The organism is Nocardia sp. BSTN01 (assembly GCF_015354405.1).
In the GTDB taxonomy this organism is placed as follows: domain Bacteria; phylum Actinomycetota; class Actinomycetes; order Mycobacteriales; family Mycobacteriaceae; genus Nocardia.
This window is the reverse complement of record NZ_JADKYP010000001.1, coordinates 288,358-346,028: the sequence shown is the minus strand read 5'-3', so window position 1 is coordinate 346,028 and position 57,671 is coordinate 288,358. Positions and strand designations below refer to the sequence as shown.

The following is a 57,671-nucleotide window of genomic DNA, read 5'->3' as shown; positions in this document are numbered from 1 at the left end:
GTCCCGCTGCACATCGATGACCGGATGCTGCGGCTGATCGGCGTGGGCGAGATGGGAGAACATCGCCCGCAGATGCACCACCCGCTCGGCGACCAGCTCCTGCAGCAGGGCCAGTACGTGCGGATAGTCCGTGGAGGAGACACCGTTGCGGTTCAGGCCGGTATCGAGCTTCAGCGTGACGGTCGCGGTGGTTCCGCTCGCCCGCGCCGCGCGCTCCACCGCTCGCAGATGAGCGGTCGAGGACACGCCGATCTCGATATCGGCGGCGATGGCGGCGGCGTAGTCCGCGTCGGAGGTGTTGAGCCAGCTGAGGATGGGCGCGGTGATCCCGGCCGCGCGCAGCTCGAGCGCCTCGGGAATGGTGGTCACCCCGAGTTCGGCCGCGCCGGCGGCCAGTGCCGCCCGGCCGACCTGCACCGCGCCGTGGTTGTAGGCGTCGGCTTTCACCACCACCATCACCGCCGCATCGCCGGCGTGTTCGCGCAGTATCCGCACGTTGTGTGCGATGGCATCCAGATCGACGACGGTCTCCACCTGCGGATCAGCGCTACTCACGGCTACCGATCCTGCCACGCGGCGCGCCGCGGCCACCCGGCGCGCCCGAGTGACTTCGAATCGGGTCGAGATCAACCCTTGCTTGGAGTGCACTCCAGCTCGTTAGCGTGGTTCACGCGGGCATACGCCGCTCGCCACCACCCATCCACCAGAGGGGTTTCATGAGCAAGGTTTGGTTCATCACCGGCGTCTCGCGCGGATTCGGCCGCGAATGGGCCCTCGCGGCCCTCGAACGCGGCGACCGGGTCGCCGGAACCGCGCGCAAGCTGGAGACACTCGACGACATCGTCGCCGCCTACCCCGACACCTTCCTGCCGCTGCAGTTGGACGTCACCGACCGCGCGGGCGATTTCGCGGCGGTCGCCGAGGCGGCTCAGCGGTTCGGCCGCCTGGACGTCGTGGTCAACAACGCCGGTTACGGCCATTTCGGCATGCTCGAAGAGCTCACCGAGGACGAGATCCGCGCGCAACTCGAGACGAATGTCTTCGGGGCGCTGTGGGTCACCCAGGCGGCGCTGCCGATTCTGCGCGAGCAGGGCAGCGGGCACATCATCCAGGTGTCGAGTATCGGCGGGATCAGCGCGTTCCCGAATCTCGGCGCCTATCACGCCTCGAAGTGGGCGCTCGAGGGGTTCTCGCAGTCGCTGGCGCAGGAGGTCGCCGGATTCGGCATCCACGTCACCTTGATCGAGCCGGGCGGGTTCAGCACCGATTGGGCCGGACCGTCATCGGTGCACAGCGCGGAGAATCCGGCATACGACGAGGTGCGGGCAGCGCGCAATCGCACCCGTTCGGCCCAGCAGCCCGGCGAGCCGACGGCCACGCGGTCGGCGATCCTGGCGGTGGTCGACGCCGAGAAACCGCCCTTGCGCCTGTTCCTGGGTACCGCGCCGCTGCAGATCGCGACCGCCGATTACGAGTCGCGGCTTTCGACCTGGCGCGAATGGGAGTCGGTAACGCTGGCGGCACAAGGAGATTGATCGGGCTCGAACCGTAGGGGACGCCGGCGGTGCGACCGCGCGCTTCGGCCTCGGCACCCGGTTTCCGATCCCCCCGGCCCGGAAACGGCTCGAGCGGATCAGCCGGTCGTCGGTCAGCGTTCGGCAAGACTGCGCAAGGTCCGCACCGCGGCTCGTAGGTGGTGCAGCAGTGGAGTAGCCGAAATCGGCGCCCCCGCATCACCGTTCGCGTGGGCGGCGAGATTGGCGGCGAGGGCGTGGACGCGCGCGGCGGCCGCCGCCGCCCACGCCGGTTCCTCCCCAGCCGCCAGCAGGGCGCCGATCACTCCGGACAGAACGTCCCCGGCGCCCGCGGTGGCCGCCCAGGAACCGCCCGCCTCGTTGACCAGCGTCGGCTCGCCGGGGGTGGCGACCAGCGTGGACCGTCCCTTCAACAGGACCGTCACCTGCCATTTCTCGGCGAGTTCGCGGACCGCCGCCACCCGGTCGGGGCCGAGTTCACGACCGGTCAGCCGCGCGAATTCGCCTGCGTGCGGGGTCAATACGGTCGGCGCGCCGCGACCGGTGACCAGCTCCGGCGTGGCGGCCAGCAGGGTCAATCCGTCGGCATCGACCACCACCGGCAGATCGGTGGCCAGGATCTCCGCGAGGCGCTCGCGCGCCGCGTCGTCGGTGCCCGCTCCCGGCCCGAACACCCAGGACTGCACCCGGCCGGTATCGGAAATACTCTCGGCCGCAATGACTTCCGGGAACTGCGTGAGCACCTGCGCGGCCGCGGTCCCGGCGTAACGCACCATACCGGAGGTCGCGGCCACCGCGGCGCCCGTGCACAACACCGCGGCGCCGGGATAGGTGTCACTGCCGGCGTGGATCCCGGTCACGCCCTGTGTGTACTTGTCGTCGTGCGGGCCGGGCACCGGCCAGTCGCGACCGATCGACACCGGCTCCAACGCGGCCAGGGTCGGCGCGGGCAGCCGTAAATCGATGTCGATCAACTCGATTCGCCCACACCACGGTGCGGCCAGCGCGTGCACCGGTTTGTACGCACCGAAGGTGACCGTCACCTCGGCCCGCACCGCCGGGCCGTCCACCGCACCGGTATTCGGATCGACACCGCTCGGCAGATCGGCGGCGACGATCGGCGCCTCGACCGCCGCCACCAGTTCGGCGGCCCGCGGTCGCAGCGCACCCCGGCCGGAGATGCCGATGATGCCGTCGACCACCAGGTCCGGCGCGCCGAGCAGTTCCGCGGCCGAACCGGCGTCGGCCTCGCGAATCCGGCCGCCCGCCCGGCGCAGTGCCGCGAGCCCTTCCGCATGCGCTCGCTCGGGTGACAACAGCACCGCCGTCACCGCCACCCCGCGCCGGCGCAGCGTGGCGCCCGCCCAGAGCGCATCGCCGCCGTTGTCCCCGGACCCGACGAGCAGGGTCACGGCCCGCCCGGCGATGCCTCCGGTCCGTTCCCGCAGTTCGGCCGCAACCACATTCGCCAATCCGTAGGCGGCGCGGCGCATCGGTACCCCCGCGGCGACCCGCTCGAACAGTTCGGCTTCGGCCGCTCGCACCTCGTCGACGGTGAAGTATCCCCGCAGGGCCGGTGCCATCATTCGCCTCCTCGTCGGGATCACGGTAGGAATCGCGCTCGAATCGGAACCTCCAGCAGAGTACGCCCGGAGATCTCCGGTCTCCGTATGCCCGCGGCTCGCCGACGCGAGACGCCGACACCGCGCGCGGGTGCGGCGAACCGGACGCAACCGCCGGACTAGGCTCGTAGCCATGGCCTACAGCACCGTACGCATCCGCGCAGCGCGTCTCCTCCCGACCGCCGGAGCGCTGGTGGCTGCCGTGCTGATCGCCGGATGTGGTTCGAACACAACGACATCCACACCGCCCACCACGACCGCGGCCACACCGCCCGGCACCGCGGCAGCCTCGCCGACCTCGGCCCAACCGGCCGCGGTGACCGTGCGCGTCGAGGATATGAAGTTCTCCCCCGACGCCGTGACCATACAGGCGGGCGACACGGTGACCTGGAAGTTCTCCGACAAGGTGCCGCATGCCGTGCAGGGCATCGGCGATGCGGCGATGGGCATCAACAGCCCCATCTTCACCGGCGGCGAGTGGAGCCACACCTTCGCGATCCCCGGCGTCTACCGCTACCTGTGCCCACTGCATCCCGAGATGCGCGGCACCGTCACCGTACGGTAGTCACTGCCGCGTCTCCTGCCCGCGCCTCGCGGCGGTTCGACGGCCGTGACCAGCGGAGCGCCGATCGCTATTCGACGGTGACCGACTTCGCGAGGTTGCGCGGTTTGTCGATGTCGTAGCCGCGGGTCTGCGCCACCTCGGCGGCGAAGATCTGCAGTGGCACGGTCGACAGCAGCGGCTGGAAGAGGGTCGGGGCGGCCGGGATCTCGATCAGATGGTCGGCGAACGGGCGGACCGTATCGTCACCCTCCTCCGCGATCACGATGGTGCGGGCGCCGCGAGCCTGGATCTCCCGGATATTGCTGAGCAGCTTCGAATGCAGCACCGCGCGCCCCTTCGGCGAGGGCATCACCACGATCACCGGCAGGCCCTCCTCGATCAGCGCGATCGGGCCGTGCTTGAGTTCACCGGCGGCGAAGCCCTCGGCGTGCATATAGGCCAGCTCTTTGAGTTTGAGCGCACCCTCGAGCGCGACCGGGTAGCCGACGTGGCGACCGAGGAACAGCACCGTCGACTGATGCGCGAACCGGCGGGCGATCTCGCGCACCTGCGGCGCGGTCTCGAGCACCCGCTCCACCAGCTTCGGCATGGCCTCCAACTCACCGAACTCGCGGGCCACCTCGTCCGGGTACTTGGTGCCGCGTGCCTGCGCGAGGGCAAGGCCCACAAGGTAATTCGCGGTGATCTGGGCGAGGAAGGCCTTGGTCGAGGCGACGCCGATCTCCGGGCCGGTGCGCGTGTAGACCACGGCATCGGATTCGCGGGGAATCTGCGCGCCGTTGGTGTTGCAGATCGCGAGCACGCGCGCCTTCTGCTCCTTGGCGTGGCGCACCGCCTCCAGCGTGTCGGCGGTCTCACCGGACTGCGAGATCGCGACCACCAGCGTGGACCGGTCCAGGACCGGGTCACGGTAGCGGAACTCACTGGCCAATTCGACCTCGACCGGAACCCGCGTCCAGTGTTCGATCGCGTACTTGGCCAACAGCCCGGCGTGATACGAACTGCCGCAGGCCACCACGAACACCTTGTCGAATTCGCGAAGTTCCTGGTCGGCGAGGCGCTGCTCGTCCAGCACGATGCGGCCGTTGTCGAAGTGGCCCATCAGCGTCTCGGCCACCCCGGCGGGCTGCTCCTCGATCTCCTTGAGCATGAAGTAGTCGTGGCCGCCCTTCTCGGCGGCGGCCAGATCCCAGTCGATGGTGAACGGCCGGGTCCGCACAGCCTCGGTGTCGCCGGTGAAATCGGTGACCACGTAGCTGTCCGCGGTGATCACCACGGCCTGGTCCTGACCGAGCTCGACCGCCTCCCGCGTGTGCTCGATGAACGCCGTCACATCCGAGGCGATGAACATCTCCCCCTTGCCCACACCGACCACCAGCGGTGTCGAGCGACGCGCGGCCACGATCGTGCCCGGATGATCGGCATGGGTGAACACCAGCGTGAACGCGCCCTCGAGCCGGCGCAGGACGGCCAGTGCGCTGCCGACGAAATCACCGGCCGTGGGTCCGGCCGCATAGGCCTGCGCGACCAGGTGCACCGCGACCTCGGTATCGGTATCGCTGCGCAGTTCGACCCCGGCTTCCTCGAGCTCGCGCCGCAGCGGCGCGAAATTCTCGATGATGCCGTTGTGCACGACCGCGACCCGGCCCGCGAGGTCGCGGTGCGGGTGCGCGTTGCGATCGGTGGGCGCGCCGTGCGTGGCCCACCGGGTATGTCCCATACCCGTCGTACCGGCGAACGCGGCGGGACCGGCCTCGGCCAGCTCGGCCTCCAGATTGGCCAGCCGACCGGCCTTGCGCTCCACCGCGACAGTGCCCGCGCCGTCCAGGATCGCCACGCCCGCGGAGTCGTAGCCCCGGTACTCCATGCGGCGCAGTGCGTCCACGACGACGCCGAGCGCGTCCCGGTACCCGACGTAGCCAACGATTCCGCACATGGTGTCCCAGCCTACTTGGGCCGCGTGGACACGCGAATCGGCCCGCTATCGCAGCAGGTGGCGGCATGTCCGGACCGCTCCGCTCGCGACAGTGCCGCATTCCGGGCGACTCTCGGTAGAGTTCACCCCCGTGTCGGTGTCTGTGAAATCGCTTCTGAGCATTCTGACCAGCCCCGGTCCGCACCGGGTGATGCGCGGCAACCTCGGCATCGCCGGGCAGCCCGGCGTGGTGTACACCCCCGAAGAGGGCCACAACCTGCCCGCGGTCGCCTTCGGACACGGCTGGCTCGCCGGCGCCGGCAACTACCGCCGACTGCTCGAACATCTCGCGTCCTGGGGTTTCGTCGCCGCCGCACCCGACACCGAACGCGGCCCGCTGCCCTCGCACCTGAATCTGGCCACCGACCTGCTGACCACCCTCGACATCTGCGCGGGCGTGCGGCTGGGCGGCGGAAACATCAGCGTGCACCCGGACAAACTCGCCCTGGCGGGGCACGGAATGGGCGCGGGAGCCGCCGTCATCGCCGCCTCGCAGCGCAAGGTCGGCGCCGTGGCGGCCCTCTATCCGGCACCCACCGCCCCGAGCGCGGAAGCCCTCGCACCCCAGATCGACACCCCGGCCCTCATCGTCGCCGGGGGTGTCGACATCTCCACCGGCAACTGCACCGCGCAAGCTCTCGCCACCGCCTGGGGCGGGCCGATGTCGCTGCGCACCGTCGACAAGGCCACCCACAACGGCATCGTCGAGGGCCGTCGCGCCCTGGCCGCCCTCGGCGCCGCCAAATACGAACCGAAGACCGAACGCCTCACCCGCGCCCTCCTGGTCGGCTACCTCAGCTACCAACTCCTGGGCGACAAGAAGTATCAGCCCTTCGCCGACCCCGAGGCCGACATCCCGCACACCGCGGCGGTGGACCCCGAAGCCACCGAAGAGCCCGAGCCCGAACACGTTTCGCCGCTGCAGCTCGTCCAGATGGCCCGCGCCCTGCGCAAGTAGGAGGCCGTCGCCCGGCGCGCACGAGAACGGTGGGAACCGATCGCCGCCGCGTCGCGTCGGATATGTTGACGGCTGGTTTTCGACGGAGGGGTGGACAAATGGCGGACGCCGAGCGGGAGGCCGCGCGGGCGCGGAACGAGGCGTTACGACTGGAAGTCGATTCCCTCCTGGCGACCTTCGAACAGCAGAAGCGCGAGCTCGCCGACGTACAGGAACGGTTGGCCGCGACGACGGCCGAGGCCTGGTCCGCGGACAATCTGGTCCGGGTCGTCGCCAATGTCGCGGGCGTGGTGGTGGAGGTTCATCTGGAACCCGAGGCGTTCAAGCGGTCGACTCCGGAGAAACTCGGTCGGTCGATGGCCGAGGCCGCGCAGGCCGCCGCCCGTCGCGCCGGCGAATTGTCGCAGCAGGCGCTGGCGCCCATCCAGGACGTCGCCGGTGACGTACCCGACCTCTCCGACATTCTTCCGGGCGCACCCAGCATCAAAGATCTGATGAACTCGCTGCTGCCCGATCCGGCGTCGAACGCACCGGCGCAACCGGATTCGCCGGAGCCCAGGGCGTTCGACGACGAGGACGAGGACGACTACTACCGCAACCGCGGCTACCTGCGGGGGGAGAGATGAGCACGTTCAAGGCAGATCCGGCCGCCCTGCGGTCGACCGAGCCCCGGTACAACGACGTCTCGGACCGGGTGATCACCGCGGTGCAGAACCTGAAGCGGATCGTCGAGGCCGAGGGCCGATGCTGGGGTGACGACGAAATCGGCGAGAAGTTCGCGAAGGGGTACGTCGATCCCGCCGGTAAGGCCGTCACGACGGGCGGCAATCTCGGCGCCATCCTCAGCAGTATGGCGGGCAACATGCGCTCCGCGGCCGAAACGCTGCAGGCGCAGGACCAGTCCAACGCCGGTGCGATCGCTCAGACCCAGTTCTGATCTGCGCCGGATATGGGTATCGAAATCCCCACCGAATTGCAGTGGGTTGCGAAATATGTTGTCGGCGCAGGTGATTGGCCGAAGGGTGACGAGACCGCGATGCGGCGGCTCGCCGACGGCTGGGATCAACTCGCCGACGCCCTGACCGAAATTCAGACCGATGCCGGATCGGTCACCACTTCCGCCTTGGCCGCCGTCGACGGCAAGACGCACGAGGCGATCAAGGAGTTCTGGGATCAGGTCGCGGGCGACAAAGGCCTGTGGCCGGGCCTGATCGAGGAAGTCAAGGGACTGAGCAAGGACCTCGACGACACCGCCACCGATATCGAACATACGAAATACGTCATCATCGCGACCCTGGTGATCTTCGCGATCCAGATGATCCAGGCGATCGCCACGGCGTGTACGGGTATCGGGGCGCCCGCCGCCGCGGCCGAGGAGGCGGCGGCGCAGGTCGCCGCGCGTTTGACCATCCGCCAGATCATCAAGTGGCTGATCCAGAAGATTTCCACCCGGGCGCTGGCCAAGGCCGCGATCATCGGTGTGGCGCAGGGCGCCGGTGTCGACGCGGGCGCCAGTCTGCTGCAGATGGCGCAGGGGAAGCGCGGTGGATTCACCGGCGAGGAAGTGAAAGGGTTGTTCGCCGAAAGCGTTTCGGGCGCCGTCGGCGGTGCGGTGGGCGCGAAGCTCGGCTCCGACGGCCTCGCCAAGGGGCTCGTCGACAAGGCCGGGTCGACTGCCGGTAAATTCGCCGCGCGCACGGCCGCCGATGCCGTCGGCGGCGCGGTCGGATCGGTCGCCGGAACCGCCGCGAGCGTCCCGTTCGGCGGGAAATTCGAGATCGACCCGACCACACTCGCGACGTCGTCGGTCGCCGGGGCGGCCCAGGGTGCGGTCGGGCAGGTGCACGAGGGGCGGACCGCTCCCGCGAGCCACGAATCCGGAACGACGGACACCGGGGAGGCGGGGAGTTCCGATTCCGCTGCTGGACAGAACCATTCGAATGGCGGGCACGGCAACTCGACCGGCACACATTCGGGTGACGGAACGAGCTCGGCGCAGCCGGAACCGTCGTCCCCGGCGCACGAGAATGCGCCCGCACCGTCCCCGGCTCACGACAGCACGCCGACCGGTCCCGCACATGCCGGCGACACCAGCGCACAGCCGTCACCCCACACCTCGGAGCCCGGCCCCGCCGGCCCCGAGACGGGCACGACCGCACACAACACCGATTCGGCGCCGGCACCGGACCGAACCGCCCAGCCGGATCACGGGAACGGATCTCCGGAACATACGGAAAACACTGCGCCGCAACACGACACCGGTCCGGCGGATACATCGCAAGCCCCGCGCACATCGGGGACGGAGCCCGCGCCGTCCGAACATTCCGTCCCGGTGGATCATTCGGTACCCGAGCAGTCACCCCGCCCCGGGTCGAGCCTGAACTGGGACACCGACTCGCCGTCTCCGTCCGAGACCACACATCCGGGCGCTTCCGAGACCTCGCCGCCCTCCCACGACACACCGCCGGGCACCCAACCGGCGCCGGACCATGCCGCACCTCAGCATCCGGATGCGAGTTCGCCCCCACACGATGCGCCGGCGACGACTCGGCCGGAAACCGACCAGCCGGGCGCACCGCATTCGGATCCGGCGACACCACCTTCCGCTGCGCACCCCGATTCCCCTGCGGCAGTACCGGATCCGTCGCGACACCCGGATGCCGGAACGCCTGTCGGCCGGCCCGACTCACCATCACCGCAACCCGATCCGGCGCAACCCACGGCAACGCCGCACGGCAGTTCGGTCGACCCGGCCGCAGCGCCGCACCCCGGCGGTGACCGGACGCCGACTCCGGCCGAGGCCACCCCGGCAACCACGCACGCCGCGACCGCCGACACCCCCGCGGCCACGACGCCGTCGGCGGCGCCCTCGATGGGGTCGCTGGGATCTCTCGGTTCCGCCGGTGGTGAAGGTGCGCATCGGCCGAGCACCCCGGCTCACACCCCGGCTCACGCGGATACACCGCACTCCGACCCTCGATCGGCAGCGCCGCACATCGGATCCGAAACCGCGTCGCGCCCGGACAATTCCCGGTCCCCGCGCGACAACGCGCGAACCGACACTCCCCCGGCGAGCAGGACCGAGTCCCCGCGTCCGGCGCCATCCGCGCCGCGAACGACGGCCCGCCCGGAGCCGGGTCGTCACACACCCGGCTCGACCGCCGCCGACCACGCTCCGGCGCGCCCTCGGCCGGAGTCGACCCCACCTCCGGCACGTACTCCGGAGCCGAGCCGCACACCGGTTCCGCATGACCGAAACGGGCACGCGCAGAACAGGGATACCGCCGAGCCGGCTGTCGACCGAGCGTCCGGCGCTGCCGCGAATGATTCGGAATCCCAGGCTCCGAACGGAACTCGGAACGGGTCACCTGAGTCGGCCGATGCGCCGGGTCGCGGTTCCGCACACCCGGGTGACGCCGAAACCCCGGTCCACCGAACCGGCGAGCAACACCCGACCGACGATGCGACCGCCGCACCCCGCGCCCACTCCGATGCTGAACCGCCCGGTCCCGCGCGATCAGGCCCCGAACACAGCGCGGAAGCGGAACCGCCCGCAGCGACGCCGCAGCCGCCTCCGCACCGCCCGGGTTTCGACCCCGCGGTGCACGCATACGTCGCCCGTCACAACGACGGCCGGATGATCCACATGGATCCCTTCTACTCGGGCCGATACAACCCCCACATCGACCGCTACCAGCCCACGCCGGAGGAGATCTCCGCGGCCCGCGCCCACCCGCCCGGGGAAAGCCCGCACGATCTGGAAGTCCGCCGCTGGGAGGAGCATCGCGCCCGCGCAACGGAAGAGCCTGCCGCACAGGAGCTTTCACCTGCTCGTGCGCGCGAGGCCGCAACCGCACACGACTCGTCCCCGGAAGGCACCGCTCATCCGGACCGCCCGGCCGAGCGCACTCCCACACCGAGCGATCGCGCCGGAACACCGCACGAGCGGAACACGCCCCCACACGATCGCACCGACACCGCCCACGATCGTCCCGCCAACGCCCCCGAACATCCGGCCCGGCCAGCCGAACGCCCGGAAACCCCACCGCTGCGCCGCGAACCCGAACCGGCAACCCCGCCCCGCTGGGCCCACCACGACCCGAACTTCCTCGACAACGCCCTGCGCCCACCGGAATGGATGCGGCGCAGCGCAACCCCGTCACACGGCACCCACCCGGCACCGCATCCCGAAGCACCCCGCCCGAACGGCACCCACCCCCACTCGACGCCCCCTCCGGAAGCTCACCGACCGACCGGCCGACCGACCACACCCGAATCACCCCGCCCCAACCACCCGCACCCGGAATCCCCACGGCCGAACCACCCGCACCCGGAAACCCCGCGGCCGAACAGACCCCACCCGGAGACATCCCGCCCGAACCACCGCCCCGGTGAGTCGGCACCTCGCCCGGAGTCAGGTCCCCGACCCCGTCCGGAGGGGACCACACCACGTCCGGAAACACCACGCCCCTCCCATCGACCCGCCGAGCCGTCACCGGCCCGCCCCGATCCCACCGCGCGGACACAACCGGAGCGGGCGGGCCGGCCACATCCCGACACCTCGGCCGGTCCCGGACGCCGTCCGGTTCCGGGGCCCGACGCCCGCAACACGCCCCGACCGACAGGCCACAACAACCCATCGCAAACCGCCGGCCATCCGGCCGGGGACCAAGCGACGCACACAAACTCGAACCGGACGTCGTCGGGCCCGCCGCACACTGGCCCCAGCATGCAACACCCGGCGCCCCACCAAGCGCTGGGAACGCCCCCACCTCAGCATTCACACCCAACCCCCGATCGCGGGAGTCGCACCGCTTGGCGACGCCTGCTGGGCACACTGGGTATCGGTCGAAATACCCATGGCGCCTCTAGTCCCGATGCACCATCTGACACCGGCACTCACAACGACCCGAGTACCAACCAGCATCCCGGACACCCGGCCTCGGCTGATGGATGGTTTACACAGCACGGTGGCGATCTGAATCACCCACTGGCTACGACGAGAATGATGGATCAGTACGTCGGCGAACAGATTCCTGGGCGTCGGTGGCCCACAGGAGTCTGGTATTACGATGATGTGGGTCGCCAGCAATTTCGCCTCAGAATCCACGAAGGACGGATTTACGATGCTCAGGGAAGACTTTTCGATACCAGGTCGGGTGTGAGCGTCTGGAACGGGCAGGGTAACGCTATCTTCGTTATGGATGAGCATGGAAATCTCTACGCCTCGCTCTTTCAACAGCCCGGCGTGTTCCACCACTCCAGCTTTCTTGCAGGGGCACCGGTCGCCGGTGCCGGAGAGTTGGTCGTCATAAACGGTGAACTCCAAATGATCACCGATAGCAGCGGCCATTATCGTCCCAGCCACGGTTACACGTTGCAGGTGGTCGACCGGTTGCGAGCAATGGGAGTTCAAATAACACGCGACCAGATCAGACTGACACCGGACGCATCGTAGAAGGGTTCTTATGAGCGAGATGTGGCGGTCCGTTGTGGACGCTATCGTCTACAACATCGAGTACTACCCCGATCTCGGCCCTGATGCCGTAGACGGCACGGCGCGGGCGCTTCTTGTTCAACCCCTGTGGAATATGACTCCACAGGAAGAATACGAAGCGATACAACATGCTGTTCAGACCCATGGACCCATAACATCAATACCTACAGCACATAACGAAGCTGCGATACGAGACTTTTTAAGTCGCGTGCTGAGTCGCCTGGACGAAATGAAGCCATGGCCTGAACCACGGTTCCAGACCGTACCCATACTTCGCTGGCCGGAGTTTCTCAACGCCCCTCTTATCGCCATAATAAACGCACCCTTCCCTTATATTCAGGACAGAGTCGGACAGGCATTCGGGCAGCCTCCGGGCGAACGCCGGTACTACCTTCTGATGAAACTCGGGTCCGGAGTCGAAATCGGCCTGATCTGGCCTCACAACGAGGATCAAACGAGAACCGCCTTGGTAGCGCTCGATCCGCGATCCCCGACCGAAATCATCGAGGAACTCCTCGATGCAACAACTCTGGCACCGGAGATAATTACCCCACTCCAGCCCTCCGGGGCCGCTGCTCACCCTGCAGAAAAACCACTGTTCGCGACGACTCCGTTGCTACCGGAGTTCCACGGCGAAAACCTACCCGGAAATACCATCTGGCCAGGAAAGCAGGTTCGCTATCTGACCGATCAGGAACGGCCACCCTATCGAATCGTGTTCGAAAACGGCCTGGCTTACGACAGTAATATGCAACCCCTGGATACCAGGGGGAGCGCTACGCTCTGGTCCCCCCAAGGTGGTCGAGCGATATTTGTCATGGATGCTTTCGGGAATCTCTACTGGTCACCATGGCATGTCCTCGGGCAATTCCATCACTCCAGCCTCCTTGCAGGCGCCCCTGTGGCAGGTGCCGGAGAGATCGGCGCAAAAGAAGGCAGGATATTCTTGATATCCGACAAGAGCACACATTACCGCCCGAGACAACGTTTCACCTGGCAAGTCGCGGAATCCCTACGCAGTCGAGGGGTGCCCTTCACGGACTCTCAGTTAGAGATTCACTCCGACCGATAAGTTCCAGCCGTCAGCCGCACTGTATCTAGCCTAAAACGCCGTCGATCCGCCGGTTGTTACAGCGTGGTACTCGCCATCAGATCGTGGAAGTCGTGCAAAATCCGGCCGGTGACCGCCACACCGGAGTCAGATACCTGATACGCGCGAGAGGTCTGCCGCCCGACGGGGCGGTTCGGTCGTAGACTTACTTCGCGTCACCCGGCACTGTCACATGGCGGAAACGTTGGGACAAGGACGGAAAAATGACGGCGGGCACCGATATTTCCGGACCCGAAGAATGATCGAATAGCAGGAGAATCGACCAAACGAACTCTCGTAGACGGGATCATCATCGTGAACTCCTGGGACGACACCAGCTACAACTGGGGCCCACTCCCGCCGCCGGGGACGCCCGAGTATCCGGAACCGAAACCGCAGCGCGATCCGCTCGAAGGGCGATACGAGCCGTGGACTCGCAAGCCCTTGTTCTACTGGCCGATCCTGATCCGCGGTGAGTTCGTCGGTCACATTTGGGCGTCGCAGCACCACAAGTCCGCCGGACTGGTTCGCATCCTGAGTCGTGACGACTTCTCCTGGATGGATGTCTGGCGGGAACGGCTCGACGCTGGTTGCAAGGAGGGATTACGTCCCGTCGATGCTGTACAGCGCTGGGTCGGTGCCCCCGAAGACCCCATCGGCGGGTACATCCCCGGCGACGCCCCTGTGCTCGACGCGCCGAATCTCGACACTCTGTACCAGCGCACCAACCCCGGCGGACCTGCGGCACCGGGGCCTCTCATTCAAGACGGCGAATTCCCCGACGGCACGCCAGTGAACCGCGCGCAGGGCTGGGGACCACTCGTCTCTGCACCCACCACCACCTACCCCGCCACCACTGACTCACCGATTCGGTATCTTCCGATTACCAAGAGCGGCAACCTCATTGCCTACCTGTGGGCGTCGACCGCCAACGATGCGGCCGGCTACCTGCCCCGCACGGCAGCAGGCAGAACCGCACAAATCGCCGCCGGCCTCTGGAAACTTCGCATCACCCAAGGCTACGAACAGAACGTTCCACCGCTCGAAATCCTCGACAGATGTCGCAGCTTCCCCGAAGACCACATGTCGGGCATGATCCAACCCAACATGCCGGACGCGGAGCTTCCCACACTGCAACAGCTCGTAAATCTTGCCCAGCAGTAGCGGATTCACCGCACAAGCTCGGTCGGCAGGGCTCGAGCTCGACTTCACGACCACCCGATGTACACGGATGAAAGGGAACGACCTGTGGCGGAGGCGATCGTCAGTGACAAGTTCACTTTCGCCAACGGCGACACTGGCGTGGTCCTTGCCATGCAGAGCGGCGACTTCGCCAGTAGTGACTTCGTTCTCGTCAGCAGGATGGGCAAGACGATAGGACAAACGATCATTTTTCCGAGGGACGGAAGCACTTCCGGAGCGAAAGCCAAGGGCACCCCACCGCAAGCGCTGGTGAAAGGTGTGACATGCGAACTCGGCGACAAGATCGAGTCCAGATGACCCAGCAGTTCTGGTCGGCCGATCCCGGGCAAGGGCCACACGATTCGTATGAACCTCCGCTGCCGCCAACGAATTACCGGCACCCTGCCGCCCCACCAGGCGACGAACCTCCAGGCGGTTTCCGTGCACCGAGGGCACCTCGCGCCACCTACGAGGGCTGGACCAGGAATCCTGTCATATATGTGCCTGTCATACGGCGCGGCGAATTCATGGGGTGCCTCTGGGCATCGGCGACCCACAACTCCGCCGGTTTCATCCGCAAGATGTCGGGCGGCGATCCACTGGCCGACCCGTCGTGGACCGCGATCGACACGTGGGAGGACCGGCTGGTCGCCGCCTATGCAGACCGGCTCCCGGTCCAGCAAGCGGTACAGCAGTGGATCGGTGTGGCGGAGCATCCCGAGGGTGGTGGAATACCCGCCGGCGCTTCGGTCAGGCGAGCGGAAAGTCTCGCTGCTCTCTACGAATTGGTGAACCCGGGCGGCCCTCCTCCGCCCAACCCACTGGTACAGGACGGCACGTACCCCGACGGCACGCCGGTCGACCGCTCACAGGGCTGGGGACCGCTGGTCGGCGCCCCATTGCGCCGCTACGCAACCAGCACATCCAGTGCAGTCCGCTATCTGCCGATAGTGAAGGAGGGTCGGCATATCGGCTATCTCTGGGCCTCGGTCGAGAACGACGCCGCCGACTACCTTCCTCTCCGGTCCGCCGGCAAGACAGCGCACATCGCCGCCGGCCTCTGGCAATCGCGACTGAGCCAGGGGTACAAGCAGAAAGTCCCGCCACTGCAGACTCTCCACGGCAGTCGCCGCCATCCTGAAGACCGCCTCTCCGGGATGATCCAGCCGAACGCCGTGGAAGACGAACTTCCGTCGCTGGAACGATTGAAGGCGCTCGCCCAGCAATAACACCTTCACGAGGCAAGATGAGCCGAATCGATATCAACGTCGACCCCATCACCTGGGGTGAGGACCTGCGCTTGGAGTACCGCGGGGAGCTCTTTTCAGGAGAAGCCGTGGAGATGCTCGGCGACCAACTGCTGTCCCAGGAGTTCTACGTGAACGGAATCCGCCACGGGCCGAGCCGAAAGTGGTGGGCCGACGGACGGATGATGTCCGAAGGGGAAATGATTGCCGGCAACCCTTCCGGAGTCTTCCGGAAATGGCACCCCAACGGCCGTGTGGCGGAAGAAGTCCATTTCGACGACAACGGGATGCTGGTCGCCCGGTATCGATCGGACGAGAGGCAAGGCGGTGCCTGCCTCCTTCGCAACTGACGGCACATGGATTTGGTCGCGCGCAGTCGCGTACTACCTGCGAGAACACGATGTCGTTCCGGAACCTGCACTCCTGGGCACATCCGAGAATGTGGTTATACAGCTGCACAGCCGGGCCCCGCCGAGCTGTCGGTCGCTGGGCGCATGCTTCGATCCGCGAAGAGAGACAACGACCTGTGACCGACTCGTCCCGGTAGTGGCAGACGCAAGCCTGCCGGTTCAGACCAGCCAGCTCTTGCGACGATAGTAGGCGTCGTCCTCGTCTTCGTCGTCGATCGGGGCGACGGCCTGGTTGGCTTTGCGGGCGGCCGCGGCGCGGGCTATCGCTTCGCGTTGCTCACGGGCCTCTTCCTCTTGACGCTCGCGTTCCTCGGCTTCGGCGGCGGCCAGGCGTTCGGCTTCGGCGACGCCTCGGTCGATCTCCGCGGCGAGATGTGCGCCATTGGCGGCGAGTCGGCGTTGAGCTTCCTCGTAATCCTCATTGTGGTTGCGCAGCCAGCGGTTGTGTTCGTACATCACCTCTTCGAGGTGGCGGGCGAGGTCCATCTCAATTCTCCCGAGTTGTCAGCGGCGGACGAGTCAGAGTGGGCCCGCCTCCGCCAGTTCCGCGCCCGAGCCGTTGGGATCGGGCGGCGGCCCCTGCGGCAGGACGGCCGACGGCTTGTGATCGGTTTCGGAATCACGGCGAGGCGGCGGGGGTGTAGTCGGCGGGGTGACCGGATTGGCTTGGCTCCCACCATTGTCGCTCGACTGACCACCTCCGGCGGGTGGTTGTTGGTCGGTCGGCTTCGGTGGCGGAGGTGCCTGATCATCGTTGCCCGGCTTACCGACACCGCTGTCCTGCTTCTGCTCGGTCTCCTCAGGCTTGCGGCCGTCACCGGGTGGCTGACCATCACCTGCGGGCGAGTCGCCGGGATGCCCCGTGTCCCCCTCCGCACCTGGCTTCTTGTCCTCGGTGTTGATCACCGGGTTGCCGTGCTCGTCCAACTTCATGCTGTAGGTCTTCTCGTCGCCCGAACCGTCGGACATCATGACCTTCAGTTCACCGTTCGGTCCCATCTCGAACTTCAGATGTCTTCCGGCGATATCGAATTCGGCATTCGGTTTACCGTCCGCGGAGCCCTTCGCGTCGTGCGGCTGCAGCAGCGACTGCACTTGCTGCAGGGCACCGTCGAACCCCTGCTGGATCGCGGTGGACAACGCCGTCGCTCCCTGGGTCAGCGACTGCCCGAGCGTACTGACCACCGGCGAGAGCTGGGATGCGACCTGGCTGATCTGCGCGAGCCCGTCGAGGCCGGAGGTAATCGTCGGCGAAACCGACGACGGTACGGTGTTCCCTGGCGTCGATTGATTACTGGGAACCGAATTAGCCGGAGCCGGCCCCGGATTGGCGGGTGCCGGGCCCGTATTGCTCGGAGAGGGCCCCGTGTTACTCGGTTGGGACGGCTGCGGAGTCCCAGCCGGTATCGGGTAGGCCGAGACATCCAACCTGTCGAGCGCATCCGATATGCCGCCGTAGAGCCGCTCGATCGTTGTTTTCGTTTGCGCACACAGGGCGTTGAAGGATTGGAGAGTTTCCTCCACACCGTGTACGAAAACCGTTCGTAGCCAGTCCGTGGCGGTGGGCCCGTACTCCTTGGCGAGTGGCATCGACACCGCCGGGGCATAAGTACCGGGATTCTTGTACTCGGCCGCCACCATGATCATCCAGTCGATTTTTTGACGCCCTGCGGAACCGTCGAAATCCGGACCGTCTTCTCTCCAATACTTCTTGACCGCTTCCGCCTTGCCCAGGACCGCATTTCGCAGCGAACCGGACGCAAACGCCAAACCCAATGCCGCCGACCTGACCTGGTCGTAGTCCGTCTGCGCACGCCGAACCTGCTGGTCGAGCAGGGCATGGGCTTCGTCTCCGGCAGTGCCTTGCCAAATGGACGGCAGGGCGCCGAGCTGCGTCTTCTGAAGTTCCAGTTCGGTATTGGCCTCGCCGACCACGCGGCTGAGATCCTGTGCGACACCGTCCAAAGCGGCCAGATCCATGCCCCGCTCGGTATCGTATTTGGCACACAGGGATTCGTAGGATGGCATGTCGGCTCGACCGAACCCGAGAAGCTTATTGACCTGCGCGTACCGGGGCAGATATTCCTGGAAGAACATCAGCCCGGTGCAACCTTCGTCCAGGATTTTATCCGCGGACGCGTCGGTGGAAACGTTGAGAGTCACCGGGATTCACCACCACGAGTACGGCGCGCACGGCATGGGGACCACATCAGACGCGTGCCGCGGCGGGCGTTGTCGGGGTCAGATTCACTCCCGTCGCGTTGAACTTCTCGACATTGGAATCGTCGACCGTCGAGTAGGTGTTCGCGCTGGTGCTCATCGTTTCCCCCATCTTGGCGATCGCCGTCTGCCAATTCTTCAACCAGGTGGTCAGGTGTCCCAGCGAGTGGTTGATCTTGACGCCGTCGGCAGTGTAGTCACGGCCGGCCTGCGGACCTCCGAAGGTGTGCGAGGTCAACTCCGTGGTCTTGTTGTCGAGAACACCCGCCGAGCCCTTGAGATTCGTCGCCATCCGCTGAAGCGACACGACGTCCACCTTGACGTGGCCACCCGAAGCCATCGTTTAGCTCCCCTCCCTCGCTGATCTGCGGCCGACGCCACAGCCTTCCGTACTCTCTTCGACGCGCACGGACGGCGACCGGTTCCCTTTCGTACCGACCATCGCGTCCGGATGCGCACGCAGCGAATCTACTTGCCGGGCCGTCGGTCGAAAACCGAAGGCACGCCGCTCACTTGCCCATCTTGCCCTTGTCCACCTGCACCCACTCGGTGCGGCCGTCCGGGTAGTGGTGGAATTCCCAGGCGGAGTAGTCGCCGCCGTCGTCGACGATGCTGACGTGGTCGGCGTAGCCATCGTGGTCCATATCGGACCAGACTTCCATCGAGTGGTCGCTGTGGAAGGTCTCGGTGTCCAGGATGCCGTCGGCGTCGATGTCCTGGGACGGGTGGTTCAGCTCCACGGCGCCGATGCCGCCGAGGTCGGAGTGTGCGTCGACTTCCGGCAGGTCCAGGCCCGGCAGATCGCCCGAATGGATCATGTGTGTGCTCCTCGAGGACGTGCGGGAATTTCTTCCATCCTGGCATCCGGAAGTGGTGCGACGCACCTCCGGTCCGGCATGTTGTGGATAACTTACCGGCGCCGAGGTGGGCCGAGGGTTTGCCTGTGGATAACTATCGTCCTGCCGCGCCGGGCTACTGCTTCGGGATGATGAGCCACAGCACCAGGTAGACGATGAACTGCGGGCCCGGCAGCAGGCAGGAGAGGACGAACAGCAGGCGGATCACATTGGCATTCCAGCCGAAGTATTCGGCCAGGCCACCGCAGACGCCGCCGATCCACTTGTCGGAGGTCGATCGGGTGAGGCGGCGGGTGGGGGCGGTCATGACGCTCTCCTTCTGTCACGGTCGTGCGTGGTGATTCCACTGTGCTGTGCGGGCACCCCGGCGCGCATCGGGCGCGAGACCCATCCCGACCCTGATTTCCCCGGCCCGGGCTCAGGGTGATACCCCGAACCCGGCAGACTCGTGGGCGTGAGTACGACTCTGCATGCGCACGGCCTCTCGGCGGGGCACGGAGACCGGGTGCTGTTCGAGGACCTGGATCTGGTGCTGGCGCCCGGCGATGTGATCGGCCTGGTGGGGGTGAACGGGGCGGGCAAGTCGACGCTGTTGCGGATGCTGGCCGACCGTACGCCGCAGACGGGGCGGATCACGCTGAGCCCGCCCGATGCGACGATCGGCTACCTCACGCAGGAACCGGAACGCCTGGCCGACGAGACAGTGGCCCGGTTCCTGGCCCGCCGGACCGGAGTGGCGGCGGCGCAGCGCACGATGGACGCCGCGGCCGAACGGCTGGCGACCGACGACACCGCCGCCGCCGAGGACTATTCGGCGGCCCTGGAACGCTGGCTCGCACTGGGCGGCGCCGACTTGGAGCCGCGCGCCGACGAGGTGGCCGCCGAACTGGGACTCACCGAAAGTTTGCCGCAAGGCCTCGACACACCGATGGCAGCGCTGTCGGGTGGGCAGGCGGCGCGGGCCGGACTGGCCTCGGTCCTGTTGTCGCGCTTCGACATTCTGCTGCTGGACGAGCCGACCAACGATCTCGACCTGGACGGCCTGGCCCGGCTGGAGAATTTCGTGACCGGGGTGCGGACGCCGTTGATGGTGATCAGTCACGATCGCGAGTTCCTGGCGCGCACCGTCAACCGGATCGTCGAACTCGATCTCGCCCAGCAGCAGGTCGGCAGCTACGACGGCGGCTACGACTCGTACCTGGCCGAACGGGAGATCGCCCGCCGGCACGCGCGGGAGGCTTACGAGGACTACGCCGATACCAAGGCCGGGCTGGAAGCGCGGCAGGTGGTGCAACGGAATTGGCTCGAGCACGGCGTGCGCAACGCGCGCCGCAAGGCTCGCGATCCGCGAAAGGTGGACTCCGACAAGGCCGGTCGCAAGATGCGGGCCGAATCCACCGAGAAGCAGGCGTCGAAGGTGCGCCAGACCCAGCGCCGCATCGAACGGCTGGAGGTGGTGGAGGAGCCGCGCAAGGAGTGGGAGTTGCGGATGTCGATCGCCTCCGCACCGCGCAGCGGCTCGGTGGTGGCGACGCTGTCCGATGCCGTCGTGTCGCGCGGCGAGTTCGTCCTCGGTCCGGTTACCACACAGGTCGATTGGGGTGACCGGATCGTCCTGACCGGACCCAACGGGTCGGGCAAATCCACGCTGCTGGCGCTGCTGCTGGGCAAAGTGGCGCCGGATACCGGAACCGCCTCGCTGGGTTCGGGGGTAGCGATCGGCGAGGTCGATCAGGTCCGCGGACTGTTTCGTGGCGCGGCCTCGCTCGCCGACACGTTCGGCGCCGAGGTACCCGACTGGCCGGAGGCCGAGATCCGCACGCTGCTGGCCAAATTCGGGCTGCGCGGCGCTCACGTGCTGCGCGCCAACGACACCCTGTCGCCGGGCGAGCGCACGCGCGCCGCGCTGGCGCTGCTGCAGGCCCGGGGGGTCAACCTGCTGGTACTCGACGAACCGACCAACCATCTGGATCTGCCCGCGATCGAGCAGTTGGAGCAGGCCGTCGAATCCTTCGACGGCACACTGCTGTTGGTCACCCACGATCGCCGCATGCTCGATACAGTGCGGGCGACCCGGCGCTGGCACATGTCCGCCGGACAACTCACCGAGGACCGTTGACTCAATACTCGCTCGGTGTTGCGATCGCGATGCCTCGCGCGACGGCCAGGAGGCCCGGATGGAACAGATACAACTCGGTGTGGACACCCGCATCACCCTCCTGATCGCCGGCCTTCTCTTCGTCTGGGCCCTGCTGCTGGGTGTGTGGAAGTACCACGGGATGCGGACCTCGGCGGAGGGGCACGCGCCTCCCTACGTCGATATCGCACACCGCGCGGCCCTGATGTACAGCTTCGCGGCCCTGCTGCTCGCGGTCTTCGTGGAACTGTCGGACTGGCCGACGGCGGTGAATCTCGTTGCGGCGCTGATCGTTCTCGCCTTCTTCGCCGGTGCCATCGCCTCCTACTGCCTGCACGGACTGCGGCGGGATACGACCAATCAATTCCGCGGCGATATCGGGCTACCGCTGCGGTCGGCCATGTACGCGTTGATCGTCTGTGAGATCGGCGGCTTCCTCGTGCCGTTCACCGGATTCGTGCACGCCCGGTTCTGAACCCTGACGTGGTTCAGCCGGCCGCGATCCCGGTGATCAGCGTGCGTCCCGATTCCGATCGGGTGCTGATGATCTGGGTGAAAGCGTGCGGTTGTTCGTCCGGCTTCTGCTGAGTGAGGCGGACCTCCCACTGCCCCTCGTCGCCGGTTCGGGTGATCTGCACGCAGTAGCGGGTGCCGACCGGCACCTGATTGATGCCGCGCTGGATCTGGTCCGCCGGCGGCACCGACGAGTCGTCGGCGACGACCGCGCGGGCGGCGTACCCCGAACGCTGAACGTAGTACGCCCGCTCGAAGGCCAGGATGGCGTCCGGACCACTCGCGGTGCCTCCGGGGTCGGTCCCGGAAACCACCTCCGCGGTGCGCTGCTGCTCGCAACCGTCGGTGGCGATCGTCGAGGTCGCCGCGGCCGTGGTCGTGGGCGGCGGTGGGGTCGCGCTCACCGAAGTGGGCACCGGCACCGCCGCGACCATCGGTGGTTTCGTCGCGACGGTCTGGGATCGCTTCCCGGTATGGATGACGGTCAGCACCACCGAGACCACGACGATGCCCACACCGATCAAAGTGATTGCGGCCAGAAGCTTTTCACCGCGGCGGCGGTCGCGGCGCGGTCCGGCCTGGCGCGGGCGCGGACGCCGCAGCGCGGGACCGGGGTTACCGCCCGAGCGGTCGACGATATGCGGAACGAGCGTCGACTTGTCGACCAGGTCCGGATCGGTCAGCGGCCCACCGACCGGGATGCGTCGCGGCTCCGGTTCCACCTCCGGCTCGGGCTCCGGCGTCGTGCGCTGCGCCGGTTCCAGCCACTGCTCCCACTCCCCCGACGGATAGGCCGCCGACTCCGGTTCGGGCCGGGCCGGCGGCACGGCGACGGCGCCGTGATAGCCCGCCGCAGCCGGGCGGTTCGGATTTCGCCGACCCGACCGCCGCTTGCGGCCCTGCTTGCCAACGGGGGTCCGGACCATCGGCAGGCCGAGGTCGAAGGGGTTGTCCTGCTGCGGATCCGGCTCAGACCGTGTCATCGCCGAAGTCGCCGATCACGGCGGCGGGAACCGTTGTCTCGGCCGCCGGCACGGTGACACCGAGCTGGCCGTCGCGAGGTTTGTGGTCCTGTCCGCTACCGGCCGGCGGCGGCAAGGCCATACCTCCGGCCACCCCACCCGGATGTGCCGGCTCCGGCGCGGGTGCCGGTGCGGGCGCCGGTGGCCTCGGCAACGGCGCCGGGTCCGCTGGTGGCGGAAGGATGGACGACGGTGACGGGGGTGGCGGATCGGATTTGTCGGCCGGGGTCTTGTCGGCCGGCACCTTGTCGGGTGCCGGTGCGCCCGGAATGATCGAGCCCGGTCCCGTCGTTCCGGGAGCCGTCTTGCCGGGGCCGAAGTCGAACAGCTTCGCCGACTCTCCGGAATTCCCGGCCGGATTGGTCTTGTCACCGGTGGCGTGGTCCGGATTGATCAGCTGCGGTATCGCCTGGTCGACCGAGGAGGCCACCGTGTCGATGGTGTGCGTGCCGACCTCGGCGATCTTGTCGATCAGGTGGGTACCGATATCCACACCGGCATTGATGGCCGACGTGCCGACCTGCACACCGGCCTGCACGAGCAGCTGCTGCAGTTGTAGCTGGGCCAGCTGCGCCGGATCGATCGGCTGACCGGGCGCCATCCCGTATTGCGCTGGAACCGTGCCGTATTGGCCCGGAACCGCACCGTAGGCGCTGGGCAGGACCGTAGCGGGCGTATCTCCCCACGACTGCGACGAATTCAGCGCGGCCGGCGTGGTGACGGTGAGCGGACCCATCTCGTCCAATCGGCGCGAGTGATCGTCCATTTCGGTGCGTGCGGAGGTGACGGTGGTGATCGCGTCGCGCAGCGCCTGGGTGGCCCGGTTGATCACCGCATCGGTATCCGGCGCGGCGGTGGCGTTGCCGAGAATGGTTCGAGCGTCGCGCCGGAAATCGGCGATGATCCGGTCCATCCGGCCGGCCGCCCGCGCACTGGTCGCGTGGGCGTCGGCCAGGACGCCCAAATAGGCCGGGCCCCGGTCGGAGATGTCACCGATCTGAGTTTGGGTGGTGCGCAATGCCGGAACGGCCGCGTCGGAGCCCGGACCCGTCCAGGTGGATTCCAGCGCGTGGACACCGTCGCGGTGTGGTCCCTCGGTGTCGGCGGCCTGTGTGGACGCGCTGGACAGAGCGCCCGTGATGGTCGCGGCAGGCGTCGCGACTCCGGTACCCAGTGAGGCACGCAGGTCCAGCAGCGGCCGGACCAGGGTCGCGACGATCGGCGGATCCACGGACGGATCGGATGTCGTTGCGGGCGTAATGGTGTCGTTGCGCGCGGCGGTGGGCCGGCGACGCAATGCGGTCGGACGCCTCATGACCGCGACTCCGTCCGGGTGATCGCGACGGCCGAATCCTCGTCGGTGCCCTGCACACCCGCGGTATAGGTGTGCAGCCCGCGCCCGTAGGCCGAGACCAGCTTGCCCGCGGTGGACAGCGCCTGAGCGTGTTCGGAGACCGCGGCCGCGAATTTGGCGGCGAAGTCCGCCCCCACCAGCCCCAGGTCGGTGGCCAGCTGCTGTGGATCGACCGCGCCGGCCGTCACGGACGCCGCTGAAGCGAGCTGTTGGGAAACGGTATTCGCGATGGCCGTATACGCCGCCATCGCCGCGGGATCGACCCGCATCACCGTATCCGGAGCGGATGCGGTGGCGGTCGGCGGCGGCGCCGAATTCGCGGAGTCGTCGAGCGTCGGAGACTGGTCAAGCTTCAGCGGGTCCACTGTTCCCCCTCACGGAAATCAAGCTTCGCTGTCGCGTCATGATCTGCGTCCAACCATACTTCCCGGAGCCGACAGTTGCGCCCCGATCTCCGGGACCGTCGGCGCGCCGACGACCTTCACGCGCCCCCTCCAGGATCCGCCGCCGACCGCCGACACTTGCGATGACCAGCCGATATTCGGACGATGAGCGCGGACGCCGCCGTCGTGGCCGCGGCGCCCACAGCACGGCAACGGCCTATACAGCCGCACCCCTACTCGGCGTACGCACCCCGTTCATCGCGCCCCCGACGTGCCCGCGGCGCTCAGACCGCGGCCACGCACTTGGCGAGATCGTCGGCGAGTTGTTTGGCGCGATGCGAATCGGTCGCCTCGACCATGACCCGGATCAGTTGTTCGGTCCCGCTCGGGCGCAAAAGGACTCGGCCGTTGTCACCGAGCGTGCGCTCGGCCTCGGCCACCGCCTCGCGAACCTCCGGCGCGGCCGCGACCGCGGCTTTGTCGGCGACCGGGACATTGACCAGAACCTGCGGGACGGTCGTCATGACGCTCGCCAGATCGGCCAGCCCGCGACCGGTTTCGACCATCCGGGCCATCAGTTTCAGACCCGTCAGCAGCCCGTCACCGGTGGTGCCGTACCGCGGGAAGACCAGATGTCCGGACTGCTCACCGCCCAGGCTGTAGCCACCGCGGCGCAACTCCTCCAGTACGTAGCGATCGCCGACCGCGGTGGTGCGCACGGTGATTCCCGCATCGCGGAGCGCGATGTGCAGACCCAGATTGCTCATCACGGTCGCTACCAGGGTGTCCTGCACCAGCTCGCCCGATTCGTGCATCGCCAGGGCGAGGATCGCCATGATCGCGTCGCCGTCGACGACGGAACCGGAACCGTCGACCGCCAGGCAGCGATCGGCGTCGCCGTCGTGGGCCAGACCCAGATCGGCGCCGTGTTCGAGCACCGCGCGCTGAATATGCTCGAGATGTGTGGACCCGCATCGTTCGTTGATGTTGAGCCCGTTCGGCTCGGCGTTGATCGCGACCACGCGCGCGCCCGCCTCGCGGTACGCGGCCGGGCCGACGTCGGAGGCCGCGCCGTGCGCACAGTCGACGACCACGGTGACGCCGGACAGATCGCGGCCGGTGGCCTCCACCAGGTGTTCGACATAGCGCTCGTGGGTGCCGGCCAGGCTGTAATGGTCCTCGACATGACCGTCGACGCCGGAGAGACTGAGCACCCGGCCGATACCGGCGCCGGTCGGCCGCACGAAACTCTTCGCGCGGACCAGTTCCTCGATCTTGTCCTCGACACTGTCGTCGAGTTTGTGACCGCCCGCGGCGAAGATCTTGATGCCGTTGTCGGGCATGGCGTTGTGCGAGGCGGAGATCATCACGCCCAGGCAGGCGTCATAGGCGGCGGTCAGATACGCGACCGCCGGGGTCGGCAGGACCCCGACCGAGAGCACACTCATTCCGGCGGCGGTCAGACCGGCGGTCACCGCGGCCTCGAGCATCTCGCCGCTGGCGCGCGGATCGCGGCCGACCACCGCCACCGCGCGCGATCTGCCGCGGCCCAGCACCTGTGCCGCGGCCGCCGAAATCTGCAGTGCCAGTTCCGGACTCAGCGAATCGTTGGCAAGGCCGCGGACTCCGTCGGTACCGAACAAACGCCCCATCTATCTCGCCCCTCGAGTTGAATTGCGGTGGGCGCGGAGCCCCTGCGTCGCGGACGCAGGCTGCCCGCCCCGGCCTACCGTCGATCGATACAGCACGAGAGCAGGCGCCCGGGAGTGGGCGCCTGCTCTCGTACGGGGTCGCGTCGGCCGTGCTCCCACCGGCACACCGTGCGGGTGCGGATGGGAGCGGCCGCGCGCTGCAAGATCAGCGCTTCGAGTACTGCGGAGCCTTGCGGGCCTTCTTGAGGCCGTACTTCTTACGCTCGGTGGCACGCGGGTCACGCGTCAGGAAGCCGGCCCGCTTCAGGGCGGGACGGTCGTCCGGGGTGACCTCGATCAGCGCGCGGGCGATGGCGAGGCGCAGCGCGCCGGCCTGACCCGACGGGCCGCCGCCGACCAGGCGGGCGTGCACATCGAAGGTTTCGGTGCGCTCGACGGTGACCAGCGGGGACTTCACCAACTGCTGGTGCACCTTGTTCGGGAAGTAGTCCTCGATGGTGCGGCCGTTGAGCACGAACTGACCGGAACCCGGAACCAGGCGAACGCGGACCACGGCCTCCTTGCGGCGGCCGACGGTCTGCACCGGGCGGTCGATCACGACCGGCGCGGCGAAGCCCTCGGACTCGGTGTACTCGGCGTCGTAGTCGGCACCCTCGTCGACGACCTCCACGGCGGCGTCTTCGACGTATTCCTCGTTGAATTCCTCAGGAGCGGTCACTGGGCCACCTGCTTGATCTCGAACGGAACGGGCTGCTGGGCCGCGTGCGGATGCGACGCGCCACCGTAGACCTTCAACTTGCGCGCGATCTGGTTGCCCAGCTTGTTCTTCGGGATCATGCCCTTGACGGCACGCTCCACGACGCGCTCCGGCCGGGTGTCGAGCAGCTGCCCGACAGACCGGGACTTCAGGCCACCGGGGTGCCCGGAGTGGGTGTAGAGGAGCTTGTCCTCGCGCTTGTTGCCGGAGACGGCAACCTTGTCGGCGTTGATGATGATGACGAAGTCGCCACCATCGACGTTGGGGGCGTAGGTCGGCTTGTTCTTGCCACGCAGCAGATTCGCTGCCTGCACGGCAAGGCGGCCGAGCACTACGTCAGTGGCGTCGATGACGTACCACTGCCGGGTCACGTCACCCGCCTTCGGGCTGTACGTAGGCACAGTGCTTCCCTGTCTGTCGTTGATGTTCTGCCAGCCAGGCGAACGGTCGAGTGATCCCGGCGGCCGGTGGAGACCCGGGGCTCGTGGGACGGCACGGACGAATCCGCGACGTACCGCACGCCGAACGACGACGATACCAGGACCGGTCCGGGGTCCAGAAATCGCCTCCGCACTCGTCAGATGTGAATCGGCGGGCCCGAGTCGAACGTACCGGGGACCGTCGGGACGACGTAGTGCAGATTGTCGACCGCCAGATGCGCGCAGGGATGGTCGGCGACGGTTCGCATCCCCGGCCCCGGGCGCTCGACGGTGTTCGGGGTGACCGAGCAGGCCGGGCTGGGCTCGGGGGCGCGTGACACCTTGTCCACGGCCGGCCACGAGCCGAAATCGGATCCGGCGCCGACGCCACTCAGCGAGCGCGCGTCGAAGGCCGCGGCGCCGTCGGTCCGCGCGTCGGAGGAGGTTCCGACGGCCGCCGCCGAGCTGTGTTCGGGAAGCGGCCGGGCCATGTGATCCGCCTCACCGTCGGCGTGGATCGCGAGCGCCGCCAGCGCTACCGCCCCGACGATCGTCGGGGCGCCGAACAGATTGTCCTTGACCTTGCTCCACAGCTTGCCCTTGTGGGCGTGTTCCTCATCATCCGGTTGTTCCCCGGCCGATGACCGACCACCGGATTCGGTGGTCCGTTGATCATCGGCCGGGCCGGCCGGGGGGCGGGTGAACCTGCTTTCCAACTGGCCGGCCTCCCGGGTCATCCGGGTGGTCGGCTCGCCGGTGGGCAGAGGCTGCGGGCTCGATCCGGGCCCGGCGTCACGCGCGGCGTGCCGGCCCTCGGCGACCCCGTGCGGATTCGGCGGCTCCGAGCGACGATGCGGTTCGGCGGGCGGGCGGGCGGGTTCCGGCGCACCGGCGTCCTGCCACGCATGACGTCCCGCGTTCTCGGGCCGGGAATCCGATTGCGGCGCACCGCGATTCGGGATGCTCTGATTCGACGCCGTCTGCATCGGCCCGGGTCGCGGTGGACCCGGCTGATTCGGCACCGGAGCCGGCCCCTGCTCCCCCTCGGCGTATTCGCTGTCGGTGACGAGCAGATGCGCGGCACCCAGCACCAGGGCGTGCATCGGATGATCGGCGACCCGCAGCCGGGCGCCCAGATGGTTCTGGAACGCCAGCCGCAGCGCGTCGTTGAAGCACACATTGCCGGTGAGCAGCACCGTCGAGGTGTCGGCGCCGATCGAGCGGGCCGCTGCCATCACCTCGATGACGACATTGTCCGCCGAATGGGCGTCCCGCATCGAATCCGGTGTGATCGGCACCCCGACCGATTCGGTGGGCTGCTCGTCGTCCCCGTCGACGGCCACCACCAGGCAGACCCGGCCGTCGGAATAGACGCCGGTCGCGCCCACGCCCCGGCGGCCGTGGGCGGGCGGCCGCACCAGCCCGAGGGCCCGCACGTAGCCGGACAGGGCCACGGATTCGGGCAGCGGGTCGGTGATGACGTCCATCTGCTCGACCAGACGGCAGTACTCCTCGACCTTCTCGTCGGGCCAGTCGTCGGGAAACGGCAGCGCCACCACGTCGGGCTTGCCGCGCAACCGGCTGCCGATCGCGGCGAGCGGGTTGTAGAGCCGGGCACGGAACACCAACTCCGCGGGCCAGGTCGCCCCGGCGATGCGGATCTGGCGATGCCCGAGGATGTCGCGCACGTCCGAGACCGCGATGCCCAGATCGGGCCGCTGCCGGTCCACGCCCGCGGTGTGCAGTCGCCCGGACTTGTCCGCCAGCAAATACGCAGGCGGCGTATATGTGCCTTCCACCTGGACCGGGCGGATCGGTGTCCCACCGCCACCGGCGGCCACGGACACCACATCCCATCCGAGATGTATCGCCCCAACTCGAGCCGTCACATGCATAAGTGTGCCTGCTGTCGCGCCGGGACGCTCGGGGCAGGTCCGATTAGTGTGGGCATTCCCCGTCGATGCTCGTCATCGGCCCCGTTCACGCGGCCGACTTCTTCAGCCGCAGACGCCACCACGTCAGCGTGGACAGCGCCGCGGTGAGCACGATCAACATGCCGGCGTCGAGTAACCAGAAACCCGGCGTGTGCTGCCAGATCGCATCCGGCTGCGCATTGACGAACAGGGTGCGCAGATCGATGGTCGACGCGCCGCTGGCGAATCCCCAGCGCGACGGGAAGACGTACGAAAGCTGTTCCAGCACCACGCGGTCGGTCACCGGAATCATCCCGCCGGCCATCACGAGCTGGCACATGATCATGACCACCAGCAACGGCATGACCTGCTCGTTCGACTTCGCCACGGTCGACAACAACAACCCGACGACCACACACGTCACCGCGGTCAGCGCGATATCGACGTAGAGCTCCACACCGCCGGACGGGATGAGCGCCCCCTTCCCGGGCGGATTCTTCCCGGCCAGCACGATGGCCACCAGCACCGCCGACTGCAGCAGCGCCGCGACACCGAAGACCATCACCTTCGCCAGCAGATACGCCGAGGGCAGCAGGCCGACGGCCCGTTCCCGCAGGAAGATCGGGCGTTCGCCGACCAGATCGCGCACGGTCAGCGTCGAGCCCATGAAGCACGCGCCGAGAATGAGAACGACCAGCAGCTGCTGGGATTCACTGCCTCCGGTGAGTTGCGGATGCAATTGACCATCCGGCCCGAGAATCGGTGGGGCGGCGGCGAAACCGTTCTTACCGGGCACGACCAGGCACAGCACCCCCAGCACGAACGGGAGCACCACCAGGAAGGCCAGGTAGCCGCGGTCGGCCAGGATCAGGCGGACCTGCCGCCGCGACAGTGTCGACAGTTGTTTCCAGCCACTGGATTTCGGCGGCTGGCCCATCACGCCGCGGGGCACGGCCGGCGGTGGCGGTGGCAGCGCCGCCTGCCGGGACCGGTAGTTCGCGAAGGCGCGGTCCGGTTCGGCGGCGACCCGCGCGAAGATCTCCGCCCAGTCGCTGGTCCCGAGGAAGTCACCGACCCCGGCCGGATGTCCGCAGAACGCGGTCTTGCCACCGGGCGCCAGCAGCAGCACCTGATCGCACATGTCCAGGCAGGCCACCGAATGGGTGACCACGATGACGGTGCGCCCGGCGTCGGCCAGCTCGCGCAGCATGGTCATGACCTGGCGGTCCAATGCCGGGTCGAGACCCGAGGTGGGTTCGTCGAGCAGCAGCAGGGCCGGACCGGTCAGCAGTTCCAGCGCCACCGAGGCGCGTTTGCGCTGACCGCCGGAGAGCCGATCGACGCGGGTATCGGCATGTTCGGTCAGCGAGAGTTCCTTCAGCACGCCGTCGATGACCTGCTGCCGGTCGGCCTTCGAGGAGTCCGGCGGCAGCCGCAGTTCGGCGGCGAATCCCAGCGCCTGGCGCACGGTCAGCTGCCGGTGCAGCACGTCGTCCTGGGGCACCATGCCGATACGACTGCGCATGGCCTCGTATTCGGCGTGCAGGTTGCGGCCCTCGAAGGTGACCACACCGGCCGACGGATGTGTCGTTCCCGCAATGAGTTTCGACAGCGTCGACTTACCCGCGCCCGAGGGGCCGATGAGCGCGGTCAGGGTGCCGCGCCCGGCCTGCATATTGACGTCCACCAGCAGCTGTTTGTTGCCTTCGACGACGAATCCGACGCCGTGCACGCTCAGCCCCTGCTCGGTGACCGGCTTCTTGCGGTGTTTCAGCGTGCCTTCCTGCACGACGAAGTCCACGTTGCCGATGGTGACGATATCGCGCTCACGCAGCGCGACCCGCTGCTCGCGGCGGCCGTTGACGAAGGTGCCGTTGGCCGAGCCGACATCCTCGAGGACGAGACCCTCACCGCTCTTGACCAGGCGGGCGTGCCGGCGCGAGGCGAGCGGATCGTTGACGACGATCTGGTTGTCACTGGTGCGGCCGATGGTCAGGCCGCCGGCCGGAATGCGGTCGGCCCGCGCGATCGGTGCGGTCGAGGCCCGCGCACGCACCGGCGGCAGCGCCGAGGTGTCGGCCTTGGTGGTCATATTGACGTTCGGCACACCGCCCGAGCCGTGCGCCGCCGGAATCGGTTGGGACGGGCGCTGATTCGGCCGTTGCGCGGGCCGTGACGGGCGGGGCCCGCTGTCCCGGGCGGGCGGATTCGGCGCACGCCCCGGTGACTGCGCCCGGGTGGGCGGCGCGGGCGGCCGGAATTGCGCCTCCGGCAGCAGATGCACCAGCGGCCCCGTGACCGCGTCACCGAGCCGGACGAGCATCGGCCGATCCACCGGAACGGGCCGCGTGATCCGCTGGGCGTCCACGAAAACCCCGTTGGTACTGCCGTTGTCGGAGAGCACCCAGGCGCCCCCCTGCCAGCCAAGTGTCGCGTGCACACGAGAGACCAGCGGACTGTCGACGAACACCGTCACCTCGGGCGCGCGGCCCAGGGTCACCTGCTGAGTGTTTTCGAAGATCCGATCGGTTCCCTCATGGCGCACGGTGATCTTCTGCGCCCCCGGTAATGACATGAGCCGGATAATATGCGATGGCCGTGACATCGGTGGGGCTCGAACGTGCCCCCGATCGCCGGGGGCGGCGCAGGTGACGCAGCGACTACCGGCCCGGGGAGGATTGGGGAGATGGCGAAACGCCCGGTGACGGCGACCCTCGCCGTACTGGTGCTGGCGGTCGGTCTACTGGCCGGCTGCACCATGACGACCGGTGGGCACGCCGTATCCATCTACGACGACCCGTTCCAGGTAGCCGGACTGCCCACCACCAGCGGCCCCAGCGGTCCCCGGCAAGGTGTCCCCGATTCCGCGCTGACCGCCACCGGTGGCGACAAGGGCGCGGTGGACACGTTGGCGCTCAATGCCATCGACGACATCCAAAGCTATTGGCGCGGTGAGTACCACAACGAATTCCAGGGCGACTTCGCCCCCGTCACCAAGTTCTATTCCTGGAGCGCGAAGGCGCCGCGCTCACAGGAGACGCAGTTCTGCAAGGACACGACCTACCACCTGGTCAACGCGGCGTACTGCCGGCTGGACAATTCCGTCGGCTGGGACCGCGGCGTCCTGCTGCCGATGATGCAGGACAGCTTCGGGAAGATGGCCGTGGTGATGGTGCTCGCGCACGAATACGGCCATGCCATCCAGACGATGTCGCGCATCGTCACCGCGAAGGATCCGGTCATCGTGAAGGAGCAGCAGGCCGACTGTTTCGCCGGGGCGTTCATGCGTCACGTCGCCGAGGACAAGGCCGCGCACTTCACGATCAACACCTCCGACGGTCTCAACAACGTGCTGGCCGCGACGGTCGCGATCCGGGACGCCAATCCCGAGGATCCGGAATCGGTGCACGGCTCGGCTTTCGAGCGGGTGACCGCGGTGCAGATCGGTTTCACCGACGGTCCCAAGGGCTGCAAGGCGATCGATATGAAGGACATCGATCGCCGCCGCAAGAATCTGCCGCAGTCCTTCGGCGACGACGTCAATCGCGGCGAATTGGCCATCACCAAGGACAGTCTCAAGGAGTTGAGCAAGGCGATGGCGGCGATCATGCCGATCCCGTCCGAACCGACCTACGACTATCACGGCGCCCTCATGCACTGCAGCAACGGCGCCGACACCGTGCCCGTCACCTACTGCCCCGCCACCAATACCATCGGCACCGACATTCCCGCGCTCGCGCAGCGCGGTGCGGCGAATACCGATGAGCAGGACGGGTTTCCGACCCGCGTCGGCGGTGACTACAACGCCTACGTCGTGTTCGTCTCGCGCTATGCGATCGCCGTGCAGCGCAACGCGCATCAGCAATTGACCGGAGCGAAGACCGGCCTGCGCGCCGCCTGTCTGTCGGGCGTGATCACCGCGAGGCTCGCCGATCCACATCGCGACGCCGGCCAGGGCGATATCGCGCTGTCTCCGGGCGATCTCGACAAGGCGGTCTCGGGTCTGCTCAGCGATGGGCTGGCGGCCAGCGACGTCGAAGGTAAGACCGTGCCGAGCGGCTTCTCCCGGGTCGACGCGTTCCGGGCCGGCGTCCTGGGCACACAGGAGATCTGCGAGGCGCGCTACTCCTGAACGATCGGTCGGCTCAGCCGAACGGCTCGGTCGGCTCAGCCGAACGGCGGGGGCGCGGCCGGCTCCAACCGCAGTACGCGGTTGCCCAGCTGGATCTCCGAGCCCTGGGCCAGCACCATCGGCTGATTCGGTTGCAGCCGAATCCAATCGCGATATCCGGCCGGCCGGGCCCGGGTGCCGTTGGTGGACCCGCGGTCCACGACGGTGATATCCCAGTTCATCAGCCGGATCTCGGCGTGGGCCCGCGACATTCCGCCGGAGGAATCCTCGATCTTGACCGGAACCAGACCGCGCTGGGCGGCCTCCGAGTTCTCCGGATCCCGTCCGATCACCGCATCGGCCGCGAGCAGATAGGTCATCCCGTCGTCGAGGACGAGCATGCCCAGCGGCGGCCGGACGACCTCGGCCGGTTGCTGGGTCTGGTCGACCGGCATGCCGCAGACCGTGCAGAACGCCGAGCGTGGATCGCTCGGATGAGCACGGGCGCATTTGAATCCCATCACCCGTACCGTCAACGAGGTCGCGCGGGCAGTCGCCTCCATCCGGCGTTCCAGTTCCGGATCGGGGCCGGGGGCGGGATTGGTACCGCGCAACCGGGTTTCGGCCAGACGAGGATCCTCCGCGGGTTCGGGACGTGATGCCCCTTGCCGCGCATCGACTTCCGGTGACCGGTCCGGCCGGGTCGGCGGTGGAGGCACCTGCGGTTCGGGTCGCTGCGCGTCCAATTGGGAAGTGGGAGCGTCTTCGGCGCGATGGTGTGCACCCGCGGCGGGCCGGGCGGCACGATCACGCGCGCGCGTCCGCTCACCGTCGAACCAGACCACCGCGCCCGCGGCGGCCGCCACACCTTCCACCAGCGAGCCGATACCGCGTTCGGGCAGTTCCGGAATCCGGCCGCGCTCGTCGTCGATGAACAGCGCCGCGGCGCGGGCCGGCGGTTCGGTGAAGCGGTCGACGGTGAAGGCGGCATCCACGCCGCGGTAGTACTCGACACCCCGGGCGCCGGCGAGGACCGCGGTGACCGACCCGTGCAGGAAGATCGCCACCCCACCGGTATCCGAGCGCGAGAAAATACCCAGATCGACCGGACTGCCGTCGACCTGTTCGGCCTCCTGTATCAGCCAGCGGGTGGCCTCGCGCGCGATGATCCGGCCCGGACCTTGCGGAGCGTGCTCGGAGGCCTCGGACACCAACTGCGCCAACGCCTCGGCGGCCCGCATCGCCGGTGCGTCGGGGTGAACCCGGCCGCGACCACGATGCGCGACGACCACGACGGCCCCCGCGACGCGCACGACGACATGGTTACCGGCGACAACCTCGACCTGCCGATCCATCAACGGAATCGGCCTCCGAGCGATATCAGCGCAGCGGTCACCACACGGACAAGGTTAAGGCAATCGTTGTCCATGAGTCCCCGCTGCCGGGTCCGGTCCGGTAATTTCGACGGCGGAGAACCGGGAGAGAGCACCGGGAGAAGGGGGGCGGTCCATGGACCGAACGATTCGCAGATCTCTGGTTTTCACGTGCGCCGCACTGCTGGCCGTGCTGACCGGTTGCGGTGTGCAGGGAACCCCGACCGCGGCCGAGATCGATGTCCGCACGCTCGACGTCGGCCCGTATCCGGTCGACCGCCACAGCTACGACGCCACCGCGGGCAGCAAGGGTGCGCTGGCGGAGGGGATGCGGATGTCGCAGGCCGTGGTCCCGGCCGTCCGCATCGACCCGTCGCTGACGATCGGCGCCGGCGGACGCGTCGTCGCCGACAGCACCGATGCCACCCGCCGCCTGCTGGCCGCGGTCTCCAAACCGGTGCTCGACCGCAACAAGATGGTCGTCGCCTATGTCGCGGCGGGTTCCGACAAACCCGGTTCGCTGGACAGCGCCGCCGCGGCGACCTCGGTCACCGATCTGGTGCTGCGCTTTCCGGACGAGTCCGCGGCCCGGCAGGCCGCGCGCGAACTCGAGGACGTCGACTTCGGTGTCGCACCCGACCTCAATCGCAAACTCGCACTGCCGAAATACTCCGACGCCTATATCCACTACCGTCCGGGGATTGCGACCATCGGCACTTTCATGGCCTCTAAGCAGTTCGTGATCTCGCTGTTCATCGAGCGGCCCCGGTCCGAGGAGGCCGATCTGCTGGCCTGGGTTCAGAAGACCCTCGACGCCGAGGTGCCGGCACTCGATCACTTCCAGGCGACCGCGGCCGGCGGCCTCGACGCACTGCCGGTGGACCCGGACGGTCTGCTCGCACGCGCCGTGGTGCGCGACCGCTCGAACCGCACGCCCGATGTCGATCGCTTCGCTGTCTATGCCGCACCGGCATTCGTTCACATCTCCTCCGACGAGACCACACGTCAGCGGCTCGTCGACGACACCGGCATGGATGCCATCGCCGTCGCCGACAACAGCTCGGTGTTGCGCGTCCGCGACGCCGATGCCGGGGCACGCATGATCAAAGGGCTGATCTCCAGTTCGGGTGAGCAGTACGAGCCGGCCGACGCGCCCGAGACGGTGCCCGGGGCCAAATGCCTGACGCTCAACAGTTCGGGAGATCCGCAGAAGGACAGCCGATTCCGCTGTTATGTGCCCTACCGTCGGTACGTGGAGGTCGTCAACGCCAACAGCCGTGACGATATCGATCAGCGGGTCGATGCGGCGTATGCGTTGCTGGCCAACAGCTTCTGACCGGACCCGCGCGCCGCGGGGGCGTCACCGTGCTGGAGTACTATGCCGCGAGACCCAGCCTGGAAGGGGGAGCTGATGTCCACGGTCGATCTGATACTGACCGACAGCCGATTGTGGGCGCGCAGCGAATCCACCCATTGGGACGGCGCTCCCTCGGTGGTCCCGGCCAGCGACGGCACCAGTCTCGTTGTGGGAGAACCACTTCAGCCGCCCTCCCCCGCCGTCTCGGTGGTACGGCTGGCCGCGGCCGACCGCATCGCCTTCGTCCCGATGCTGCCGACCGTCGCCGACGCCTTCGCCGCGATCTTCGGCGCCGTGCTGACGAATCTGCGGCTGCCCAGCGCGTGTGAACGGCTGACGGTGGTGAGTCCGTCGGAGTGGGGCACGCGCCGCCGCGCCGCGCTCGAGGCCGGCGCCCGCCGTCTGGTCGGCGAGATCAGCGTCGAACCGCTGGCATTGCGGGTGGCCGGACTGTCCGCGAGCACCTCGCAGCAGCAGCGCATCGCGGTGGTGGAACTGAATTCGCTCACCACGACCGTCACCCTGACCGGCCGATCGGGCACCGAGACCTGGATCGAGGCCTGCGAATACGAACCGACGATCGGATCCGCGGACCTGGCCGAAGGGCGCGGCGTGGAGGCCGTCGTCGACGTCGTCGACCGTCTGCTGGGCGGCCGGAAACCCAGCTACCTCGTGGTCGTCGGTGCCGCTGAACCCGCGCTGCTCGACGCGATGCGCGCGGAACTGTCCCGGCGCTACGGTTTCGGTGTCGACCTGCGCGCGATGTCGGGTGTGGACCTGGTCCGGGGCGGGCCCGCGATGCCCGCCGCAACCGCACCGGCGCAGTTCGCCCCGCAGACCCCATGGGTCGGCTCGTTGCACGAGCATGCGACCGCGACCGCGCCGCCACCGAAGCGCCGCACTCCGCTGCTCATCGGCGCCGCTGTGGTCGCGGTGGTCGTCGCGGCGGTGGCTGCCGCCGTCGCGCTGACCCGCTCCGGCGGCGAATCGCCGACCGCCCAACCCACCGCGGCGCACCCCTCCGCCGTCGGGTCGCCGACCGCGGCGCCCGCACAACCTGCCGAAACCTTCGGACGGGTCGGCGCGGTGGTCCCGGCGGGCTGGCATATCACCAATCGCTCGGGCGCCCGGGTCGATATTTCCCCGGACAACGGTGCGCGCGAACGCATTTCGCTGGTCCAGAAGGACCTTGCTCCGGGTTCCGGCGTCGAGGAGGTCGCCGCCACGCTCGAAACCCAGATCGCCAAGCGCCCGGCCGGCACCGTCGGGCCGCTGCAGCGCAATGTGATCTTCGGCGGGCGCCCAGGGCTGTCCTACGAGGAAACTCCCGGTGACGGCACCGCGGTGCGCTGGCAGGTTCTGGTGGATTCCGGCCTTCAGATCAGCGTCGGATGCCAATACCCCACCGGCGACTGGAAGACCATCGCCGCGGTATGCGAGAAGTTCGCCGGCGATCTGCGCCCGGGGGCGTGACACCCGGCTCGGATCGACGCCCGCACGCGGGATGCCGCCGCCGGTGAGGGGCATCCCGTCGGAGGCGGGTGCTATCTTCTTCGCAGCGTCGGCCGAACAGGCACCTGTGTTCACCGGCGTGGAGCCTGTGGGAGGGGACTATGCGAAATTCCGTGCGCGTGCTGGCCGCTGCCGTGGCCACGCTGACGCTGGCCGCGGCAGGATGCGGCTCCGATCCGACTCCCGCTCCGGCCGCCGAGCCCGCGGTCGATCTCAATGGTCTCGACGTGGGGCCGTACGACGCCACGCCGCGCGATATGGGCAAACCCGCCAATCCCGGTCAGGCCGCGTTCTACGAGGCGGAACGACTCGGCAGCACGATGCCACTGCCGATGGATATCGACCCGGCCTTCACCCACACCGGCAAACTCGACACTTTGGTCTTCCTCGATCCGAAGACGTCGGTGATGAAGGATTTCACCGACCTGAGCAACTTCGCCGAAGACGCCCCGGACCTGATCGGCGGCTTCGTCTCCTACGGCCGCGACGACCCGGACAATCTGGGCAGCGAGCTGGTCAACGCGGCCATGATCTTCCCGACCGAGCAGCGTGCGACCGAGGTCGCCGCGGCGCTGGAGCGGCGCGATTTCGGCCGCGATCCGCAGACCCAGGCGGTGGCGATCACCAATTACCCACTGACCCACGCGCATTGGGTACCAACCAAACAGGCGATCAACAACTGGTACCCGGTGGGTCGGCTGGTCGTCTTCACCTCGGTCTACGACCAGGCCAAGAACTGGTTCGGCAAGGTCGATCTCCCGGCGCTCGTCTCGCGCGTGCAGAAAAGTCTCGACACCGTCCTGCCCTCGCTCGCCAAGTTCCAGCCGACACCGCCGGACAAGCTGATGGATCACCCGATCGACGTCGACGGGATGCTCGGCCGGACCATGATCCGGCCGAAGGAGGCGACCGGCGAATGGCTCAACCCGCCCGGGGTCTACCTCGGACGTGCGGGGCTGCATTTCAGCAGCGATCCGGGCGAGTCCCGGGTGTGGTACGAGCGCGACGGCGTCGACCGCTTCGCCGATTACGGCAACGAGGTGTATCGAGCCCGCGATGCCGCGGCCGCCGCGGATGTCCGCGACGAACTGGGCGGAGCGGAAAAACACTTCAAGCAGGCGGCGTCCCCGCGGAATCTTCCGGTCGCGAAATGCCGGGAATACAACGGCAAGGAACAGTTGGCCGTCCGCTTCTACTGCTCGGTGTACTACGGCAGATACGCCTCGCTGGCCTGGGGCGAGCAGTTACTGGATGCGCAGCAACGCATTTCGGCCCAGTACACCATTCTGGTGAAGGCGGATCCGAAATGACCACACGATTCGTCCGGGCGGCGGCCATCGTGGCCTGCCTCGGCGGACTCCTGGCGGCGACCGGGTGCGGCGCGACGATCGGCGGCTGGGCCGGCCCCTCGGAGATTGATGTGCGGAAGCTCGATGTCGGCAACTACGACGTGCGGCCACTCGATATCCACGTGGACTTCCGGCCGGGCTTCGTCAACGCGCCCGAGGCCGCCGGCATGCGCCTTGCCGAATACGTGGTGACCGCGGATCAGGTCGACCCCGCACTGACGAAACGCGAGAAAGCGGGCAGCTTCTCCGCCGGTGTCCTGCCCGATGCGCTCGGCAAAGAGGACGAGATGGAGGCCGTCGCCAAACGCGACCACATGGTGTACGGATTCTCGACCGCGGCCAGTGACAAGGACGCGGGCTGGGGTTTCTCCGGCTGGCCGAAACCCGAGAAACCGTATTCCACCGTGCTCGCCCTGTCGGTCATGCAGTTCAACGACGCCGCGAGCGCCACCCGGGCCGCCGCCGATTTCTACAACACCGATTTCAACGCCTACAAAGACCAGAACCAGCCGGTACCGATTGCGAAATATCCTGACGCGCACGCACATTGGCTCCCCGGAACACCGTCGATCCGCTCCTTCCTCGCGCACGGCCCCTATGTGGTGTCGGTACTGGCCCTCACTCCGACACCGAACCTGAACAGCCTCACCTCGCTCACCGAGAAGGCCCTGGACGTCGAATTCCCCCTGCTGGACCGGCTGCCGCCGATTTCCGACGAGGACACGGTGAAACTTCCCTGGGATCCGGATTACCTGCTCAGCCGGGCGCTCAACACCGGTCAGTCCGGGCGTCCCCAATACGGCGACGACAATGGCGTATTCGGCCCGCACGGGATTTTGCACTACATGTCCGATCGCAAGGCCGCCGCGCAGAGCGTCGCCGCACTGAAGGCCGACGAATTCGCCAAGACCTCCGACGCCCTGGTGCTGCGCGCCGGTGACGCCGCCTCGGCGAAAAAGGCTGTCACCGACCGTGTCACGTTCCAGGGAGGTGGGCCCGCCGTCGACGCGGTACCCCAGATCACGGATTCGGCGTGCGTGGAGAACGGTACGAAGAAAACCGATTTCAGCGGGCGCAAGCGGTACACCTGCATCGTCGCCTACCGCAATTACGTCGGCTATGTGACATCGAATCAGCTGGTCGACGTCCATCAACGCGCGGCCGCGCAGTACGCCCTGTTCGCCAACAGCCAGTGGCAGCCGTGACTCGACCGCCCACCTCGAAGTCCAGTAAGCTCCGCGACGATACGCGACCCGCCGAACAACCAGGAGTTTGTTACAGATGGTGATGAGTCCCGGCACCATCGTCGGTGGGTATCGGATCGTTCGCCAGCTGGGCGCCGGTGGGATGGGCACGGTGTATCTCGCCAAACATCCCAGCCTTCCGCGTATGGACGCCATCAAGGTGCTCAGCGGTGAACTGTCGTCCAACCACGAATTCCGGGGCCGATTCGAACGCGAGGCCAATCTCGCTGCCGGTCTGGACCATCCGAATATCGTGTCGGTCTACAACCGGGGCGAAGAGCACGGCCAGTTGTGGATCGCCATGCAGTACGTCGACGGCACGGACGCCTCGGCCGAACTGGCCCGCGACCCGCATTCGATGACTCCGCTGCGCGCGCTGCGCATCGTCACGGAGGTCGGCAAGGGCCTGGACTACGCGCACCGCCGCGGGCTCCTGCACCGCGATGTCAAACCCGCGAATTTCCTGCTGTCCGTCCCCGAGGACGACGACGAGGAACGCGTGCTGCTCACCGATTTCGGCGTCGCCAAATCGACCGACGACGCGACCGAACTCACCCAGACCGGCAGCTTCGTCGCGACGATCGCCTACGCGCCGCCCGAACAACTCCAGGGCATGGCGGTCGACAGCCGCGCCGACATCTACAGCCTGGGCTGCGCGCTCTACAAGCTGATCACCGGCCAGAACCCGTACCCCGCAACCCAGCCCGCGATGGTGATGATGGGCCATCTCTACGAGCCCCCGCCCCGCGCCACCGCCGTCAACTCCGGCCTCCCGCCCGCGATCGATCACGTCTTCGCGCGTGCCCTGGCGAAAAATCCCGCCGACCGCTTCGCCAGCTGCCGCGAACTCACCGATGCCGCCGCGAATGCCCTCACTCCCGGCCACACCCCGGTCCGCACCACCACCTCGCCGACCTACCCCATCCAGGTCTTCGACCCCCGCCCGCAGACCGACCCCCGCACCCCACTCCCCCACCAGACCCAATCCGGAATCCGGACCCAGACCGGCCCCCGCCCCGACCCCGACCTCTCCCGCCTCCTCGAACCGAAGCCCAAGAGCCGCAAACCCTTGATCCTCGGCGGAGTCGGCGCACTCGTCGCCGTGGCCTTGGCCGCCGGCATCGGAGTCTGGGCGACACAGGGCAATTCGGGCGGGACGGGGCCGACGACCACGTCGGCGTCGGCGGCAGCGACGACGACCGTCACGGCCTACACCTCAGTGCCCCAAGCGCGGGCGGCGAATCCTGCGTTCGCGGGGAAGACCATCACCATGTTGGATGTGACCGGCGAGAAGACCTTCAGCGTCTATCTCGGTGGCACATCCCAATCGAAGTTCATGGAAGACCTCGGCTTCGTCTACAACCTGCAGTATCAGAAGAACGGCGACGAACCGTCTCCGCGCCCCATCACGGACCAGTACCCGGAACTCCAGGCGTCGGCCGACAGCTACATCCTCGCGGTACGCAGCGATCCGAAAGCGGGCGGTGGAGGCCTGCTCGGTTTGCCGTACAGCATCGCGAGCGCGCGAGCGACGGTGATTCCTCTCGATGATCCCGTTGCCGTATCCGCCATGCGGAACTGGACTCCGACGTCGGAGCAGACCCTGTTGGAAAAACTGGTTCCGATTCTGCACAACCAGGTGAAATAGGCCCGACGTCGAAGGTCTGTGCCGGTAACAGCCGTCCACGACCTGCGGCTGGATCGTCGGGCCGCGCAAGATCCGAAAACAAGGGGGGAGCAGTGAAATCACTGACAGTAGCCGCCAAGATCATCGCGGCGATCGGGCTGACCGCCGCCACCGCGATGGTGTCGGCGTGCGGAACCGACACGGACGCAACGAAAGTCACCGACCCGGTCGTCGATCTCGCACAGCTCGACGTCGGCGGATACAGCACCAAGCCGGTCGACCTCGGTCTGCCCAAAAACATGTATGTCGCACGCTTCATGGAAGCCAACCGGCTGGGGAACGTTCTTCCACTGCCATATGAGGTGGATCCGAAGCTCACCGTGGGGGAAAGTAGCGATACACACGCATTTCTCGACGTCGGTCCCGAATTTCATCTGAGCGAGATGTTTCGTTGGCTCCACGAAGAGACCTTCAATGACGCCGCCAAGAACTATGTGGGCGGGTTTTCGACGTTGGGCAGCTCGAACGAAGCCTACAGCCTTTCATACGAACTCGTGAACTCGGTTCTCCTCTTCACAGACAACGAATCCGCTAGAAACGCGGCCGAACAACTGTCGAAAGCGGAGTTCTACAAAGACGGTCCGACCGAGCAGACAACGTTACCGAAGTATCCGGCATCCATTGCGAAGTGGCGACCGGCGCAGCAAGTGCTGGCATCATGGACGGTCGACGACAGGTACGTGATCGTGACGATCGCCGACAACTACGAAAACAGCGAGCTGGGAGTGTCGGATATGCCATTTCTGTCCGATCTTTCCCAGAAGTCCATCGCCGCCACCGCCGATGCATTGCGAAAGTTCACGCCTACGCCGGTTGCCGACCTGATGAAGGTCCCTGTCGATCCGGACAATCTGAGAGGTCGCGCCCTTCGACGCCCGGAGGGCGACTCATTCGCCAATGTTCCCGGAATTTTCGATCTGCGCGGTGCTCTACAGTTGGCAGCCGAACCGCGAGCGACCGAGAAACTATACCGAGACAACGGCGTCGATCGCGTCGCATTCGACGCCGGCGAATTGCTTCAGGCGAAGGACAGCGAAGCCGCCCAGAAGATCTTCGAAAGTCGCACCCATCCGGACAAATTCATGCATGTGGTCGATCCGCCAAAGAATCTCCCCAACGCCGTATGCCTGCAGTACAAAGGCCCGGAAATCAACGTGCGCTACTACTGCCATGTGCGTTACCGGCGATACTCGGCGATTGTATGGTCACAGCAACTCCGGGACGCGCAGCAGCGAATATCGGCACAGTACGCGATCCTGGCGAACAGCAAGTAGGTGGGGGTATGAGGGCTCTACGAACGGTCGGCGCGACATCCGTCGCCGTAGCATTGGCATTTTCGTTGTCTTCCTGCGGCTCGAACACCGTGGGCACACCCGTGGCAGCGGAGATAGATGTTCGCAAACTGGAAACCGGAAGCTATTCCGCCGACCCCGGCGATGTGCTGTATCGATATATCCCGGGCATGTACTTCGGCAGGGAATTGGCAGCCATGCGGCTGTCGGACTCCATCGCCAACGGCAGCGACATCGATCCCAGCTTGACCTACGAAAGCGGCGCAGCGATCAACGATCCGAAAGATCAGCTGAACGCGGACATCTCCGCTCCATTCATATCGGCACTCCAAACCAACGGGATGCTGTACGGCCTCAAAATGGATAAGCGCCAAGGTGAGGATAACCGACCCGCCGACGGCGACAAGGCGGTGGGTATAACGGTGTACCAGTTTCCGGACGAAAACTCCGCGAAAGCTGCCGCCAAAGCTTTCGAAGACGCCGATTTTTCGGTAGCGAAGGACCAGAACGAGGCCGTTCACCTCGACAAGTATCCCGATGCACTGTCACACTGGCGGCCCGGTATCCGCACAATCGGTTCGAGACTGGCCGCGGGCAATTACATGCTGGATATATTCGCCCGGGCGCCGAAGCCGGAATTGCAGGAACTGAGTTCCTTGCTGCAGCGTATCTATGACGTACAATTGCCGCTATTACGCAATCTGCCACCACTGACCAAACGGGATATCCTGCATCTGCCGTACGATCCGGAGGGAATGCTTCGCCGAGCCTTCGCACCCAAAGGTTTCTACGGCCCCAATCTGTCCGTCTCCGGCTACTTCACGGCCCGCGCGGCGCGCAATTTTACCGATCCGGACGGGAAATCCCTCCTGCAAACGGGAAACGTCGATGCCGTCGCAACGGTTTCCGGCATCACGAAGCTGTGGCGATCGCGCGATACGGCCGGCGCCAAAGCCTTGTACGAAGAACTGCGTCGCCGTGTGAAAGACCCGATCGACCCGCCCAAAGGTGTGCCGGATTCGTTCTGCGAAAAGAACGCGAATTCATATTCCTGGAGCGACGACCGATTTCGATGCTTTGTGCGATACGACCGATACGTCGCTCGCGTTATCAGCGCCCAGGTTCTGGATACTCAACAACGCGCTGCCGCACAGTACGCAGTGCTCGCCAACAGTTGGTAGACAAGAGCCGACCGCGCACCCTCAGGAGTACGCGGTCGGCTCGGCTCACATCGGCACGAACGCCGATCAGCCTGCGATCAACTTGGCGGCCAGGACGTCGGCGCCCTGCATCTGCTCGCCGGAGTTTACGGTGTGAGTACCGAGCTGAGCCAGCGAAGCGCTGAGCTCGTCGGACTGCTGACGCCAGTTCTGCTGCACGCTTTGAAACGCGTGGGCAGCGTCACTGCCGGTCCAGTGCGCGGTGATGAAGTCCTGGAACTTCTTCTCCATGTCTTCGAGCGCGGCAGTGATGTTCATCGCCTCACTCTTGATACCGGTACCGGCATCGTCGATGGTTCCGAAGTCGTAGGAAATCTGGCCGAAATCACCCATCGTTCTTCTCCTTCATGGGTTCTGCGAATGAGTTGGCGGAATGATGAAGGGCAGATCAAGCCCAGTTCAGGCTGTTGGACTGCTGGTTGAGGGTGCTCAGGTTGGTCTCTTCCATCTCCGCGTACTTCTTGCCGGCGCTCTGGAGATTCTGCGAATTCTGCATCAGAGCCTCGTTCATCTTGTTGGCCGAGGTCAAGAACTGCTCGAACGTGTTCTGGAATGCCGTGCCGGCTCCACCCTGAAAAGCCGGGCCCTGAAGAGTCGTCGCGTGATTGTGCGCGTTGGTGATCATCCTTCCGATCGCATCGTGCTTGTCCTGCATCTCCCGGACGAAGTTCGCGAGCTGCTCGGCGTCGGCGTGAAAGGGCATCGTGGCTCCTTCTATCGGTCACCGCGGGCCGCGGCGAGGAATGGTCTTGTTCCTGCTAGTGGTTTGGACGCACGAGGTGCGTCCTCGGTTCCATCGTCATGTCCCGCGCATCGGCGCAGTTCGACAGTCGATCGCATGGCTCGAATGCCTGCGGTGTGGATGTCTTGCACCTCCCCCTCTCGTGTTGAACAGCCCGTGTGCCGTCAGTCGGTCCCGCTCAGCGATGAGCATCGCGCCCCCGAGCGTTCGCGCCCTGATCGGCCGGTGGTACCTGGGGCGACGGTCCTGCTGGATATCGCGCATCAGACGTTCACACTGTCCGGATTCTGAGCCTGCCATCTTCTGCGCGGAATTTCCAGCGCCTTCGCATTTTCCGCTGTGGCCGACGGTGATGACCTCGGCCACAGCGGTTTCGAAGCCGGTGACCGTCATCAGGGAGCCGGGGACCAGGCCGTCTGGATCAGGCTGTTTCCGGAACGGGCCACCAATGTGCCGCGGCCGGGCGGCATTTCGCTGAGCCTGACGTTGCCGAGCAGCGCGCCCTCGTCGCGGTTGCCGCTCATCAGCAGGCCGATGGTGCCGATATCCTTCATCCGCCCGATCAGCGGCTCGTACAGCGCCCGTGACGCACCACCCGAGCGCCGGGCGATGATCAGATGGAAGCCGATGTCCTTGGCCTGGGCGAGATATTCGGTGAGGATGGACAGCGGATTGCCGGACGGAGTGGATACCAGGTCGTAGTCGTCGACGATGACGTAGACCTCGGGGCCCGACCACCACGACCGTTCACGCAACTGCTGCTGGGTGATATCGGGGCCGGGCATGCGGGCCTTCAGCACGCCGACCAGATCGCGCATCATCGTTTCCAGCATCTCCGCCGACGGCGCGTATCCCGCGACGTGGCGTCCCTCGACCACCCCGAGCAGCGTCCGGCGATAATCACCGATGATCAGCTTGGCGTTCTCGGGCGTATTCGAGGCGACGATGTTCAGGATGATGTTGCGCAGCACATTCGTCTTACCGCATTCGGTATCGCCGAAGATCAGCACGTGCGGTTGCTCGGCCATATTGAGGAAGACCGGCGAGAGCTCGGATTCGTTGAGGCCGACCGGGATCTGCACGCACCGCGTGTACTGATCCACCGCGCCCGGCCAGCCGCCGAGCACGTTGTGCAGCAGTTCGTCCCGGTTGAGCACCTCGGGGAGCATGCGCACGCGCGGCGCCGGGCGGCCCGGTGTCGAGGCGACCAGGCGTTGCACGGCATCGGCGACACCGGTGCCCAGGCTCTCGGGATTCGAATCCCCGTCCACGCGGGGCAGAGCCGTCAGCATGTGCAGGGCGTCGGGGGTCATACCGCGGCCCGGACGGCCCTGCGGCACCAGCGAGGCCACCTTGCGGCCGAGATCGGAATCCATCGGATCGCCCAGACGCAGTTCGATGCGGGTGCCGATCTGGTCCTTGAGGGCGGGGCGCGCTTCGGCCCAGCGGTTGAGCGCGATCACGATGTGCACACCGTACGAAAGACCCTGGGTCGCCAGGTTCATGATCGGCTGTTCGAGCGAATCGAAATCCTGGCGGATGGATCCGAAACCGTCGACGACCAGGAAGACGTCACCGAACGGGTCGTCGTGAGCGCCGGCCGCGGCGGGGCTGCTCGCCGGGTCGGTGCCGCGGAGGCGGCGGAAGTCGGCCATCGACTCGATACCGAGTTGACGGAACCGCATTTCGCGCTGACGGACGATGGTCGTCATCTCGGAGATGGTGCGACGGACCTTGTCCACATCCAGGCGGCCCGCGACCGAACCGACATGCGGCAGGCCTTCCAGGCCCGACAGCGTGCCACCACCGAAGTCGAGGCAGTAGAACTGAACCTGTTCGGCGGTGTGGGTCAGCGACATGCCCATGACCAGCGAACGCAGGGCCGTGGACTTGCCGGACTGCGGACCGCCGACGACGGCGACATTGCCGCGGGCGCCGGACAGATCGACCACCATGGGATCGCGACGCTGGTCGTACGGGCGGTCGACGATGCCGATCGCGGTGCGCAGGCTGGCCACCGGGTTGTATTCGCCGGTGAGGATCGAGCGCGGAATGAGCTGATCGAGGGTCGGCGCCGCGTCCAGCGGCGGCAGCCAGATCTCGTGGGCAGTGCGACCGTGGCCCTGGATGCGGGAGACCAGCATGCCGAGGTTGGAGATCTTCTCCGCGCTCTCGTCCTGCTGCACCTCTTCGACCGAACTCGGCTCGGGCGGCAACGGAACCCGATCGCTCTTGCGGAATGCGACATGGCCGGCGACGAAAGGCCGGGCGTGGATATCGATTTCGCCCCCGACGATGCCGGCCTGGGTGACCTCGCGCTGGGCGCCGCCGCCCACATACGTGCCGGAAACGTAGGAGGCCTGGAAGCGCTGGATCTCGCCGGAGTCCGATTTCAGATATCCGCCGCCGGGGCTGTTCGGCAGATTGTAGGCATCCGGCACACCGAGAACCTGGCGAGATTCGTTGGCCGAGAACGTCTTCAGGCCGATGCGGTAGGACAGATGCGATTCCAGTCCCTTGAGCTTGCCCTCCTCCAGACGCTGCGAGGCCAGCAGCAGATGGACGTGCAGCGACCGGCCGAGGCGACCGATCATGACGAACAGTTCGGCGAAATCCGGGTGCTGGCTGAGCAATTCGGAGAATTCGTCGAGCACCACGAACAGGGCCGGTAGCGGATCCAGATCGGCGCCGGCCGCACGCGCCTTCTCGTATTCGGAGACGTTGGCGAAGTTACCGGCCTGCCGCAGCACCTCCTGGCGGCGGTTCATCTCACCGGCCAGCGCGTCCTTCATACGGTCGACGAGGTCGGCCTCTTCCTCGAGGTTGGTGATGACGGCGGCGACGTGCGGGACGCCCTCCAGGCCGAGGAAGGTCGCACCACCCTTGAAGTCGACCAGCACCAGGTTCAGCTGGTCGGGCGAATGCGTCGCCAGCAGGGAAAGCACCAGTGTGCGAAGGAATTCCGATTTACCCGAACCGGTGGCGCCGATGCACAGGCCGTGCGGGCCCATGCCGTTCTCGGCGGCCTCCTTGATATCGAGGTAGACCGGCAGGCCGTCGGCCCCCACACCGAACGGAACCCGCAGCCGATCCCGGCCGTAGCGCGGCTTCCACCCGTTCTCCGGGTTGAAGGTGCCGATGTCACCGAGCCCCATGAGTTGCGCCCACGAGCTGATGACCTCGGCGTTCTCCTCGACCACGGTGTCGCCGCCGCGCTGGACGGCCGCCACCCGGAACGGGGCGAGGCGCCGCGCCACCTGTTCGGCCTGCCGCGCGCTGATGCGGTCGATAAGGGCGAAGCGTTCCATATTGCCGGTGGCGCCGCGGCCGACGCATTCACCGTTCTCGACGACCATCTGGATGCCGCGCGAAACCGCCAGGCGCGGAGCGTAACTGCACAGGTCGATGATGGTGACGCCCTCGTAGCCGGACTCCCGCAGCGAATCCTCTTCGGCCTCGAGCAGGCCACCGTCGACGATGATGACGATGTGGACCAGATTCTGATTGGCCGGCTGGTTGCGCGAATAGCGAACCCGGTTGTGCAGCAACGGGTTCAGACCGTCGGCCAGTTCGCGGATGGAACCGTAGACCATGCGCTCGGTGCCCACGCCGTCCTGGGAGTCCGGATGCTGGGTGTGCGGGAGCCATTTGGTCCACTCCCACTCGGCGGCGGTGTCGGGACCGCAGACCACCGCGACGAGAACCTGGTCCGGCGCCTGGAACATGCACAGCTGCAACAACATCGCGCGCGTCATATCGCGTGCTTGAGCGCGGTCGCCGTTGAGCTGGATGGTGGCGAAACCCTTGACCGCGATGGCGGTGGGCAGGTCGGGGACCGTGGAATGCGTACGCACGAAACGACGCAGCGATACGGCCGCGATCGGCTCGAGTTCCTCGACGGGGCCGGTTTCCGGGGAAACCAGGCGGGTGGCCAGGCGCTGACCGCCCAGGCCGATGCGCGCGTGGCAGAAGTCCTTGTCCCCCGGACGACGTTCCCACATGCGGCTGGTGCCGGCCAGCATCCACACCAAACCCGGTTCGGGATGGCTCCATTCGACCGCCGCGCGCTGCTGGGAGGCGGTCTCGTCGACGTCCTTGCGGACCTGGTCCAGGTAGCGCAGATAGTCCTTGCGGTCCTCGTTGGCCTCGGCGGCCTTCTGCCCCTTACCGCCCTGACCGGCGAACATGCCGACCATGGAGAAGACCATCATCATCGGGAACATCATGCTCATCGGGTTGGAGGCGATACCTCCACCGCGGGTGAACATGATGGCCATCATTCCGACCATGCCGACGACCATCACGACGGGCATCAGTTTGCCCATCAGACTGCCGGGTATCGCGCGTGGAATCTCCGGCGGCGGTTGCAGTGTCACTTCGCCGCCCGGTGACCTCGGAACCTCCCGGCGCGCACGACGCTGGAACCTGACAGTGCTCATCGACGGAAGATCCCCCTTCGGCGGCTGTACTGCGGACTCAGTGTAGAGGCAGCGGCCGACATGTCGTACAGTTCGACCAGCATTCTGCACGGACCGGCCGCGCGACCGCAAACCGGAGCGCATGCTGAAACACCAGGTAGAGACGGAGTTGGGGGAAGCGTGACGCACGCGCGACTGGACCATATCGAAGAGGATTCGAGCCGCGGAATCGTCCGGGCGCCCGATCTGGCGCGGGTGACCATTCTGGCCAAGCACACGCAGGTCGATATGGCGATTCCGGTCGACGTTCCGGTCGCCCTGGTCATTCCGAGCGTGGTCGACATGGTGGCGCAGCACAGTCGCACCAATGATTTCGACAACAGCGGCGAACAATTCCAGCCCGCCGAATGGGTGCTGGCGCGCATCGGGCAGCCGCCGTTCTCCAATTCGCTCAGCCTGGGCGAGCAGGGGGTGCGCGACGGCGAGCTGCTCATGTTGGAAAGCGCCGACCACGTCGCGCCCAGTCCGCTGTTCGACGACATCATGTACAACGTCGCGATCGCCGACGCCGACCATTTCCGTAGCTGGTCACCGCGGGTCGCGCGGATCACGGGTTCGATCATCGCGATCCTGACCATGCTCGCCGGATGTACCGGCCTGCTGGCGGCGCCGGATGCGATGGCGGGCTGGATCACCGGGTCCATCGCCGCGGTGCTGACGATTCTGCTGGTGGTGGCCGGCACGGTGATGAGCCGCATGTACGGCGACACCGCCTCGGCGCTGGTGCTCGGCGGCTGCGCGCTGCCGAGTGCGTTCGCGGCGGGCATGTTGATCGTGCCCGACCACTACGGCTGGGCGAATCTGCTGCTCGGCTCGGTACTCGTCGGCGCGACGGCACTGCTGGCCTGGCGCGTCAGCGGCGTCGGTCTGGCCCTGTTCATCGGCGCCGCGACACTTTCCGTGTTCGCCATCCCGGCGGCGTTGGTCGGCCTGCTGACCTCCCAGCCGGTCAAGGCCATCGGCGCGGTCGCCGCCGCGCTCGCGCTCGGCGCGCTGTCGCTGGCACCGCGAGTGTCGATGCTGCTCGCGAAACTGCCACTGCCGCCGGTACCTTCGCCCGGCACTCCGATCGACCCCACCGAGGACGATCCGGACGACCACCGCGCACTGCCCACCATGGATGTGCTGCGCACGAAATCCGAACGCGCCCGGATGTATCTGGCCGGCCTGGTCGGCGCGACCACCCTGGTGACCGTGATCGGCGCGCTGGCCTCGACCGATCCGTCCGCGGACGGCCCCTACTGGCCCGGTATCGCATTGGCTCTGGTCTGCGCGGTGGTGCTGATGTTCCGCAGCCGCACCTACGTCAGCGCCGAACTCGCGGTGGTGCTGCTCGCCGGCGGTGCGGCCATTCTGCTGATCATGACGGTCGGCGCGGCCTTCGTGGTGGAACAGCCGCTCGCGGTGTTCGGCGCCGCCATGGTGATGCTCATCGCCGCGCTGATCCTCGGCACGATCGTGCCGAACCAGTCGGCGACGCCGCCCATGCGACGCGCCGTGGAGCTGCTGGAATACGGCTTCGTGGCCGCCGTCCTGCCGCTGGTCTTCTGGGTAGCCGAGCTGTACACGCTCGTTCGATCGCTCTGAGCCGCGCATGAATCCGAAAATGTTCGGGCGCAGAGTAATTCGGGTCGCGGCGGTCGTCGCGGTGCTGGGTCTGAGCGCCTCGACGGGTGCGGGCGCCGCACTCGCGGACAAACCGGTGGTGAACCCGGGAGCGCTGCCCTCCGGCGGCAACCCGGCCCCGCCGGACGCGACGGAGCAGCCGGCGAATTCACCCTGTGCCAGCACCAGCACCGGCGGGGACGGTCCGACCGTGCCGACCGCGCAGCGCAGTCTGGAACTGGACAAGGCATGGCAGTTCTCCAGCGGCGCAGGGCAATTGGTGGCGGTCATCGACACGGGCGTGATGCGCCATCCCCGGCTGCCGGGCATCATCCCGGGCGGCGACTACGTGTCCGCCGGCGACGGCACCGACGACTGCGACGCGCACGGGACCTTCGTGGCGGGCATCATCGCCGCGACTCGTCTGTCGACACAAGGCTTTTCGGGTGTCGCGCCCCAGGCGCAGATCCTGAGCATCCGGCAGACCTCGAGTTACTTCCAGAAGAAGGGCGCCGGACGCGACAAGGGGCCCGACGCCATGCCCGAGGGCTACGGAACCACCCACACCCTGGCGCAGGCGGTGCGCCGGGCGGCCGATATGGGCGCGACGGTCATCAATATGTCCGAGGTGGCCTGCCAGGCCGGCGCGATTCCCGACGACGACCTCGGCGCAGCGGTGCATTACGCCGCCGTCGAGAAGAACGTCGTGGTCGTCACGGCCGCGGGCAACAACGACAAATGCAAGGGAACCAACCCGGTCATCGACCCGCTGGATCCGAGCGCGGATCCGTGGACCAAGGTCGATATGAACGTCTCGCCCGCGCGATGGGACGACTACGTGCTGTCGGTCGGCTCGATCGACGACAACGGCCAGCCCTCGAAGTTCACCGTGCCCGGCCCGTGGGTCGGTGTCGCGGCGCCCGGCGAGAATCTGACCTCGCTCGACCCGCACTGGGACGATCCGCGCAGCAAGGGGACGGCCGTCGCGAAGGTGGATCAGCAGGGCAAGGCCGAGCCGATCTCCGGAACCAGTTTCGCCTCACCGTATGTCGCGGGCGTGGCGGCCCTCGTTCGTGCTCGATTCCCGGAGCTCAGCGCACTCGACGTCATCAAGCGCATCGAGGCCACCGCCCACGCGCCCGCCGAGGGGTGGAATCCGTACGTCGGCTACGGCGCGGTCGACCCGGTGGCCGCGCTCACCGCACAGGTCCCGAACTCGTTGCCGCCCAAGCGGCCCAGCGCCGCCAAGAGCTGGCAACTACCGGTGCCGACCACGCCCCCGGCCCCCGACCACACCTCCCGCAATGTGGCGCTGATCGGAACCGGTGTCATCGGCGTGCTCGCCGTGCTCGGATATCTCGCCTCGTTCCCGCTGCGCCGTCGCTTCGGTGATCGCGGCGAGTGAGGTTCAGCGCGGCTCGTCGAACCGCCAGCGCGTCGCACCGCCGGGTTCGACGGTCGACAGCGCCGTCGCCGCGCGTACCGCGATGCGGTAGACGTACCAGGGCGGCGGGCCGGCCGACGGCGCGCTGAAGTCGGCGGTCAGGGCCGTGCCGGATTCGTCGACCCGGCACGGCCATCCCTCGCCGGCCCAGTCGGCGGCTCGCTGCGCCACCGTCCCCGGATCGGTGACGCGTTCGGCGGCGCCGTTCACGCTCAGGTCGAACGTGTCGAGCGCGACGCTGAGTGTGCAGCGCGGATCGCGGGAAATGTTGCGAGCCTTGCGTGTTCGTGGGCCGGTCTCGAACCAGAAGGCGCCGTCCACCCACAGCGCGCCCACCGCGGTGACATGTGGGCTGCCGTCCGGATCGATCGTGGCGAGCCAGCAGGTGTGCCGATCGGGGCCACCCGTCCCGGGCGCCTGCGGGAATCCGGTGTTCAGACCGGCCACGACGGCGGACCAGTCCAGCGGATCGAGGTCGTACAGTTCGGCGAGGTTGGTCGTCTGCATGGTGTCCATGATGTTGCGACGAGGCGGGGCCGCCGTATTCATCGCCGGGCGCGCCGTCAATTCGTCCGTTATAGGCTATATGCCCTGTTCGGTAGGGGTGAATCCGTCCAAGATCGACACGAGCAGCGCGGCGATGACTCAGTATTTCTGACAGCGCCGGTCCAGCGGTACGGCCGTCGCGGGGTCGTCGCACGAGGGGCAGGAACAGCCATGACAGTCGCCGGCAGGCAACGTCTCACTCCCGATCAGCGCAATTCGTTCATCGCGGCCCAACTGGGCTGGACGATGGACGCCTTCGACTTCTTCCTGGTCGTCTTCGTCTATGCCGATATCGCCGCGTCCTTCGATATGCCGAAATCCGACGTCGCGTTCATCACCACGGCGACGCTGATCATGCGGCCGGTGGGCGCGCTGTTGTTCGGCCTCTGGGCCGACCGGGTCGGCCGGCGCATTCCGCTGATGGTGGACGTCGCGTTCTATTCGGTGATCGGGTTCCTGTGCGCGTTCGCGCCGAATTTCACTGTGCTGCTGATACTCCGGCTGCTCTACGGCATCGGCATGGGTGGCGAATGGGGGCTCGGCGCGGCGCTGGCGATGGAGAAGATCCCCGCCGAGCGGCGTGGCTTCTTCTCCGGACTCCTCCAGGAGGGATACTCGTTCGGCTATCTGCTGGCGTCACTGGCCTCACTGCTGGTGATGAACTGGCTCGGCCTGTCCTGGCGGTGGCTGTTCGCCCTCTCGGTGATTCCGGCTCTGATCATCCTCGTGATCCGGACCCGGGTGGGTGAATCGGAGGCGTGGGAGAGCAGCCGGGAACATATGCGGCTCACCCAGACCTCGTTGCGTGATGTGGTGATGAACCCGGTCGTGATCCGCCGCTTCGCCTATCTCGTACTCCTGATGACCGCGTTCAACTGGATGAGCCACGGCACCCAGGACGTCTACCCGACCTTCCTGTCCGCGATCGACAACGGCGGCGCGGGATTGTCCTCGGCGACCGCGAAATGGATTGCGGTGGTGTACAACATCGGCGCCATCATCGGCGGTCTGGTGTTCGGCAGCCTGTCGCAGAAGTACGGTCGCCGCTACACCATCATCTTCTGCGCACTGCTCGGGCTGCCGATCGTGCCGTTGTTCGCCTATTCGACGACCGCGGCCATGCTGTGCCTGGGATCGTTCCTGATGCAGCTGGTGGTGCAGGGCGCCTGGGGTGTCATCCCGGCGCATCTGACCGAACTGTCGCCGGACGCTATCCGCGGCTTCTACCCGGGCGTGACCTACCAGCTGGGCAATCTGCTCGCCTCGCTCAATCTGCCGATCCAGGAGCGAGTAGCCGAAAGCCACGGGTATCCGTTCGCCCTGGCCGTCACCATCGTCCCGGTGTTGATAGCGGTGGCCTTCCTGACCCTGATCGGCAAGGAGGCCAAAGGGATTCGCTTCGGCACGAACGAGAGCGCACTACCCGAGACGCCCGCCCGGCAATAGCCGGGGCCGGCTAGTTCTGCGGCTGCTGAGCCGACTGGTCCTGCTTGGAACGCACCAGCTGTTTGGCCGGGTTCGGGTCCGGCGCCACGCCGTCGTGGGCCACCATGGCCTCCTGTCGGCCGAGCGTCGGACCGGCGGCGAGCAGGCCGACGATCTGATACGGCGCGAGTTCGGGTTTCGCCTTCTCGGCGTCCATTCCCAGGGCCTTCTGCGCCGCAGCGTCCTTGATGCCGTAGCGCACACCGGTGTCGGCGATGAAGAACATGCTGTCGCGGCGCTGGCTGTCGGCCTCGATACCGGTGGTCTGGACGAAGAATCCGGATCCGGGCGTGGAGTAGAAGGCGTCGACGTTGGGCCCGGAGCCGTCTGCCTGGGCCAGCGGCGTGGTCTGCGCGCTGTCCGGGATCGGCAGCGAATGTCCGGTCAGCACAGCCAATTCCGCGCGCTTACTACCGTCGGCCTTGTCGGCGGCACCGGACAGCGGTTTCCACGACATGCATTCGATCGGCTGATCCTTGGGATCCACGACGGTGGGCGGCTGCGCCGGATACTGCTGCACCGGAAGCTCGTTCGACACCGGCGCCTGCGTGCTGTCGAACTGGCTGATCTCCGGATGATCCGAAGCAGTCGGATTCGAGTTGCGGATGATGTCGGCGGTCAGCGGCGAAATGGCCTGCAGACCGTCGCGAAGGACCACGTAGGACTGATCCTTGGTTTCCACATGCACCACATCGCCGATTCGGTGGTTGCTCAGCGGATAGCTCGGCGTACCACCCGGATCGGTGATCTTCGGCGGCACGATCGGCAGCACCTCGGGCACCGCGTTGAGCAGCCCGGCGCTGATCGGCCGCGGAGTCATTCCCCGAATGCCGAGGGCCTCGGTCACTTTCGGATCGTTCATATCGACCCGCGCACGCTGGTTGTCGTAGATCAGATAGGCGGCGTCGCGCCCCTGCACCAGCAGCGCCTTACCCGAATCCAGCTTGGTGGCCTTGGAACCCAGCGACGGATCCCCGGCGAGCACCGTCGTGGTCAGGTCGCGGCTGCCGTCGTTCTTCAGTTCGTCGCAGATCGACCATGCGCGCCCTTTGCCGCTGCTGTCGAAGTTCAGGGAGGACGGCGCACCGGGAATGCCGATCAGCGCCCCGCGCGGCTTCTTCGCCAGCTCGGATTCCTTGATGGACACCGCTTTTGCCGGTTCGCCGACCGCGAGCCGCGCCGACGCGAGATTCAACGAGGGGTGCACGACACCGTCGATGACGGCGTAGACCGCGCCGGAATCCTTCCCCAGCAGGATCTTGTTGTCGCCGATCGACCCCTGCGGCCGCAGCAGCGCGAGCACACCGCAGCCGGCCAGCGCGACGACACCCAATACCAGTCCCGCGGCATAGGCGCGCGACTGCGAGCGCATCGGATCGTGCAGCATCCGCACGTCCCGGCGTACCAGGGCGTGCTCCATTCGCCTGACCAGGAAGCGATAGCCGCTCACCTGCCAGCGCGTAGTGGGCTTTGAAGGCATGAGTCCTCCCCCGAACAGTGCTCGCGTTCGCCCAACACAGTACAGTTCAGCAGGACTGAAGTTCAGCTCGGCCGTCGAGGAATCGGCCGACACCGGGTACTTGGGGGACGACGATGGCCGAATCCAGCGGCACCAACAGCCGCCCGCTCCTCGGACGCATCTCGCTGCCGAATCTGCTGGCCGCACAGTTATCGGGGCTGGTCGTCGGGCTCGTCGTGCTCGCGGTCGGCGTACCCGGCTGGTACGCACTGGGTGCGGCGGTCCTGGCCGGCCTGGTGCTGCTCGTCCCGATCGGCAAGCGCACCATCGCCTCGTGGATCGCCACGGTGTGGCGCTACGTCACCCGCCAGGACTACGACCTCGGCGATACCGTCGATTTCCGTGGCCCGGACGGCCGTTCGCTCGGCCTGTACTGGGAGGGCAGCCGCGTCGTCGCCGTCGTCGAGGTGCTGCCGCCCAAGGGTGGTCTGACCCGGATCGACCGCAACACGGTGCACGCCTCGCATCTGCTGCCGCTGCCCGAACTGGCACAGTGCCTGAGCCAGCACGACATTCTGCTGTCCGGTATCGACATCATCAGCCACGGCCACCGCAGCCGCTCCGGCACGCCCGCGGGGCCGATTTACGAATCGCTGCTCGGACCGCTGCCCGCGACGGCGCACCGAACAGTATGGCTCGCAATCAGTTTCGACGCTCTGGCCTGTCCGGAGGCCGCCGCGCGGCGCGGCGGCGGTACGGAGGGCGCGGGCCGGGCTGTCACCATCGCGACCCAACGCATCGTGCGCGCGCTCGAGGACGCCGACTGCGCGTCGCGCGTGCTCACCGCGCCCGAGATCCGCAAGGCCGTCTGGCAGATCAGCGCCGGGGTCGACCCGCGGGCGCTCACCCATCGCTGGCGCTACGCGGAACTGGGCAACAGCGTGAACATCGGCGCGGCGGTCGATCCCAAGCAGCTGGGCTCGGATCTGCTGGCACAGCTGTGGGTCGCGCCGTCGCGGGGTACCACGGTCGCGGTGCGGCTGCGGCCGGGAAGTTCGCCCGAGACGGTGAACATCGGCGCGGCCTGGCGATTGACCGCCCGGGAGCTGCCGGAGAAGACCAAACGCAAGGGCATGGTGTCGCTGAGCGGCCGGCATCGCCAGAGCCTGCTCGCCCATCTGCCGATCGCCATTCCGGGCGTGGACGACACCGTCCCGATGAGCCAGTACCCGATCGACGTCGTCGGCGTCCTGCATCTGCCCTCGTCGGGCTGCGGTCAGCTGATCGGCTCCGACGAGGACGGGAACGGCGTCGCCGTTCGCCTTGTCGGACAGGGTATTTCGACCGTCTACGTAGCGGGCGAGCTGTATCTGGCGCAGCAGCTGGTATTCCGCGCACTGGCCGTCGGCGAGCGCATCCTCGTCCGTACCGATCGCCCACACGCGTGGGAGCAGCTGGT

47 protein-coding genes (2 of these 47 only partly in view) are annotated in these 57,671 nt (G+C 67.1%); 24 read left to right on the top strand and 23 right to left on the bottom strand.

Features of this window, described 5'->3' with window-relative positions; translation table 11 throughout:
- Positions 1-573 carry the start of an alanine racemase gene (gene alr, locus IRT45_RS01360; protein WP_375540049.1) on the bottom strand. 588 nt of this gene lie to the left of the window's left edge, so only the first 573 of its 1,161 coding nucleotides appear in the window; it begins with the start codon at positions 571-573; its stop codon lies off the left edge, out of view.
- Positions 574-716: 143 nt separating this feature from the next.
- Between alr and IRT45_RS01355 the strand changes: the two genes are divergently transcribed.
- Positions 717-1,535, top strand: coding sequence for an SDR family oxidoreductase (locus IRT45_RS01355; protein ID WP_194804030.1), 819 nt, complete (start codon positions 717-719; stop codon positions 1,533-1,535).
- A 113-nt stretch (positions 1,536-1,648) separates the two neighbouring features.
- On the opposite strand, the gene IRT45_RS01350 is transcribed toward IRT45_RS01355, so the two are convergent.
- A complete protein-coding gene (locus tag IRT45_RS01350; protein WP_194804094.1) occupies positions 1,649-3,106 on the bottom strand; it encodes an NAD(P)H-hydrate dehydratase in 1,458 nt (485 codons plus the stop codon).
- Between the two features lie 184 nt (positions 3,107-3,290).
- Between IRT45_RS01350 and IRT45_RS01345 the strand changes: the two genes are divergently transcribed.
- Positions 3,291-3,722 carry a plastocyanin/azurin family copper-binding protein gene (locus tag IRT45_RS01345; protein WP_194804029.1) on the top strand — a complete coding sequence of 144 codons (432 nt, stop codon included), beginning with the start codon at positions 3,291-3,293 and terminating at the stop codon, positions 3,720-3,722.
- A gap of 67 nt (positions 3,723-3,789) precedes the next feature.
- On the opposite strand, the gene glmS is transcribed toward IRT45_RS01345, so the two are convergent.
- The gene (gene glmS, locus IRT45_RS01340; protein WP_194804028.1) at positions 3,790-5,658 is read right to left on the bottom strand and encodes a glutamine--fructose-6-phosphate transaminase (isomerizing); all 1,869 of its coding nucleotides are present in this window, start codon (positions 5,656-5,658) and stop codon (positions 3,790-3,792) included.
- A 130-nt stretch (positions 5,659-5,788) separates the two neighbouring features.
- On the opposite strand from glmS, the gene IRT45_RS01335 reads away from it, so the two are divergent.
- Both IRT45_RS01335 and IRT45_RS01330 read left to right on the top strand, forming a co-directional pair.
- Entirely contained in the window at positions 5,789-6,655 is an 867-nt protein-coding gene (locus IRT45_RS01335) for a dienelactone hydrolase family protein (protein WP_194804027.1), read from the top strand.
- A gap of 98 nt (positions 6,656-6,753) precedes the next feature.
- Entirely contained in the window at positions 6,754-7,281 is a 528-nt protein-coding gene (locus tag IRT45_RS01330; protein ID WP_194804026.1) for a YbaB/EbfC family nucleoid-associated protein, read from the top strand.
- Here the strand turns inward: IRT45_RS01330 and IRT45_RS01325 are convergent.
- Positions 7,260-8,501, bottom strand: coding sequence for a hypothetical protein (locus IRT45_RS01325; RefSeq protein WP_194804025.1), 1,242 nt, complete (start codon positions 8,499-8,501; stop codon positions 7,260-7,262). The two genes, IRT45_RS01330 and IRT45_RS01325, sit on opposite strands and share 22 nt — an antisense overlap.
- 3,162 nt (positions 8,502-11,663) lie before the next feature.
- Between IRT45_RS01325 and IRT45_RS01320 the strand changes: the two genes are divergently transcribed.
- The 6 genes from IRT45_RS01320 to IRT45_RS01295 all read left to right on the top strand — a co-directional run bounded on the left by IRT45_RS01320 (position 11,664) and on the right by IRT45_RS01295 (position 16,021).
- A complete protein-coding gene (locus tag IRT45_RS01320; protein WP_194804024.1) occupies positions 11,664-12,113 on the top strand; it encodes a hypothetical protein in 450 nt (149 codons plus the stop codon).
- 10 nt (positions 12,114-12,123) lie between these two features.
- A complete protein-coding gene (locus IRT45_RS01315; RefSeq protein ID WP_194804023.1) occupies positions 12,124-13,224 on the top strand; it encodes a hypothetical protein in 1,101 nt (366 codons plus the stop codon).
- A 333-nt stretch (positions 13,225-13,557) separates the two neighbouring features.
- A complete protein-coding gene (locus IRT45_RS01310; protein WP_194804022.1) occupies positions 13,558-14,406 on the top strand; it encodes a hypothetical protein in 849 nt (282 codons plus the stop codon).
- Positions 14,407-14,490: 84 nt separating this feature from the next.
- Positions 14,491-14,742, top strand: coding sequence for a hypothetical protein (locus IRT45_RS01305; protein ID WP_194804021.1), 252 nt, complete (start codon positions 14,491-14,493; stop codon positions 14,740-14,742).
- Between the two features lie 263 nt (positions 14,743-15,005).
- Positions 15,006-15,653, top strand: a complete 648-nt coding sequence (locus tag IRT45_RS01300) for a hypothetical protein (protein ID WP_194804020.1) — start codon at positions 15,006-15,008, stop codon at positions 15,651-15,653.
- A 17-nt stretch (positions 15,654-15,670) separates the two neighbouring features.
- A complete protein-coding gene (locus IRT45_RS01295; protein WP_194804019.1) occupies positions 15,671-16,021 on the top strand; it encodes a toxin-antitoxin system YwqK family antitoxin in 351 nt (116 codons plus the stop codon).
- Positions 16,022-16,240: 219 nt separating this feature from the next.
- On the opposite strand, the gene IRT45_RS01290 is transcribed toward IRT45_RS01295, so the two are convergent.
- From IRT45_RS01290 to IRT45_RS01270, 5 genes are all read right to left on the bottom strand, one after another.
- Positions 16,241-16,567 carry a hypothetical protein gene (locus IRT45_RS01290; RefSeq protein ID WP_194804018.1) on the bottom strand — a complete coding sequence of 109 codons (327 nt, stop codon included), beginning with the start codon at positions 16,565-16,567 and terminating at the stop codon, positions 16,241-16,243.
- Between the two features lie 33 nt (positions 16,568-16,600).
- On the bottom strand, positions 16,601-18,244 hold the full coding sequence (locus IRT45_RS01285) for a WXG100 family type VII secretion target (RefSeq protein WP_194804017.1): 1,644 nt from the start codon (positions 18,242-18,244) through the stop codon (positions 16,601-16,603).
- A 46-nt stretch (positions 18,245-18,290) separates the two neighbouring features.
- The gene (locus IRT45_RS01280; RefSeq protein ID WP_194804016.1) at positions 18,291-18,641 is read right to left on the bottom strand and encodes a hypothetical protein; all 351 of its coding nucleotides are present in this window, start codon (positions 18,639-18,641) and stop codon (positions 18,291-18,293) included.
- 169 nt (positions 18,642-18,810) lie between these two features.
- Positions 18,811-19,119 (bottom strand): DUF6802 family protein, encoded by a 309-nt coding sequence (locus IRT45_RS01275; protein ID WP_030513482.1) that lies wholly within the window; start codon positions 19,117-19,119, stop codon positions 18,811-18,813.
- 154 nt (positions 19,120-19,273) lie between these two features.
- A complete protein-coding gene (locus IRT45_RS01270; RefSeq protein ID WP_039776600.1) occupies positions 19,274-19,465 on the bottom strand; it encodes a PspC domain-containing protein in 192 nt (63 codons plus the stop codon).
- 147 nt (positions 19,466-19,612) lie between these two features.
- On the opposite strand from IRT45_RS01270, the gene IRT45_RS01265 reads away from it, so the two are divergent.
- Positions 19,613-21,277, top strand: coding sequence for an ABC-F family ATP-binding cassette domain-containing protein (locus IRT45_RS01265; RefSeq protein WP_194804015.1), 1,665 nt, complete (start codon positions 19,613-19,615; stop codon positions 21,275-21,277).
- 58 nt (positions 21,278-21,335) lie between these two features.
- Positions 21,336-21,770, top strand: a complete 435-nt coding sequence (locus tag IRT45_RS01260; RefSeq protein WP_194804014.1) for a hypothetical protein — start codon at positions 21,336-21,338, stop codon at positions 21,768-21,770.
- Between the two features lie 13 nt (positions 21,771-21,783).
- Here IRT45_RS01260 and IRT45_RS01255 read toward each other — a convergent pair whose 3' ends face one another.
- From IRT45_RS01255 to IRT45_RS01220, 8 genes are all read right to left on the bottom strand, one after another.
- Complete coding sequence (locus IRT45_RS01255) at positions 21,784-22,791, bottom strand: hypothetical protein (RefSeq protein WP_194804013.1); 1,008 nt, start codon at positions 22,789-22,791, stop codon at positions 21,784-21,786.
- Entirely contained in the window at positions 22,778-24,145 is a 1,368-nt protein-coding gene (locus IRT45_RS01250) for a hypothetical protein (protein WP_194804012.1), read from the bottom strand. Before IRT45_RS01250 ends, IRT45_RS01255 begins: the two co-directional genes overlap by 14 nt.
- The gene (locus tag IRT45_RS01245) at positions 24,142-24,549 is read right to left on the bottom strand and encodes a hypothetical protein (RefSeq protein WP_309240748.1); all 408 of its coding nucleotides are present in this window, start codon (positions 24,547-24,549) and stop codon (positions 24,142-24,144) included. Before IRT45_RS01245 ends, IRT45_RS01250 begins: the two co-directional genes overlap by 4 nt.
- 302 nt (positions 24,550-24,851) lie before the next feature.
- Entirely contained in the window at positions 24,852-26,219 is a 1,368-nt protein-coding gene (glmM, locus tag IRT45_RS01240) for a phosphoglucosamine mutase (RefSeq protein ID WP_194804011.1), read from the bottom strand.
- 205 nt (positions 26,220-26,424) lie between these two features.
- Complete coding sequence (gene rpsI / locus IRT45_RS37435) at positions 26,425-26,937, bottom strand: 30S ribosomal protein S9 (RefSeq protein ID WP_194804010.1); 513 nt, start codon at positions 26,935-26,937, stop codon at positions 26,425-26,427.
- On the bottom strand, positions 26,934-27,377 hold the full coding sequence (gene rplM / locus IRT45_RS01230; protein WP_036498285.1) for a 50S ribosomal protein L13: 444 nt from the start codon (positions 27,375-27,377) through the stop codon (positions 26,934-26,936). The genes rpsI and rplM overlap by 4 nt, the downstream gene beginning before the upstream one ends.
- A gap of 176 nt (positions 27,378-27,553) precedes the next feature.
- Positions 27,554-29,290, bottom strand: coding sequence for a hypothetical protein (locus IRT45_RS36570; RefSeq protein WP_228533240.1), 1,737 nt, complete (start codon positions 29,288-29,290; stop codon positions 27,554-27,556).
- An 85-nt stretch (positions 29,291-29,375) separates the two neighbouring features.
- Positions 29,376-31,883 (bottom strand): FHA domain-containing protein, encoded by a 2,508-nt coding sequence (locus IRT45_RS01220; protein ID WP_194804009.1) that lies wholly within the window; start codon positions 31,881-31,883, stop codon positions 29,376-29,378.
- Between the two features lie 111 nt (positions 31,884-31,994).
- Between IRT45_RS01220 and IRT45_RS01215 the strand changes: the two genes are divergently transcribed.
- Complete coding sequence (locus IRT45_RS01215; protein WP_194804008.1) at positions 31,995-33,440, top strand: metallopeptidase; 1,446 nt, start codon at positions 31,995-31,997, stop codon at positions 33,438-33,440.
- Positions 33,441-33,475: 35 nt separating this feature from the next.
- Here IRT45_RS01215 and IRT45_RS01210 read toward each other — a convergent pair whose 3' ends face one another.
- Positions 33,476-34,774, bottom strand: a complete 1,299-nt coding sequence (locus IRT45_RS01210) for an FHA domain-containing protein (protein WP_194804007.1) — start codon at positions 34,772-34,774, stop codon at positions 33,476-33,478.
- Positions 34,775-34,928: 154 nt separating this feature from the next.
- Between IRT45_RS01210 and IRT45_RS01205 the strand changes: the two genes are divergently transcribed.
- The 7 genes from IRT45_RS01205 (at position 34,929) to IRT45_RS01175 (ending at position 44,414) form a co-directional block, all read left to right on the top strand.
- Positions 34,929-36,128, top strand: a complete 1,200-nt coding sequence (locus IRT45_RS01205) for a hypothetical protein (RefSeq protein WP_194804006.1) — start codon at positions 34,929-34,931, stop codon at positions 36,126-36,128.
- 75 nt (positions 36,129-36,203) lie between these two features.
- Positions 36,204-37,622, top strand: a complete 1,419-nt coding sequence (locus tag IRT45_RS01200; protein WP_194804005.1) for a type VII secretion-associated protein — start codon at positions 36,204-36,206, stop codon at positions 37,620-37,622.
- A gap of 140 nt (positions 37,623-37,762) precedes the next feature.
- A complete protein-coding gene (locus tag IRT45_RS01195) occupies positions 37,763-38,971 on the top strand; it encodes a hypothetical protein (protein WP_194804004.1) in 1,209 nt (402 codons plus the stop codon).
- Complete coding sequence (locus IRT45_RS01190; RefSeq protein WP_194804003.1) at positions 38,968-40,215, top strand: hypothetical protein; 1,248 nt, start codon at positions 38,968-38,970, stop codon at positions 40,213-40,215. Before IRT45_RS01195 ends, IRT45_RS01190 begins: the two co-directional genes overlap by 4 nt.
- Before the next feature lie 76 nt (positions 40,216-40,291).
- On the top strand, positions 40,292-41,902 hold the full coding sequence (locus IRT45_RS01185; RefSeq protein WP_194804002.1) for a serine/threonine-protein kinase: 1,611 nt from the start codon (positions 40,292-40,294) through the stop codon (positions 41,900-41,902).
- A gap of 92 nt (positions 41,903-41,994) precedes the next feature.
- The gene (locus IRT45_RS01180) at positions 41,995-43,215 is read left to right on the top strand and encodes a hypothetical protein (protein ID WP_194804001.1); all 1,221 of its coding nucleotides are present in this window, start codon (positions 41,995-41,997) and stop codon (positions 43,213-43,215) included.
- A gap of 8 nt (positions 43,216-43,223) precedes the next feature.
- Positions 43,224-44,414 carry a hypothetical protein gene (locus tag IRT45_RS01175; RefSeq protein ID WP_194804000.1) on the top strand — a complete coding sequence of 397 codons (1,191 nt, stop codon included), beginning with the start codon at positions 43,224-43,226 and terminating at the stop codon, positions 44,412-44,414.
- Positions 44,415-44,480: 66 nt separating this feature from the next.
- Here the strand turns inward: IRT45_RS01175 and IRT45_RS01170 are convergent, their stop codons facing one another.
- The 3 genes from IRT45_RS01170 to eccCa all read right to left on the bottom strand — a co-directional run bounded on the left by IRT45_RS01170 (position 44,481) and on the right by eccCa (position 49,634).
- Positions 44,481-44,786 carry a WXG100 family type VII secretion target gene (locus IRT45_RS01170; RefSeq protein ID WP_194803999.1) on the bottom strand — a complete coding sequence of 102 codons (306 nt, stop codon included), beginning with the start codon at positions 44,784-44,786 and terminating at the stop codon, positions 44,481-44,483.
- A gap of 55 nt (positions 44,787-44,841) precedes the next feature.
- Complete coding sequence (locus IRT45_RS01165) at positions 44,842-45,156, bottom strand: WXG100 family type VII secretion target (RefSeq protein WP_094025383.1); 315 nt, start codon at positions 45,154-45,156, stop codon at positions 44,842-44,844.
- Positions 45,157-45,587: 431 nt separating this feature from the next.
- Complete coding sequence (eccCa, locus tag IRT45_RS01160; RefSeq protein ID WP_194803998.1) at positions 45,588-49,634, bottom strand: type VII secretion protein EccCa; 4,047 nt, start codon at positions 49,632-49,634, stop codon at positions 45,588-45,590.
- Positions 49,635-49,793: 159 nt separating this feature from the next.
- On the opposite strand from eccCa, the gene eccD reads away from it, so the two are divergent.
- Together eccD and mycP are read left to right on the top strand one after the other, a co-directional pair.
- Positions 49,794-51,260: a type VII secretion integral membrane protein EccD gene (gene eccD / locus IRT45_RS01155; protein WP_194803997.1), complete on the top strand. Its 1,467-nt coding sequence runs from the start codon at positions 49,794-49,796 to the stop codon at positions 51,258-51,260.
- 7 nt (positions 51,261-51,267) lie between these two features.
- Complete coding sequence (gene mycP / locus IRT45_RS01150) at positions 51,268-52,683, top strand: type VII secretion-associated serine protease mycosin (RefSeq protein WP_228533238.1); 1,416 nt, start codon at positions 51,268-51,270, stop codon at positions 52,681-52,683.
- A 3-nt stretch (positions 52,684-52,686) separates the two neighbouring features.
- On the opposite strand, the gene IRT45_RS01145 is transcribed toward mycP, so the two are convergent.
- Positions 52,687-53,229 (bottom strand): pyridoxamine 5'-phosphate oxidase family protein, encoded by a 543-nt coding sequence (locus IRT45_RS01145; protein ID WP_194803996.1) that lies wholly within the window; start codon positions 53,227-53,229, stop codon positions 52,687-52,689.
- A gap of 210 nt (positions 53,230-53,439) precedes the next feature.
- Between IRT45_RS01145 and IRT45_RS01140 the strand changes: the two genes are divergently transcribed.
- A complete protein-coding gene (locus tag IRT45_RS01140) occupies positions 53,440-54,714 on the top strand; it encodes an MFS transporter (protein WP_194803995.1) in 1,275 nt (424 codons plus the stop codon).
- A 10-nt stretch (positions 54,715-54,724) separates the two neighbouring features.
- Here IRT45_RS01140 and eccB read toward each other — a convergent pair whose 3' ends face one another.
- The gene (gene eccB, locus IRT45_RS01135; protein ID WP_309240747.1) at positions 54,725-56,326 is read right to left on the bottom strand and encodes a type VII secretion protein EccB; all 1,602 of its coding nucleotides are present in this window, start codon (positions 56,324-56,326) and stop codon (positions 54,725-54,727) included.
- Between the two features lie 20 nt (positions 56,327-56,346).
- Between eccB and eccE the strand changes: the two genes are divergently transcribed.
- Positions 56,347-57,671, top strand: the 5' portion of a protein-coding gene (eccE, locus tag IRT45_RS01130; protein ID WP_194803994.1) for a type VII secretion protein EccE. Its footprint extends 352 nt past the window's final position; 1,325 of the gene's 1,677 nt are visible here — the first part of the coding sequence; its start codon is at positions 56,347-56,349; its stop codon lies off the right edge, out of view.

Coding starts and splice junctions, on each gene's coding strand:
- IRT45_RS01355 (WP_194804030.1), top strand. CDS start 717: ATGAGCAAGGTTTGGTTCATCACCGGCGTCTCGCGCGGATTCGGCCGC.
- IRT45_RS01345 (WP_194804029.1), top strand. CDS start 3,291: ATGGCCTACAGCACCGTACGCATCCGCGCAGCGCGTCTCCTCCCGACC.
- glmS (WP_194804028.1), bottom strand. CDS start 5,658: ATGTGCGGAATCGTTGGCTACGTCGGGTACCGGGACGCGCTCGGCGTC.
- IRT45_RS01330 (WP_194804026.1), top strand. CDS start 6,754: ATGGCGGACGCCGAGCGGGAGGCCGCGCGGGCGCGGAACGAGGCGTTA.
- IRT45_RS01320 (WP_194804024.1), top strand. CDS start 11,664: ATGGATCAGTACGTCGGCGAACAGATTCCTGGGCGTCGGTGGCCCACA.
- IRT45_RS01315 (WP_194804023.1), top strand. CDS start 12,124: ATGAGCGAGATGTGGCGGTCCGTTGTGGACGCTATCGTCTACAACATC.
- IRT45_RS01300 (WP_194804020.1), top strand. CDS start 15,006: ATGTCGGGCGGCGATCCACTGGCCGACCCGTCGTGGACCGCGATCGAC.
- IRT45_RS01295 (WP_194804019.1), top strand. CDS start 15,671: ATGAGCCGAATCGATATCAACGTCGACCCCATCACCTGGGGTGAGGAC.
- IRT45_RS01290 (WP_194804018.1), bottom strand. CDS start 16,567: ATGGACCTCGCCCGCCACCTCGAAGAGGTGATGTACGAACACAACCGC.
- IRT45_RS01280 (WP_194804016.1), bottom strand. CDS start 18,641: ATGGCTTCGGGTGGCCACGTCAAGGTGGACGTCGTGTCGCTTCAGCGG.
- IRT45_RS01275 (WP_030513482.1), bottom strand. CDS start 19,119: ATGATCCATTCGGGCGATCTGCCGGGCCTGGACCTGCCGGAAGTCGAC.
- IRT45_RS01270 (WP_039776600.1), bottom strand. CDS start 19,465: ATGACCGCCCCCACCCGCCGCCTCACCCGATCGACCTCCGACAAGTGG.
- IRT45_RS01260 (WP_194804014.1), top strand. CDS start 21,336: ATGGAACAGATACAACTCGGTGTGGACACCCGCATCACCCTCCTGATC.
- IRT45_RS01255 (WP_194804013.1), bottom strand. CDS start 22,791: ATGACACGGTCTGAGCCGGATCCGCAGCAGGACAACCCCTTCGACCTC.
- IRT45_RS01250 (WP_194804012.1), bottom strand. CDS start 24,145: ATGAGGCGTCCGACCGCATTGCGTCGCCGGCCCACCGCCGCGCGCAAC.
- glmM (WP_194804011.1), bottom strand. CDS start 26,219: ATGGGGCGTTTGTTCGGTACCGACGGAGTCCGCGGCCTTGCCAACGAT.
- IRT45_RS36570 (WP_228533240.1), bottom strand. CDS start 29,290: ATGCATGTGACGGCTCGAGTTGGGGCGATACATCTCGGATGGGATGTG.
- IRT45_RS01220 (WP_194804009.1), bottom strand. CDS start 31,883: ATGTCATTACCGGGGGCGCAGAAGATCACCGTGCGCCATGAGGGAACC.
- IRT45_RS01215 (WP_194804008.1), top strand. CDS start 31,995: ATGGCGAAACGCCCGGTGACGGCGACCCTCGCCGTACTGGTGCTGGCG.
- IRT45_RS01210 (WP_194804007.1), bottom strand. CDS start 34,774: ATGGATCGGCAGGTCGAGGTTGTCGCCGGTAACCATGTCGTCGTGCGC.
- IRT45_RS01205 (WP_194804006.1), top strand. CDS start 34,929: ATGGACCGAACGATTCGCAGATCTCTGGTTTTCACGTGCGCCGCACTG.
- IRT45_RS01200 (WP_194804005.1), top strand. CDS start 36,204: ATGTCCACGGTCGATCTGATACTGACCGACAGCCGATTGTGGGCGCGC.
- IRT45_RS01195 (WP_194804004.1), top strand. CDS start 37,763: ATGCGAAATTCCGTGCGCGTGCTGGCCGCTGCCGTGGCCACGCTGACG.
- IRT45_RS01190 (WP_194804003.1), top strand. CDS start 38,968: ATGACCACACGATTCGTCCGGGCGGCGGCCATCGTGGCCTGCCTCGGC.
- IRT45_RS01185 (WP_194804002.1), top strand. CDS start 40,292: ATGGTGATGAGTCCCGGCACCATCGTCGGTGGGTATCGGATCGTTCGC.
- IRT45_RS01175 (WP_194804000.1), top strand. CDS start 43,224: ATGAGGGCTCTACGAACGGTCGGCGCGACATCCGTCGCCGTAGCATTG.
- IRT45_RS01170 (WP_194803999.1), bottom strand. CDS start 44,786: ATGGGTGATTTCGGCCAGATTTCCTACGACTTCGGAACCATCGACGAT.
- IRT45_RS01165 (WP_094025383.1), bottom strand. CDS start 45,156: ATGCCCTTTCACGCCGACGCCGAGCAGCTCGCGAACTTCGTCCGGGAG.
- eccCa (WP_194803998.1), bottom strand. CDS start 49,634: ATGAGCACTGTCAGGTTCCAGCGTCGTGCGCGCCGGGAGGTTCCGAGG.
- mycP (WP_228533238.1), top strand. CDS start 51,268: ATGAATCCGAAAATGTTCGGGCGCAGAGTAATTCGGGTCGCGGCGGTC.
- IRT45_RS01145 (WP_194803996.1), bottom strand. CDS start 53,229: ATGCAGACGACCAACCTCGCCGAACTGTACGACCTCGATCCGCTGGAC.
- IRT45_RS01140 (WP_194803995.1), top strand. CDS start 53,440: ATGACAGTCGCCGGCAGGCAACGTCTCACTCCCGATCAGCGCAATTCG.